Source organism: Escherichia sp. MOD1-EC6098, from assembly GCF_002965865.1.
Classification (GTDB): domain Bacteria; phylum Pseudomonadota; class Gammaproteobacteria; order Enterobacterales; family Enterobacteriaceae; genus Escherichia; species Escherichia marmotae.
In genome coordinates, this window is sequence record NZ_PTSN01000017.1 from 1 (window position 1) to 57,671 (window position 57,671).

Consider the following 57,671-nt stretch of genomic DNA (forward strand, 5'->3'; position numbering starts at 1 on the left):
TGTCTTGAAAAAGAAGGAAAAATAAGGCGTACGCCTCTTCGTCGTGGTGCCCGTACTTTATGGGAGGTAGCAAGGGAAACGGAAAAGTATTAATAAAAACATGCATTTTTTCTGCATGAACTTCACTCACTCCTCTACTGAAATATAACCATGATTTAACAATCAAGAACTTATATTGTTACTTTACGGCGTTAACTGAAATGTTGTCTAATCAAGATTTTTATACCACTCTCAGATACAGATTACTGATGCAGTATCCCATGACAACGCCGCATTTTTCTGACAGCTGACCTCTTCGGCCTCATTAGCTGTGATGTCCTGATAAACAACCACCGAAAAAAAGATAGTCAATTCGTGTAATCGTACTGAAGAGAATCCCGTATAAATATTCAGCTGACAAAACGCCATCAGTCCATAAAAATCAACAGAAGCACAGATGATTCATCCAGTCATCGACGAAAAATTGTTGCCATAACCAGTGGCTATGGTTATTCCGCGCAACTTCGTTAAATACCCAAAACATTTGTCCGCAGGTGATGAAGTTCGTCAATGTCTCTCTTGTCTGAGTGGTGCGTAAAACAGATCGCCAGCAGATGCAGCCAGTGATCCACCGTTTGCGGAACAAAACGCCGGACCGTAAGGCTCCGGCATAAGCGTTCCTGTCATGATAAAGTCATTATGTTGCGTCCTCCTCACTCCAGGTCCCGGAGCAAATCTGGCTGGTACCTGTAAACAGACTTTGTACATACCGCTCTGCAATAAATCCCCGTACCACAGGCCTCACAGAACTTCTTCCCATGAAAAAACCTCTCGCACATCACACAATGCCACTCCAGCACGGTCGGTAATGGCGATAAAAACATCGCCATATCCTCAATGTAAGGGTGGGACTTTTCCGGATTCAGCACCACACAGGCCGCCTTCTGTTGCGCAGTCAGGGCATGTAAATCGTGCTCAAACCACGCCCCCTGAGCATCTGTCTGCAAAATCAACCGGCCACGACAGGAAAGGCAGAAACAATGCCTGATATTTCTGCTGAGCGCAGAATCAGCACTGATAATGTGCTCACCCGGCGTGATCCCCAGCCCCGTTTTTAGACCGTTCATCCTGCCACTGCCTCCTCACTGAAACGCCCTGTATGACAGTGTGTGCAGTACTGCTCCCCATAATAATCGTGGCGGCATTGTCTGCAGTGCCAGCTGGCTTTACGCACCACGGGTAAGGCATCTGGTACGAATTGCTGCAGACGCTTAATCAGTTGTATCTCCCTGCGCTCCGGTCTGACATAAGGACACTGCTGACCGTGAGCCGTCAGCCCGTCGTCAGTGTGTTCAAACCAGGGACGCTCAGTGTCGTATTGCGGGTGGTATCTGAGTGCACTGCCGCAAAGGTGGCAAGTGTAGCGATCGTAAGGTGCAGTCTGTGCGGTACGGGCACCAGTCAGACGCCCGTTGCCATCAAGTGCGAGAAAGGATTTTGCGTACATAGTCATATTCCTCAGCCGCCAGACGACACGCAGGCAACAGCCGTCCCGGTACGGGCAGCGTGGTCAGGTGTGAATAGCGGTTTTCAGTTCAGTCTCAGAAGGGAAAATCAGTGTGGTCGCTGTGAACGCGTCATCACACTAAGGTCAGATAAGTCGTCTGTCGGGCTCAGCCACGACTGCAGCCAAAGTTGCGCTCACCGGTGCCGTAAGCTTTGGTACTCTCCTTCGCCAGATAGTCAGCACGTTCCAGCACCTGCTGAAAGCCGGTGTCATCATTACGCGCCAGCCACACCGCCGGCGTGTCAGGAAAATGCGCCAGCGTGGTATGATCTCCGGCATCCACCCCCAGGGCACTGCACCAGGCCTGTTTAATCATCCCGGCCAGTGATCCCGGAGCGCGGTAATCGCCGGCACGACACCAGGTATCCCGGTTGACCAGCAGCAGGAGGTGATAGTGTTTTTTGCCTTTAAGCTCCCCGAATTCCCGGGCCCAGGCGTAATGCAGGATCGTGGGATGTACGCGTTTACCTTCACGGCGCTTACGCTTCTGGTAAGCGTCGATTCGTGCTTTCAGGGCATTGATGAAGCGGGATATCACAGCTGCGTCCGTTGCTGCCGGTACATCCGGGAGACGCAGGTCAACCCGAAGTGCCGTCAGGCGGGGATGAACATCCAGTGCGCGCAGCACCGTCTCACGGATACGTTGTTGCCAGAAGGGGTTGTATTTGTAGGTCATGATTAAATCTCCGTATGGTTCATACGGAATAACCACGCTGTAAAAAATGCGAAGAGCCCCTGAAGTTATCTCCAGCAGGCAATGTCTCATGCACTCTGTGATAACCCGAACGGTAGTCTCCGGACTGACGATTGAATTACCGGCGTTGTTTTTTTAATGTAAAAAACTGGTTACGGATTGTGGAGCTGTCGATCCTTCCGGTTATTACCGGAAGACCGATCGTCTGTTCTGTCTACTGACGTTACTGCTGGTGCTGATTCTGGTTACCGTTTCAGGCGTCAGTGTATTTGTACTGTTGCAGTAGGTTACTGGGGAGGGATTATCAGGAATCGGCGGAGCAGAGCGACCCGCTGCGTTTGTTGTGCCAGACAGTAACGCACCGGCCCCCCGGTAAATACGAGAAAACCTCAGCAGATACAGGCCGGTAATGCCTGAAAATCAGCCCATTACTGCCCACGCCTCAGGCACCATTCCCTTTTGATTTCGAATTCTTTGTTGTCGCTATACCGCTTAACGTTCCCGGTATTATCCTGGTTCCCGACAACAGCTTTGCGACAAAAAGAATCGCACAGAGCAGATAACACCTGGTGCAACTCCGCTGTGATTACCAAACGTTCAGGTGACATATTTCCAGACAGAAGCCGGAACGCGATCGTAAAGTTTGTTCATGGTTAGTTCTGCCAGCCGGTGATCGACCGCAGAGTTGAAGGCTTCCAGCTCCACAGGGGTAAGTTTATAACGTGTGTGGGAAATCACTTTTTCCAGCGTCTCCCGGGATGAACAACGACGGAACTGATACAGCCAGTCTTCTTTGGTTTTAACTTCCATTAGCCTCTCATCACTTTATGCTGCAATTAACGTGATACTGTCAGCATACCGCACCAGCCTGGCATTCTGATACCCTCCCCAAACTCATTACTCCCGTGCCACCACTTAACCGGTCTCTCAGACTGTCACTCACCAGGTCGGATACGTTTACCGCTCAGAGGGATGCTTAATACACTCTGTTCACGTGCGTTGCTGGTACGTTTTATATACGCAGGTTATACGCCTGCTATCAGAGATAGCACTGTGGATACAACACAATCTGCTGCTACTGCGTTCTCATGCCCACTGATCGCACTCACAGTGTTTATTTCACATATATGATCTCATGTGTTTGATCTCTCTTATATATTTATAATACCAATCAGACAGTCTTATCCCATCGGTGATACCTGTCCCTGCCCACAAGGCACGAGCTGCCCCACCGTAACCGCCCCGTAAATAACTCTGCAATTATCAGAACGACGGTTCTTCCCCTAATCCTCCCGAAAATCATCCCTTCTCTGTCGTGCGTACGCGCGAGAAACATCGTTTCGCGGTAGCCACCGGGTATCCCAGCATCATGCTCCCTGTTTATCTCCCGGCAGGAATATTCCCCTGCTCATTTTTTACGTTTCTCCCCGGTTGTTATGCCGGTGAAGGTGGTGCGTTTTTCATCACCAACGCCGGTTGAGATTAACAACATCCGGAGGAACATTTTCATGAATACCCCAGTTTCGCTGATGGATGACCAGATGGTCGACATGGCGTTTATCACTCAACTGACCGGCTTAACCGATAAGTGGTTTTACAGGCTCATCAAGGATGGTGCCTTTCCGGCCCCCATCAAACTCGGCCGCAGCTCCCGATGGCTGAAAAGTGAAGTGGAAGCCTGGTTGCAGGCGCGTATTGCACAATCCCGTCCGTAATTCCTGACCATTACCCGTTCAACCGCAGCGAATACACTATCCGGCCTCCGGAGGCATTTTGCTGCGTGCTAAAGGAGAGAATATTATGCAAAAACTTGAAAACCGGTGTGATCTGCTGCTCACCCAGCATCAGAAATGGATGGCAAGTGTAACCCGGTTTATTGTCGCTCATGGAATGGGCTCTCCGCATCTTCATGGTTATCATCGCCTGACCCTGGCCCACTTTTTTCTGCCGGAAAAAGGCACCATCATCTCGGTGGCACCACAGGGACTCTATCAGGTAGTCAACCCGGGAACGCCACCGTTCATTCCTGCCATTCAGGAAGGGTTAATGACCAGCATTCAGACTCATGAAATCATGCTACTTACACATTTTAACCTGGGTGGTGTTTTACTCAGTGAACTACATCGTCTGGGAGAAAGCCGACTGGCAAACAGGCTGAACAGTCTGCTCCGGCGTTTTGACGATCGCGATCTCTACCACACCCTGATATGGCTGTGCTGGTATGATCTGATGTGCGCCCACTCCATGCAGCCCTGGACTGAAGAGTTAAAGCATAAATCACACGCAGAACTTGAAAGCTGGGCTGTGGCGCGCAAACGGGAAAAGCGCGAGCTTGAACTGATGATTGACGAGTACCTGTTATACGCCTGTTGATTCATAATCACTCCCGGGCGGTACGTAGTCAGTGATACCGGAATTTCCGGAGAGGGTCGCAGGTATATTGTTTCTGTGCAATTCATGGTTATTCACGTTGGATGTAGTGATTGCTGCATCCAATGCTATCGGAAAGAGATTAACCAGCAAATGGTTCCTCAAATCGTATTGATATTTACCCGGCGCATTGAGCACCACCATCTGCCCCCGTTCCCACATCAAACGGCTGGACCGGAAAACGATTTGCTTTTCATGCTACGTGGAAATTCACGAGAAAGTTATTGGGTCATTCATCGAAAACACATGTTCCGCTGACTGGAGTCATCACCCAGAAATGTACGTCAACTGGACAATAACGATTTTTTCTTTATGGGATTCCATACACTTTTCCATCCCCCTCTGAAAATTAGTCATCAACTCACCAACACATCTTCTGAAATTTGTATTAAACTTATTGCTTAAACAGATGATATAACATCTCTTCCATTGCACAGAATCAGCGAAAACTGTCGTTCTGGCAATCTTAACAAGGTCATTTACCGGTAAATTTCATCAGTAAACAATGGAATATCATACTGATAAAATGAACATTCAGGGTAAGATGATAACATTTACATAAATAACATTGCTGAAGATTATTTACTTCATGCGGATAAACGATAAAATACAAAAGAGTATATTTCTCAATGTAAGAGTCAATTGTTCATCTCCACTGGCGATCACGGTCAACATACAAACAAAGTGAGTCCTCCTGCTTAGTCATTGCGTATCAGAAACTAAAAAACAAAAGATTCTGCAAACAACGTGACATTTTTTATGACATTTCCCGAATACAAGTATATCAATAAACGGTAGTCAGCGTTGAATTAATAAGTCTTACAGAGCTATACGTAGCTTATAAAACCACTCGACGACCATCATCACCTGACTATTTAGCGGGAGTATCGTCTGTATAAATCTATAAATAATAACACCTGTTATTAAAATAAGAATGCTGTCAGCCGTAAACTATTAACACAACACCTGTCCACTCTATCTGTTCTTTTAACTCAACCGGCGTCGAAAATATTTCCTGATTAGTGCATCATAGCCTTCTTTTTTCTTTCCCGACAATCAAAACAAACACAACATTCACAACCACACAATAAAACAAAACCAAAACATAAGATTAACAACACCAATCAACAGGAAAACACTGAATATTGAGGTGCACTGACACCCGGACAGCGCATACGGCGCATGTGATCAACACAGCCCATTCTTTTCTGTCATCCCAAAAACGCAGAATAAACAATAATAACCCGATGAATATAAAAGAAAAAATGGTTTTTACCATCATAAAAACATCAATGTATCTTTATATAAAAACACTGATAACATCACATAAACATTTAAAAACACAAATAAACACTAACAAAAACATTTGATAATCACTTAGTGACTAAATACAATTGAGACGATTTTGTTATAAGAGAGGCGCCATGGAGTGAGATAATGAATAACGAACAGATGCTTATCAAATGCAAAGATCCCCGTAAATGTCGGTTTTATGCTGAATATCTGAATCACAAATACCCCAATGAATTCCCTCAGTTTGCGCCTGACAACCCACAAAACTGTATCAGAAATGTTAATTTGTTTTTAAAAGAAAAGTATTATAAAGCTTCAAACAATTCTTTTGGTGTTTTTGGTTCGACTGCAGAAGAAGCTCTCAGCAAAGAAATTAATGAACTTGAAATTATTGCAGGGCAGGCAATACTGCCTGAAGAGAGTTTTCTCTGGTTGAAAACTGACGAACTTGCGACTTTCTTTACCTGGACTACTATTTATCTGTCGAAGGAAGACCATACAAATTTCCCGGAAATAAACCATAATTCATCAGGGATAAAAAACGGAATTGAAGTCAGAAAAAGACGAACAGTTACCGATGAAACGTTAAATACTTACAAAAAAAGTAACCTTCCGGATAATCCATCATCCCATAACGAACGAATAAAAGTAATCATTTCATATTTTGATTCCTGCCATTCTTTAGTTAATAAAAATGCAAAAAGCATATACCTCGAGGAACTCAGGCAGACGTGGCTTAAAAATAAAAGCGCATGTCAAAAGTTTAAGTGGCTCCTTCCTGACGATGATGAAATGTGTCAGTGGTTCTGGACAAGACTGAAACAAAAACAGGATGAAACACATCCGGTACATAACCCAGTGACCCGGTGGTTCATACCATCTTCAACGAAAGAATATTATCTTGCCTCTCTCGTCGCCTTTGCTTTATGGAAAGAGGCACCTGATACCATTGAACTGTTCAGAACACGAATAAATCATGCCTGGCATCAGAAAAAACAAAAGGACAAATATCGGAGTGATGGTAAAAAGGCCATTAATATACATATAAGAAGCAATGCGAAAGAAATGCTTGATGAACTCAGAACTGTTTACGGTCTGAGAACAGGAGAGTTTTTTGAAATGCTGATTACAGAAAAATATATTGAACACAAGCGAAGGAAGTAATTCATTACCTGTTACATTCTAAATAATCTCAGACAGATATTATCTCCGTGAATCCCCCGCCACCTTTCCGGTGCGCGGAGTTTTGTCTTTTTTCACCGGGAATACATATATGAATCCGTCTGATGCCATTGAGGCAATTGAAAAACCGCTCTCCTCCCTGCCTTACTCGCTTTCCCGCCACATCCTGGAACATCTGCGCAAACTCACCAGTCACGAACCCGTGATTGGCATTATGGGTAAAAGCGGGGCCGGTAAATCCTCACTCTGTAATGCACTGTTTCAGGGGGAGGTCACCCCGGTCAGTGATGTTCACGCCGGCACCCGGGAAGTGCGGCGCTTCCGTCTGAGTGGTCACGGTCACAGCATGGTTATCACTGACCTGCCCGGGGTGGGCGAGAGCCGGGACAGGGATGCAGAGTATGAAGCCCTGTACCGTGACATTCTGCCTGAACTGGACCTGGTGCTGTGGCTGATTAAAGCCGATGACCGTGCCCTGTCTGTGGATGAGTATTTCTGGCGACACATCCTGCACCGGGGACATCAGCAGGTGCTGTTTGTGGTGACGCAGGCCGACAAAACGGAGCCCTGCCATGAATGGGATATGGCCGGTATTCAGCCTTCTCCCGCACAGGCACAGAATATTCGCGAAAAAAAGGAGGCGGTATTCCGGCTGTTCCGGCCCGTTCATCCGGTTGTTGCCGTATCGGCCCACACCGGCTGGGAACTGGATACGCTGGTCAGTGCGCTCATGGCAGCGCTTCCCGACCATGCCGCCAGTCCCCTGATGACCCGCCTGCAGGACGAGCTGCGCACGGAATCTGTCCGGGGGCAGGCCCGTGAACAGTTCACCGGTGCGGTGGACCGGATATTTGACACGGCGGAGAGCGTCTGTATTGCCTCTGTTGCCCGTACGGTTCTGCGCGCTGTCCGTGACACGGTGGTCTCTGTTGCCCGCGCTGTATGGAACTGGATTTTCTTCTGAACACTCTGCCAGGGGAAATGCCTGATTACATTGCGTTAACCAACTGAAAACATGACCCCCCCCCTCATACCCACCTCTTTCTCTTGCGTGACCTCCCTGCTGTTAATAGAATAAAACGATCGATAAAACAGGTATCGATCGTTACTATCGATCGTTTATAGTGGTTAATGGTCTGCGAAAAGGCAGCTGAATCTCTTCATCATGCAGAACGGAATTGCACACAACGGACTGATACTTCTCTGGCGGATGAGAGAGGGGAAGCATTTATGCCCGGGAAAAACCACTTTATCTGACCATGCTGTTTTGTACCTGCCGGTATCCACATTTGTGGGTACCGGCTTTTTTTATTCACCCTCTGTAAGGAAAAGCTGATGAAACGACATCTGAACACCAGCTACAGGCTGGTATGGAATCACATTACGGGCACCCCGGTGGTGGCTTCCGAACTGGTCCGCTCACGGGGAAAACGCGCCGGTGTGGCGGTTGCTCTGTCTCTTGCTGCTGTCACGTCAGTCCCGGCACTGGCTGCTGACACGGTTGTACAGGCGGGAGAAACCGTGAACGGCGGAGCACTGGAAAATCATGACAACCAGATTGTCTTCGGTACAGCCAACGGAATGACCATCAGTACCGGTCTGGAGTATGGGCCGGATAACGAGGCCAATACCGGCGGGCAATGGATACAAAATGGCGGTATCGCCAACAACACTACTGTCACCGGTGGTGGTCTTCAGAGAGTGAATGCCGGAGGAAGCGTTTCAGACACGGTTATCAGTGCCGGAGGCGGACAGAGCCTTCAGGGGCAGGCAATGAATACCACTCTGAACGGCGGTGAGCAGTGGGTACATGAAGGCGGGATTGCAACGGGTACCGTCATTAATGAGAAGGGCTGGCAGGCCGTCAAATCCGGCGCAGTGGCAACCGACACGGTTGTGAATACCGGCGCGGAAGGGGGACCGGATGCGGAAAATGGTGATACCGGGCAGACCGTCTACGGAGATGCCGTACGCACCACCATCAATAAAAATGGTCGTCAGATTGTGGCTGCTGAAGGAACGGCAAATACCACGGTGGTTTATGCCGGCGGCGACCAGACTGTACATGGTCACGCACTGGATACCACGCTGAATGGGGGGTACCAGTATGTGCACAACGGCGGTACGGCGTCTGGCACTGTTGTAAACAGTGACGGCTGGCAGATTATCAAGGAAGGTGGTCTGGCGGATTTCACCACCGTTAACCAGAAAGGCAAACTGCAGGTGAACGCCGGTGGTACAGCCACGAATGTCACCCTGAAGCAGGGCGGCGCACTGGTCACCAGTACTGCAGCAACGGTTCTTGGCAGCAACCGTCTGGGGAATTTCACGGTGGAAAACGGTAAGGCTGACGGCGTTGTTCTGGAGTCCGGCGGTCGCCTGGATGTACTGGAGGGCCATTCAGCGCAGAAAACATTGGTGGATGACGGCGGTATCCTGGCAGTATCTGCCGGTGGTAAGGCAACAGATGTCACCATGACATCCGGTGGTGCCCTGATTGCAGACAGTGGTGCCACTGTTGAGGGGACCAATGCCAGCGGTAAGTTCAGTATTGATGGCATATCCGGTCAGGCCAGCGGCCTGCTGCTGGAAAATGGCGGCAGCTTTACGGTTAATGCCGGGGGACAGGCTGGCAACACCACTGTCGGACATCGTGGAACACTGACGCTGGCTGCCGGGGGAAGTCTGAGTGGAAGAACACAGCTCAGTAAAGGCGCCAGTATGGTACTGAATGGTGATGTGGTCAGTACCGGCGATATTGTTAACGCAGGAGAGATTCACTTTGATAATCAGACGACACAGGATGCCGTACTGAGCCGTGCTGTTGCAAAAGGCGACTCCCCGGTAACGTTCCATAAACTGACCACCAATAACCTCACCGGTCAGGGTGGCACCATCAATATGCGTGTTCGCCTTGATGGCAGCAATGCCTCTGACCAGCTGGTGATTAATGGTGGTCAGGCAACCGGCAAAACCTGGCTGGCGTTTACAAATGTCGGAAACAGTAACCTCGGGGTGGCAACCTCCGGACAGGGTATCCGGGTTGTGGATGCACAGAATGGTGCCACCACAGAAGAAGGTGCGTTTGCCCTGAGTCGCCCGCTTCAGGCCGGCGCCTTTAACTACACCCTGAACCGTGACAGCGATGAAGACTGGTACCTGCGCAGTGAAAATGCTTATCGTGCTGAAGTCCCCCTGTATGCCTCCATGCTGACACAGGCAATGGACTATGACCGGATTCTGGCAGGCTCCCGCAGCCATCAGACCGGTGTAAGCGGTGAAAATAACAGCGTCCGTCTCAGCATTCAGGGCGGTCATCTCGGTCACGATAACAACGGCGGTATTGCCCGTGGGGCCACGCCGGAAAGCAGCGGCAGCTATGGCTTCATCCGTCTGGAGGGTGACCTGCTCAGAACAGAGGTTGCCGGTATGTCTCTGACGACAGGGGTGTATGGTGCTGCAGGCCATTCTTCCGTTGATGTTAAGGATGATGACGGTTCCCGCGCCGGCACGGTCCGGGATGATGCCGGCAGCCTGGGCGGATACCTGAATCTGACACACACGTCCTCCGGCCTGTGGGCTGACATTGTGGCACAGGGAACCCGCCACAGCATGAAAGCGTCATCGGATAATAACGACTTCCGCGCCCGGGGCTGGGGCTGGCTGGGCTCACTGGAAACCGGTCTGCCCTTCAGTATCACTGACAACCTGATGCTGGAGCCACAACTGCAGTACACCTGGCAGGGGCTCTCCCTGGATGACGGCCAGGATAACGCCGGTTATGTGAAGTTCGGGCATGGCAGTGCACAACATGTGCGTGCCGGCTTCCGTCTGGGCAGCCACAACGATATGACCTTTGGCGAAGGCACCTCATCCCGTGACACTCTGCGCGACAGTGCAAAACACCGTGTGAGTGAACTGCCGGTGAACTGGTGGGTACAGCCTTCTGTTATCCGCACTTTCAGCTCCCGGGGGGACATGAGCATGGGTACAGCCGCAGCCGGCAGTAACATGACGTTCTCACCCTCACAGAATGGCACATCACTGGACCTGCAGGCCGGACTGGAAGCCCGTGTCCGGGAAAATATCACCCTGGGCGTTCAGGCCGGTTATGCCCACAGCGTCAGCGGCAGCAGTGCTGAAGGTTATAACGGTCAGGCCACACTGAATGTGACTTTCTGATAATCAGGTCACTCCCCTTCAGGCCCCGGTCATCATGACCGGGGCCTTTTACTTACAGGGAGCAACAGATATGCCGGGTTGTACATCACGTTTATTGCCCGAAGGCCCTTTCTCACGCAACCAGGCTCTTGCCGTCACAACGGCTTACCTTAATGTGCTTATTGAAGATGACCAGGGAACGCATTTCCGGCTGGTGATCCGCAACGCTGAAGGCCAGCTACGCTGGCGCTGCTGGAATTTTGAACCTGATGCCGGAAAACAGCTAAACCCGTATCTCGCCAGTGAGGGAATTCTCAGACAATAAACGTCTTCATTTCATCCATCAGGCCGCGTCTTCTCCGGGAGACGCGGCCTTTTCATTTATACCGCTAACTCATTCATAAGGAGCAAAGTATGCAATTAGCCAGTCGTTTTGGTCATGTAAATCAGATCCGTCGGGAGCGCCCACTGACACGCGAAGAACTGATGTACCACGTCCCGAGTATTTTTGGAGAAGACCGGCACACCTCCCGCAGTGAACGGTATGCGTACATTCCCACCATCACCGTCCTGGAAAATCTGCAGCGGGAAGGCTTTCAGCCGTTCTTCGCCTGCCAGACCCGTGTGCGCGACCAGAGCCGTCGGGAATATACCAAACACATGCTGCGTCTGCGGCGGAGCGGACAGATAACCGGCCAGCATGTGCCTGAAATTATTCTGCTCAACTCCCATGACGGTTCATCCAGCTACCAGATGTTACCCGGATATTTTCGTGCCATCTGCACCAATGGCCTGGTCTGCGGTCAGTCGCTGGGAGAAGTCCGGGTGCCACACCGGGGAAACGTGGTGGACAGTGTGATTGAAGGTGCTTACGAGGTGGTGGGCGTTTTTGACCGGATTGAAGAAAAGCGTGACTCCATGCAGTCGCTGGTCCTGCCGCCACCGTCACGCCAGGCGCTGGCACAGGCGGCACTGACTTACCGTTATGGTGACGAACATCAGCCCGTCACCACTGCTGACATTCTGACACCACGACGCAGGGAGGATTACGGTAAGGACCTGTGGAGCGCATATCAGACCATCCAGGAGAATATGCTGAAAGGCGGAATTTCCGGTCGCAGTGCCAGAGGAAAACGTATCCACACCCGTGCCATTCACAGCATCGACACGGACATTAAGCTCAATCGCGCATTGTGGGTGATGGCGGAAAGGCTGCTGGAGAGCCTGCGCTGATGCCGTTTCACTGAAAGTGCAGTCCTGATTCACATCTGTTCCTGCCCCGGGGCTTCTTCATTCATTTGCTTTTTATAAGGAATAATATCATGACAACCTTTTCGCATAGCTCCACCACACCTTCTGTTTCCGTAACCACTGCATCAGGGAATAACCATCCTCAGCTGGTTGCCACTCCCGTCCCTGATGAACAGCGCATCAGCTTCTGGCCGCAGCACTTTGGCCTCATTCCACAGTGGGTAACCCTGGAGCCCCGTGTCTTCGGCTGGATGGACCGTCTGTGTGAAGACTACTGGGGTGGTATTTGGAATCTGTACACCCTGAACAACGGTGGCGCATTTATAGCACCTGAACCGGATGAAGATGATGGAGAAACCTGGATACTGTTCAATGCCATGAACGGTAACCGCGCTGAAATGAGCCCGGAGGCTGCCGGCATTGCCGCCTGTCTGATGGCGTACAGTCATCACGCCTGTCGTACAGAGAATTATGCCATGACGGTCCATTATTATCGGTTGCGGGATTACGCCCTGCAGCATCCGGAATGCAGCGCCATTATGCGCATCATTGACTGAATGGAGGCAGGGACAATGCAGCAGCTTTCCTTTCTGCCCGGAGAGATGACGCCCGGCGAGCGCAGCCTCATTCAGCGGGCCCTGAAAACCCTGGACCGCCATCTTCATGAACCCGGCGTGGCCTTCACCTCCACCCGTGCGGCACGGGAATGGCTGATTCTGAACATGGCGGGACTGGAGCGTGAAGAATTCCGGGTGCTGTATCTGAACAACCAGAATCAGCTGATTGCCGGTGAAACCCTCTTCACCGGCACCATCAACCGCACGGAAGTCCATCCCCGGGAAGTGATTAAACGCGCCCTGTATCACAATGCCGCTGCCGTGGTGCTGGCGCACAATCACCCGTCCGGTGAAGTCACACCCAGTAAGGCAGACCGCCTTATCACGGAACGTCTGGTACAGGCACTGGGCCTGGTGGATATCCGGGTGCCGGACCATCTGATAGTCGGTGGCAACCAGGTTTTCTCCTTTGCCGAACACGGTCTGCTTTAACCCGTCACCGTCACAACTACATCACACTTGTTTTCACTTTTACCTTCTGTCTTCAGAGGTATCCCATCATGAAAATTATCACCCGTGGTGAAGCCATGCGTATTCACCAACAGCATCCTGCATCCCGTCTTTTTCCGTTCTGTACCGGTAAGTACCGCTGGCACGGCAGCGCTGAAGCGCATACCGGTCGTGAAGTGCAGGATATTCCCGGCGTGCTGGCTGTGTTTGCCGAACGCCGTAAGGACAGTTTTGGCCTGTATGTCCGGCTGATGAGCGTCACTCTGAACTGAGTCAGGAGAAATGATGAGCCGAATTTTCGCTGCCACCGGACCATTCTTAACTGATTTCTGTGAGGACTTTATCGTGTCAGACACACTGCCCGGGACAACGCATCCCGACAACAACAACCGCCCCTGGTGGGGGCTACCCTGCACCGTGATGCCCTGTTTCGGGGCACGTCTGGTGCAGGAGGGTAACCGGTTGCATTACCTTGCAGACCGCGCCGGTATCAGAGGCCGGTTCAGCGACGCGGATTCGTACCACCTGGACCAGGCCTTTCCGCTGCTGATGAAACAACCGGAGCTCATGCTCACCAGTGGTGAACTCAGCCCCCGCTATCAGCATACCGTCACGCTGTATGCGAAAGGACTGACCTGCGAAGCCGACACCTTCGGCTCCTGTGGTTACGTTTATCTGGCTGTTTATCCGACGCCCGAAACGAAAACGTAAACCACCAAGATAACCCTCTGCTCCGGCCAGGTGCTTTCATCACGCCACTTTCCCATTTTTCATCTCTGCATATCAGGAAAATCTTCAGTATGAAAACATTACCCGACACACACATACGGGAGGCATCGCACTGCCCGTCTCCCGTCACCATCTGGCAGACACTGCTCACCCGACTGCTGGACCAGCACTACGGCCTCGCGCTGAATGACACACCGTTCGCAGATGAACGTGTGATTGAGCAGCATATTGAAGCGGGCATTTCACTGTGTGATGCGGTGAACTTTCTCGTTGAAAAATACGCGCTGGTACGTACCGACCAGCCGGGATTCAGCGCAGGAGCCTCGTCGCAGTTAATCAACAGCATTGATATTCTCCGGGCTCGCCGGGCAACAGGCCTGATGACCAGCCACAACTACAGAACGGTGAACAATATCACCCTGGGTAAGCATCCGGAGGCGAAACGATGAAACTGACCCTGACGCTGGAAGCCGACAGCATTAACGTGCAGGCACTGAACATGGGGCGCATTGTCGTTGACGTCGATGGTGTTAATCTCGCTGAACTGATTAACAAAGTCGCTGAAAACGGTTATTCACTCCGCGTGGTGGATGAACGTGACGCTACCGAAACACCGGCGACTTCTGCCAGCTCTCATCAGTTGCCGGAAGACAATACAGTGATACAGAGCGTGATGCCATTAACCACTGAAACAGCGCTGGATATCCTCATTGCGTGGCTGCAGGACAATATCGACTGCGGGTCCGGAATTATTTTCGACAACGACGAGAATAAAACGGATTCAGTTACACTGTTACCCTGTATTAAACAGGCGCGACAGGATGTCCGTACCCTGCGCCATATGCAACTTCTGCACCAGAACCGGTGAATCTCACTCACCGCACTTCATTCCCCTGACGCCAGCCTGAACACGGCTGGCGTTTTCGTTTATAAACAAAAAGGAAAACCATTATTCCAGATATAAATGTATCCTGCCCGAAAGTGGATTCCGGGTATATTGATGTTATTTGCTCTACCAGTATCAGACATATTGAGACCGAATAAATCCCCGTATTACAGGAAAAAACGACTGACAACTAACTAAAACCTTAGCGCTAACAAAAAATTATAAATAAAAGCACTATTAAACAGAGCATGAAACCAGGATACTGCCGCAGTTATTACCCGCCATATCATTCGGAATGACCGGTTCATCCTGATCAGGCATTTCAAAACAAACAAAAACAATTAAAATGACCACATAAAACAAACATCTCAAACCTATAAGCCCCCACAACCTTTTCACTATTTATATTAAAAGTTAAAACATTAGTATCTTTAACACCTGAATAAGAAAACATGGAGATACCGAAAGACAAAACAAGCACCAGTATGCGAAGAATGTCTTCGCGGACGCATTATTAACAAAAGCAAAACCAAGCATCAACACGAGCAACAAAAAAATAACACAGCCAGAAATAAATAGCTCGCAAACCAGTTTTGCGCAGCGAATAACTATTCACAACACATGACGCATACTGAATATCAATACGCCATTTCTAAAAATACTCACCCAAACATTATTACATTTACTGAAATTTGTATTTTTTAACAAAACACTGTATTATCCCAGCGTTTAATACTGTCCAGTATATAACAACGCTTATAAACATCTACTAACGTAGTAAACTATTTTTATACTTACACATCCAGCCAGTTATAATTACTGAGGTTATCTATGTTGCCTTCTGTTTACAAAAAGAAAAACAAGAAACACTTCGGAAGTTCCCCCTCCCGTTTAACGCTTTTATCAACCATAATTGGCGCTTTATTATCAAATGCTTATGCCTCGACCTCTTCTGAGAAAATCGACCTTAATGGAAAAGAACAAATCGAGACATCTGATATAGATATTGATACAGGTGTAAAAATTGGCAAAAATGGATATGCCGTATCCGTTCAAAACTCAGGAAAATTAACTACTGAAGGGAATGTTAAACTATCTACAGCTGGAAAAAATGCGTTTGCCATCTCCGTTTCAAATAACTCATCCCTGACCATTACTAATGGTGCATCTATTGCAACAAGCGGTAAAAATGCTACTGGTATCAATATTGAAAACTCAAACGGCTTAATCGAAGGGGGCAATATTATAACCTCTGGTGATAATGCCAGAGGCGTTGTGATTTCTGGTGAAAACAGTCAGTTCTCAATTAATAATTCAATCATTACAACTCAAGGAGAGAACAGCAATGCGTTTCTGTGGGGAGCTCGCGGTATCTCAGCCGAAAACAAAGGCTCTGTTTCTGTAAATAACACCCAAATTAAAACTGAAGGTTCAGGGGCTTTTGGCGTATTTACATCATCTGGTGCTTCAGTTGAGCTAATGGATACAAAAATCACTACATCTGGTAAAAATGCCTATGGATTACGTTCAGATGGAGTGAATTCTACAATCACTGCCTCAAAAGGGCTTCAGATTGTTACTTCCGGCAACCTGGCCCATGCAGTATCTTCTTTGAATAATGGACATATAAATCTTGGAACAGGCGCTTCCATTGAAACTAAGGGAGAGCAAGCTGACGCAATCCAAATCACCGGAAATAACGGTGGAACATTAACTGGTGATAATGTTTCAATCCAAACCACTGGCTATGCTGCGAAAGGGATATACGTTGCAGCCATCTCTCCTTCTGATTCATCCCCTGAATCACATGCAGTTCTAACAGGATCATCAACGATCTATACATCGGGTGACGATTCAATTGCCATATGGGGGCATGGAAAAACCGCCCATATTGACGTTGAAAAGGTTGCCATTAACACCATTGGTAATTATGCATACGGTATAAATGCACAAAATAATGCTACTGTAAATGCCAGTACAGCTCAGATTACCACTGGTGGAAGCAGGTCATATGGTGTGGTAGCAAATGATGGTGGAAAAATCACGCTTGGTACCGGAAGCTCGATTACAACAAGTGGTGATTACTCTCATGGGTTGTGGGCAAGTGATAGTAATACAGTTATTCAGGGTGAAAACATATCTGTACACACATCGGGCAACGGTGCAGATTCAGTAGTTGCGACCGACAATGGTAAAGCTGAATTCAGCCAGAAAGATGGGGTAATAATTAGTGAAAAAGGAGCCAACTTTAGTGCATCCGGGGGTACTATTGTTGCCACATTAGACGGCAGTCAAATCATCAACAGCGGTACTTTCATTTTGTCAGCCAGTAATAATACTGGCTCCGGTGGAAATATTTCCGTTACAACCAAGAATGTTTCATTTAATGGCGATATCAGAGCAGATGAAAAGAGCTCTGCCAACCTTTCTTTAGAGAATTCACGCTGGACGGGAAGCGCATCAAATGGTGGTACTGTTAATTTAGACGAGAACAGTATCTGGAAGATGGCAGGTAACTCAGATATTGCTCAACTTAGCAACAATGGTTCTGTATATCTGGGGCAAAACGCCCAAAACACGCTAACAATAAATGGTGATTATACCAGTAAGAATGGTCACATCTATTTTTCAGGCATTCTCGGCGATGATGACTCATCAGTAGATAAATTAATTGTTAAAGGGAATACAGATGGTAAAACCTTTGTCACTGTAAAAGATATCGGAGGCGTTGGTGCACAGACACTTAATGGTATTGAGATTATCCATGTTGATGGTCAATCAAACGGAGAGTTTATCCAGAGCAACCGTATAGCTGCCGGTGCTTATGACTACACGCTGGGGCGTGGTCAGGGAAGCAACAGTGGTAACTGGTATCTGACCAGCGGTAAAAATACGCCGGAACCAACACCGACGCCTGACCCGGACTCTAAACCTGAACCTGCACCGGGTGGTTATGATAATGATCTTCGTCCGGAAGCCGGTTCCTATACGGCCAATATGGCTGCAGTAAACACCATGTTCGTGACCCGTCTTCATGAACGTCTAGGGCCGATGCAGTACACCGATATCATGACCGGTGAGACGAAAAATACCAGCATGTGGATGCGCCACGAAGGGGGGCATAACCGCTGGCGTGATGGTACAGGCCAGCTGAAAACACAGGGTAACCGTTATGTTGTTCAACTGGGGGGAGACATTGCACAGTGGGGCTGGGGAGAAACTGACCGCTGGCACCTTGGTGTTATGGCCGGTTACGGTAACGAGCATAACAACACGGACTCTGTGCGCACCGGATACCGCTCAAAAGGCAGTGTGAACGGATACAGCACAGGTCTGTATGCCACCTGGTTTGCCAACGATGAAACACATAACGGGGCTTATCTTGATACGTGGGCACAGTACGGCTGGTTTGACAACCATGTGAAAGGTGATGGACTGCCGGGCGAGTCCTGGAAATCAAAAGGCCTGACTGCTTCGCTGGAAACTGGTTATACCTGGAAAGCAGGTGAGTTCAGCGGCAGCCATGGCAGCCTGAATGAATGGTATGTTCAGCCTCAGGCACAGGTTGTCTGGATGGGTGTAAAAGCGGATGAACACCGTGAAAGCAACGGTACCCGTGTTGAGAACACCGGTGACGGTAACGTCCGTACCCGTCTGGGTGTAAAAACCTGGATTAAGGGACACAACAGAATGGACGACGGTAAATCCCGTGAGTTCCGTCCGTTCGTGGAGGTGAACTGGCTGCACAACACCCGTGAATTTGGTACCCGCATGAACGGCGTGACGGTACATCAGGACGGTGCCCGCAATATCGGGGAAGTGAAAGCCGGTGTTGAAGGGCAGATAAATGACCGTCTGAATCTGTGGGGTAATGTGGGTGTTCAGGCTGGTGACAAGGGGTACAGCGACACCTCAGCCATGCTGGGTGTGAAGTACACTTTCTGAGTACGGTGAATATCTGACAGACAGGAGCAGGCCACGGATGGCTGCACCTTATCTGAGACATAACCTGTTATGTATGCTTTTAACATACCTACTACATTTATCAGCATTACGACAGATGAAATCATTCCTGAGCTGAAACCGCAATAATGACGTCCACGGAAAAAACGTTATTCGTTTGGCTGAATGCTTCCCACTGCAACATATGGAAAGATATACGTCCCCTTCACCATCCAGTGGTGTTAACCTAGCATGCAGAAATCATCGGTTCTATCTGTATCAGCAACGTTCTGGTTATACGTAATAGCATAAGAAAGGTCGTGCGCACATCACGCTCAGGAAACCAAAGCTGGTTGACGGACTGAATGATATTATTGCAAAACACTATCCAGAAATGCTGCCTACAAGATAGCTTAATTTCTGACATAATCATTGCAGCAGGCCCCTCACAACCTGTAAGGCTAACTTACAAGTTCAGTAGACGGAATATTGCTGCTTTACTATAGTGACAGGAATCTCAAAGTGGCACAGAATCCCTCCTGCTCCACAAGCAAAATCATTTGGGGGCATAACAGGGGGCATCTAGAAAAATCAGTAAGATAAAATCCATTTATAACAATACAGTTAACCATCAAATACGACTCCTGTGATCTTCCGCCAATTTGCCTCTTCTGAACTCTCCCGACATTCACAAAACCTCTTCTATTTCCTTATATACCTGGCTTTATTTGTATCCTGAGGTCAACCGACTTCAACCTGCGGCACGTTATTTTTGGGGGGTCATTGGGGGTATCTTACCTGACTGATCTGGCCGCAATCACCGGGAAATCCTGTTCCCCGATGCTGCTTCATATCGACCTGGCTTTACCTGCGCTAATGAAACAACGGGAGCTGAAGCTGGCATTCCCTGGGATTTCTGGCTTACTACTGCGCCTGTTTTTCAACAAATCAACAGCAAGCAGGAGAGATCGTCCCCGGTATTGATCATGTCGATCGCTTTATCCATCCGCTGATTGATAATTGGCGAATGCAAGGTTTTCTCAGCAAGGCTCGCCACAATCTTCAGCACCGTTGCCTCATCTGGAGTGACTTCCAGCGATATCACACTCAGCAAATGCTTTGTGTAGAAATAGTCGAGGATCAAACGGTAAACCTGGCGCATAACCGTTGAGAAATCAGCCTCAGGAAAATGGCTGTGGTAAATTTTGTAGGTCAGTAAATTGCGCAATACATGCGGAGCGCTGAGGATAGATTCCTGGCAAAGCTGCTGCCACTGCTTGTCCAGAACTGCAAACTTGTCAGCCAGAACCTGCTTATCCGGGCTGTTTGCTACGTCTAAATACACTGCCATCTTTCGATGCGCATCAGCAATAATACGATCCCTGCTGCTCTTATTCGCGACAAGCGAACCCAATACCGTCAGCGCACGCACCTTCAATCCCACCGACTCCGTAGGCGTTGATTGACTCATCAGGCTAATACCTGCCGCCAGCTCGCTTAATAACTCCTGATGGTACTGTTCAGCCTGCACAAAATAGCGGTGCAGATCGAACTCAATACGCTGTAGGTAAACCATAAACTGTGCCAGCGCCATCAGATTCTCTTCAACGTTCAACGATGGCGACTGCAGGAGGTGCCAGGCAAAGAGATGCACAATCTGGTGGATCTGATTAACCGGCTGCCTGGCAGTGAAGGGGGTTTTCGCCTTCGCCAACAGCTCATCCTGTTCGTGCACTAACATGCTGTCGGCATCAAACAATACCAGTCGGGCTACTTCTGGACATGAGAGCACCATCGAATGGCGAGTTGTATCCGCGTAGTGCCTTTTGTTACGTGGATAAGTAGAACAGGTTTCTGAAAGCGCGTCTTCTCCCAGATCGCGATGAACCAGGCAGAGTTTATTTTCATCGAGAAACGGACACTGCCCCTGCGCGTCCAGTTTGATTATCGAATAGCGGCTTTTACCATTTCGCACCCGTAATAGATTCTCTTTCGCCAACTGGGCAATTTTCGGGTGTTGTTCGTTGAGGTAAGTATGATGGGTTTTCTTGTCGATGTGTATATTCCATCCCTGACAGCAGGAAATCAGGCAGTTGGGACCGACGCAGGAAAACTTCTTCACAAACTCGGGGGTTATTACTTTATGGATTTGCATAACATTCTTCGCGTTTAAAAAGCGAACAATAGCACGCTGTCAGAACAAAATGATAACGTCATAATCTGACGGTTTAACAAGTATTTCACCCGTTTCATAAATGTCGCCCCATCAAATGACTGGTTTACCTGAAGAACCATCCTCGCCATTTTTGCTATCATGCCTGCAACATAAACGACAAAACAGTATGCAGAGGAAAATATGAGTTCCACCAGAAAGGGAATGCTGAACGTTCTAATTGCCGCCGTTTTGTGGGGGAGTTCAGGGGTCTGCGCACAATACATCATGGAGCAAAGCCAGATGTCATCGCAGTTTCTTACCATGACGCGACTGATATTTGCCGGGTTTATTCTGCTGACACTCTCATTTGTCCACGGCGATAAAGTCTTCTCAATCATTAGAAATCATAAAGATGCCATCAGCCTGCTGATTTTTTCCATCGTTGGCGCGCTGACCGTCCAGCTTACTTTCTTACTGACCATCGAAAAATCCAATGCCGCTACAGCAACGGTGCTGCAATTTTTATCACCAACGATTATCGTGGCCTGGTTCTCACTAGTACGTAAATCACGCCCCGGCATTCTGGTATTTACCGCGATTTTGACCTCTCTCGTGGGCACCTTTTTGTTGGTCACCCACGGTAATCCGACATCGTTATCGATCTCTCCCGCCGCGCTGTTCTGGGGGATAGCTTCAGCCTTCGCTGCCGCATTCTATACAACATACCCCTCAACGCTCATTGCCCGTTACGGCACGCTGCCCGTCGTTGGCTGGAGTATGCTCATTGGTGGTCTGATCCTGCTACCTTTTTATGCCGGGCAAGGAACAAATTTCGTGGTTAATGGCAGCCTGATCCTGGCGTTTTTCTATCTGGTGGTAATTGGAACTTCACTGACCTTTAGTCTGTATTTGAAGGGCGCACAGTTAATTGGCGGGCCGAAAGCCAGCATTTTGAGTTGCGCAGAACCGTTAAGTAGCGCGCTGCTTTCTTTGCTGTTACTGGGGATCACCTTCACATTACCAGACTGGTTAGGGACACTATTGATTCTTTCATCAGTAATATTAATTTCTGTAGATTCCCGCCGCCGCGCCAGAAAAATTTAACTATCCAGCGCGGTACGGTTGATGATTACCAGCCCGGCACCGCGCCACCGTTAAAGATAGTTTCTGCCGCTTTAGCCACTTCCGGTGATTGATAAGATTGCAAAAATTCCTTCACATTTTCTGCATCCTTATTATCTGCCCGCGCCACCAGAATATTCACATACGGCGAATTTTTATCTTCAATAAAAACGCTGTCATGCACCGGGGAAAGCCCGGTTTGCTGAATATAAGTCGTGCTGATAATTGCCACATCCACTTTCGGATCATCCAGCACTCGCGGTAATTGTGCCCCTTCCAGCTCCATTATCTGCAAATGGCGCGGGTTCCCGGTAATATCCAGCGCCGTTGGCAGTAAACCTTTTCCCTCTTGCAGGGTGATCAGTTTCTCTTTTTGCAGCAGTAACAGCGCACGCCCCAGATTGGTCGGATCATTCGGAATTGCTACTGTCGCCCCATCTTCTAGCTGATCGACCGTTTTGATTTTTTTCGAATAACCAGCCATCGGGAAGACAAAGGTATTTCCCACCGCCACCAGCTTGTAACCATGAGCCTGATTATCCTGTTCAAGGAAAGGGCGATGCTGGAAAACGTTGGCATCCAGTTCACCATGATTTGTTGCATCATTAGGCAGCAATGAGCCACTAAATCCTACCAGTTCAACCTCAAGGCCATACTTCTCTTTGGCCACTTTTTTAGCGACTTCCGCCACATCCTGTTCAGCACCGTTAATTACGCCAACTTTAATGTGTTTTGTATCGCTGCTTTGCTGGTCGCAGCCTGCCAGCAAGATCCCCGCCAGTAATAATGCAGCCCCTGTCCGTAGATGATGTGTTGTCAGTTTCATTTTTTATCCTTTTATTAATGATTACCTGACTATAGCGGTAAGGTCGCTGCGGTTTAAAAAACGAAACGCTATCGATAAGAATAAAAAGGAATAAAAGAGGCATATAAGGTCTGGCACTTCTTACTGACTACACAAGCGCGTTTCGTACAGCATGATGAGAGCGAATAAAGCAAACTACACTTATGCTTTATTCGATGCGCATTTGTAAGAGGTTGAATCCATGAAATCAACGACACTACTGCTTATTTTCACCGTTTTTACTGTGCCAGATATCGTATACGCCGAGTCACCTTTTAGCTCATTACAATCCGCAAAAGAGAAAAATACGGTATTGCAGGATTTGCGGAAAATTTGCACCCCACAGGCTTCATTGTCAGATGAAGCATGGGAAAAGTTAATGTTGTCAGATGAAGGCAATAAACAACACATACGCGAAGCCATCGTGGCGATGGAGCGTAATAATCAGAATAACTACTGGGAAGCGTTGGGTCGGGTAGAATGCCCGGATATGTAAGAGTGGCAATGACCTCTGACTAACGCCTCTTTAACCTGACATCAGGATTTCTTCATTTTCACCTTTGCGGTAACCAACAGTGCGGTAAGCAACATCAACGTACCGGACAATATTAACGGCGAAGTCAGGCCAATGTTATCCAACGCATAACCGCCGATTGCCGCGCCACAGGTATTGGCAAGCTGAATAACGGCCACCTGAATAGACCCGGCTTTTTCTGCTTGATCAGCCAGTGAGCGGGTGATCCACGTTGACCAGCCAACGGGAATTAAAGCAAAGGTCAGCCCCCAGATAATCGCCACGCCGGTAGCAACAATTTTATCGCTTCCCCACAACACCAGTATCAGCGCGCTAAAGGCGAGCACTAACGGTGCGCCCGCTAAGGCCAGTTTTACCGAACATTTAAGAATGATCGACGAAAGCGATGTACCGACAAAGCTGGCGAGACCAAAACTCAGCAGTACCAGCGTTAAGCCATCTACGCCGAATCCCGCCAGATTCATATACACAGGGCGAATATAAGTGAAGAAAGCGAATTGCCCCGCAAAGGACATAAAGATAGCGATCATCCCGGCCATCACCCCCGGACGCTGCAACAGGCGGAAGGTATTTTGCTTCTGATGTGACGGTTCGCCAGGCAGTGAGGGCAATGATTTAATAATCCAGAAAATACACAGAACGCCCATCACTGCCGCCGCGTTAAAGACATTGCGCCAGCCGATAAGCTCGCCTAAAAAGCTGCCTAACGGCGCGGCAATCACCAGCGCGATAGAAACGGCACCGAAGATCACCGACAGAGCCTTCGGCACCATTCGAGGCGGCACCAGCCGCATGGTCAGCGACGCTGACATTGCCCAGAACCCACCCAGCGCCAGTCCCAGACAAGCGCGGCCGATTAACAACATCCTGAAGGAACTGGCAAAGGAAACCAGCAAGCAAGAGAGCGTCAGCAAAACGGCAAATAAAATAACAACGTAGCGACGGTCAGTGGCCTGAATTGTCTGGGTAATAAACAAACTGGCAAACATCGCTACAAAGGCGGTAACAGTCACCGATTGTCCGGCAACCCCTTCCGAAATACCTAAATCCTGAGCCATTGGCGTCAATAAACTGACAGGCAAAAACTCAACGATAATCAGGCAGGCGACGCAAAACGCCACCGAGAAAACGGCTGACCAGTTCGGTCGGCTGATGGCACCCGCGCCGCGGTTTTCTGTAATAAATTCATTCATGGTGTTACTCGAGGCATGTTTCAGGGGAAAAGCCGACCACTTTAACATTGAAATGTGTGATGCATTTAACGTTTTTGCAACTTTTACGGTGTCGCATGAGGTAGGGGTAAGATTGAAACGGAACAAGACAAAGATTGCCGGATGCGGCGTGAACGCCTTATCCGTACTCGGTCTGTAGGCCTGATAAGACGCGCCAGCGTCGCATCAGGCAAAGCGGTTTTAATGCAGCCAGTGAACGCCCTCAGTAGGCTGAAAAAACGCGTTATAGCGCATCTGGAAAGCGGTAATTTCCTGCATTTCAGGCTCTGTCTCTCGTAGAAAACCCAGCGCCAGCCTCACCTGTGCATCGGTAATGGGTGCGGCGAGACGGGCTTTTTGCAAAATTCGATGCCACTGATGCAGGTTCTGTTCACTGCCATCGACAATGACAATTTGCCAGATGAGCAACACCTGCGCGGCGTTTTGCAAGTGCGACTCATCCGGGCGATGCAGATAACGTAAAAATTCGTCACCGGCTAATTTTCCCATCTGATCGACCATCGATTCGACAGGCACCACACCAATATTCAGCCGATCGCTCAGGCGGCGAATCGCTTTTCTGGCCCCGGATGTCAGCACCCGAAAACCAACCACAAACACCACCGCCAACGTGGCAAGCATTATCCAGATCATGAGTTCTCCTGCGTAAACGGCACTCATGATATCTGGAAACACTTATCAGATACTAATCCACCAGGATGATTTTCAACGCAAATAGCGCCGCTACCACCACCACACACAGGTTCAGATCGCGCCAGCGCCCGGTGCACACTTTCATGATGCAGTACGACATAAAGCCCAGCGCGATACCTTCAGTAATTGAAAAGGTAAAAGGCATCATTACCGTGGTAATAAATGCGGGCACCGATTCGGTAAAATCATCCCAGTTAACGCGCGCCAGACTTGAAGTCATCAACACACCAACAAAGATTAACGCCCCGGCGGTTGCGTAAGGAGGAACCATCGCCACCAGCGGCGAGAAAAACATAACCAGCAGGAACATAACGCCGACCACTACCGCAGTCAGCCCCGTGCGACCACCGACCGCCACACCAGAAGTACTTTCAATATAGGCGGTAACAGAAGAGGTGCCGATAAACGCGCCAGCCACCGAACTGACGCTATCGACATACAGCGCCTTATTCATATTCGGGAATTTACCGTGACTATCTATTAAGCCAGCTTTATCAGTTACGCCAATTAATGTTCCTGATGAATCAAATAGGTTGATCAACATAAAGGAGAAAATGATACCGGCCAGTTCAAGCGACAATGCTCCGCTCAAATCAACTTCACCAATAACACCGCTAATATCAGGTGGAATGGAATAGATGCCGCTAAAATGAACATCACCAAAAAATAATCCACAGCAGGAAGTAACAACAATAGAAACCAACACCGCGGCGTGAAAATTACGTGATGACAACACGGTTATAATAAAAAAACCTAAAATACCCAACAACACACCATGAGAACTTAAATCACCAATCATCACCAGCGTATCTTTATTGGCGACAATAACACCGGTGTTTTTTAATCCCATTAAGGCAATAAATAACCCGATGCCACTGGTGATACCAATACGTAAACTTAACGGAATGTTAGATATCATCCAGTAACGTATACGAAAAAGCGTGAGCAAAAATAGCCCTATTGCGCCCCAGAATATAGCGCCCATACCGGTCTGCCAGGAGATGCCCATTGCCCCCACCACCACAAACGCAAAGAAGGCATTCAGCCCCATTGCTGGAGCCAGCGCTACGGGTAAGTTAGCAAATATCCCCATCGCAATGCTGCCGATACCGGCAATCAGACAGGTGGTGACAAACACCACTTTCGGATCCATTTGCGCCGCACCGAGAATTTGCGGGTTAACGAAAACGATGTACACCATGGTTAAAAAAGTGGTCATCCCTGCAATCAATTCTGTGCGGACGGTGGTCCCATGTTGCGGCAGTTTAAATAATCGCGAAAGCGTCCCTGATTCATTACTCACGTAATCGATATTGTCATTATTCATTTTTTTGTCCATTGAAGGAGATTTAATTCCTTGCTTTTGTAAAACAAATGACAACAACGGTTCAGTGATAATTATCACATTTCAATTGCACATTAATGGATATTCTTTAATAATCTCGCGACGTTTCTTTATGATAAATAATAATCAAACTGATAAAATCAAAATGAGAAAAACATGAATAATTCTATTAGCCATAAATTTCATCACATTAGTCGGGGCGAATACCAGGAATTGTTAGCCGTATCCCGTGGAGAAGCCGTTGCCGATTATATTATTGATAATGTCTCTATTCTGGATCTGATCAATGGCGGAGAAATTTCCGGCCCGATTGTGATTAAAGGGCGTTACATTGCCGGTGTTGGCGCAGAATACGCCGACGCTCCGGCTTTGCATCGAATTGATGCTAACGGCGCAACGGCAGTGCCGGGGTTTATTGATGCTCACCTGCATATTGAATCCAGCATGATGACACCAGTCACCTTTGAAACCGCCACCCTGCCGCGTGGCCTGACAACCGTCATTTGCGACCCTCATGAAATCGTCAACGTCATGGGTGAAGCCGGATTCGCCTGGTTTGCCCGCTGCGCTGAACAGGCAAGGCAGAATCAGTATTTGCAGGTCAGTTCTTGCGTTCCCGCCCTGGAAGGCTGCGATGTAAACGGTGCCAGTTTTACCCTCGAACAGATGCTCACCTGGCGGGATCATCCGCAGGTTACCGGTCTGGCCGAGATGATGGACTATCCAGGCGTGATTAGCGGCCAAAATGCGCTACTCGATAAACTGGACGCGTTTCGCCATCTGACGCTGGACGGTCACTGTCCCGGTTTGGGTGGTAAAGAACTTAACGCTTATATTGCTGCGGGTATTGAAAACTGCCACGAAAGTTATCTGCTGGAAGAAGGTCGCCGGAAATTACAACTCGGTATGTCGTTGATGATCCGCGAAGGGTCCGCCGCCCGCAATCTCAATGCACTGGCACCGTTGATCAACGAATTTAACAGCCCGCAATGCATGCTCTGTACCGATGACCGTAACCCGTGGGAAATTGCCCATGAAGGGCATATCGACGCCTTAATCCGCCGCCTGATCGAACAACACAATGTGCCGCTGCATGTGGCATATCGTGTAGCCAGTTGGTCGACGGCGCGTCATTTTGGTCTTAATCATCTCGGTTTACTGGCACCAGGCAAACAGGCCGATATCGTTCTGCTAAGTGACGCGCGTAAGGTCACAGTACAACAGGTACTGGTGAAAGGCGAACCGATTGACGCACAAACCTTACAGGCACAAGAGTCGGTAAGACTGGCGCAATCTGCCCCGCCGTATGGCAATACCATTGCCCGCCAGCCAGTTTCCGCCAGCGACTTTGCGCTGCAATTTACTCCCGGAAAACGCTATCGTGTCATTGACGTTATTCATAACGAACTGATTACGCACTCCCGCTCCTGCGTTTACAGCGAAAACGGTTTTGATCGCGATGATGTGTGCTTTATTGCCGTGCTTGAGCGCTACGGACAACGACTGGCTCCGGCCTGTGGTTTGCTCGGCGGCTTTGGCCTGAACGAAGGCGCGATGGCGGCGACGGTCAGCCATGACAGCCATAATATTGTGGTGATCGGTCGTAGCACCGAAGAAATGGCGCTGGCAGTGAATCAGGTTATTCAGGACGGCGGTGGGCTTTGCGTAGTACGTAACGGTCAGGTACAGAGCCACCTGCCGTTGCCCATTGCCGGGCTGATGAGCACCGACACAGCGCAGTCACTGGCGGAACAAATTGACGCATTGAAAGTCGCCGCCCGTGAATGTGGTCCACTACCGGATGAACCGTTTATTCAGATGGCATTTCTTTCCCTGCCAGTGATCCCCGCGCTGAAACTGACCAGCCAGGGTTTGTTTGATGGCGAGACGTTTTCCTTCACTACGCTTGAGATCGCGGAATAAAAAAAGCCCGGCATCATGCCGGGCAAAAGTCACCAGTTACGTTTATGCCACTGTCAACTGCTGAATTTTTTTCTCGCGGCGGATTTTGCGTTCTTCCATCACCGCGACTATCGCCATCAGGCAGATACAGCCAATTGCGGCGATATCCAGCGCGGCGAAGGTTCCAGCCCAGCCGGTAAGGCCGAATACCGGAGTACCATCGGCAATCATCCCCAGACCTAACTTGGCAAAGCTGTCACCAATCAGGTAGGCGAAGGTGCCTTTAATCCCGTCGGCAGCGCCGATCGCTTTTTTCGGTACAAAGCCAACAGCCGCCACGCCAATCAACAGTTGCGGACCAAATACCAAGAAACCTAATGCAAAGAGAGAAGCCAGGTAGATGTATTGATTGCTGGCGTGCTGATACACACCGAGTGTCGCGATAATCAGTGCCAGCGCGATGCAGGCCACCAGGCCACGGCGACCATTCGCCAGGTCGGAGAGCCAGCCCCACAGCAGCGTACCGACCAGTGCGCCTGCTTCAAACAGCGTAAAGCCCTGAATCGCTACCGCTTTAGAGAGTTTGAGTTCCTGGAAAGCGTAGACGGTTGACCACTGGTCGATACCAATACGCACCACGTACAGGAAGATGTTGGCGAAGCACAGCAGCCAGATCACTTTGTTTTTCAAAACATATTCGACAAAGATCTGCCACTTGGTCATATCCGTGGATTCCGTCTCTTTGTCCTCTTCGCTGATCTCTTCACCGAACAGTTCTTCGGCTTTGCCAAGACCATAAGCTTCAGGGGAGTCACTTCCGTAACGCAGACCGATAAAACCGACAATCAGTGCAATAATCGACGGGAAAATAAACATGCCAATCACGTGGCCATCGAACAGGTAATTTGCGCCGAACAGCGCCACACCCGCCGCACCCGCGCCGCCGAGGTTGTGGGAAATGTTCCAGAAACCGAGGAACGTCCCGCGCTTACGACGCGGCGTCCATTTGGTGATGGTGGAGTAACTGCACGAACCGCCGGTGCTCTGGAAAAAGCCGCTTAAGGCGTAGAAAGCAATCATCAGGAACAGGCTAACCGAGCCGCTGCCCATACTGGCGCTGAACCCCAGCATACAAATAGCTGAAAGGATCAGCATGAATGGCAGGAACTGCTTAGTATTTTTGCCGTCAGCGTAATAGGAAACCAGCGTTTTACCCACGCCATAGGTGATGGAGAAGCCCAGTCCTATCATCCCCAACTGCGTCATGCTCAGCCCGTAGGTGGAGATCATGTCGTTCTGCGCAATGTTAAAGTTCTTACGAATCAGGTACATCGTCAGGTAGCCAATAAAGACCACCAGGTAGGATTGCATGAACGGTTTGAACCACATTTTGCGCCGCACTTCGAGCGGAAGATCCAGAGTCGGCTTGCGAACCTGGTTGAGGAAAGCCAGCATGGGTTACTCCTGAAATGAATACCTGCGTGAGGTATTCATTGTAAAAATCAGCAGCAAATCAGGCCTGGGATAGCGTCCAGGCAAAACCAGGAAAATTTCTTAGTTTTGCCGGATATGAAGTAAAAAGGTGAGATGCATCACGCTTCGCGTGGTGCCTGAGCATTCAAAAAGGGCAGTAACAGCAGCGCCGAAATCCCGGCGGCGATAGCGATAACCACAAAAAAACCGCTCCAGTGCCAGGTATCGAGCACTTTCGCCAGCGGCCAACCGGCGAGCGATGCCCCAAGATAAGCAAACAAGCCGACAAACCCCGTCGCTGCCCCTGCCGCCTCTTTGTGAGAACACTCTGCCGCTGCCATGCCGATTAACATCTGCGGGCCAAAAACAAAAAAGCCAATGGTGAAAAAGCAGGTCGCCTGCATCACGTAACTGGCAAACGGCATCAGCCACAGCGAGCCGACAGAAAGCAAAATCCCCGCGGCGAATATCAAATTCATCGGCCCACGGTTACCGTTAAACAGTTTGTCCGATCCCCAGCCTGCAACCAGCGCACCGATAAATCCGCCCAGTTCAAACATGGTTACCGCGGTATTCGCCGTCACCAAATCGACGCCCAGCGTCTCGGACATGTACAAGTTGCCCCAGTCGTTAATCGCTGCACGAACCACGTAAACCAGCACGTAGCAGAACGAAAGCAGCCAGATGTATGGATTCAGCAACACATATTTGGTGAGGATCTCTTTACGTGTCAACCCCGCCCCTTCCTGTTGCTGGGCTACCTCCAGTGCGTCATGCCTCCATTCTCCGACCGCCGGTAAACCTAACGCCTGCGGGCGGTCGCGTAGCCGCCAGCAGAGAAAAACCCCCACTATAATGGCTAAACTTCCGGCAATCATCATCCCGATACGCCAGCTATAATGCAGCGCAACTGCCGCCATCACGATGGGGATCAACGCACCGCCAACGTTATGTGCCGTATTCCACAGCGCCCACCAACCGCCACGCTCGGTACGTGAATACCAGGCAGTTAACAGACGCGCACAAACCGGCGACCCCCAGCCCTGGAAAAAGGCGTTCAACACCCAGAGCACGGCAAACGCCCATAGCGAAGTGGAAAATCCAAACAGAATGTTGATGATGCCAGTCGCGATAAGCCCAATCCCCATAAAATAACGCGCATTTGAGCGGTCGCTGACAATGCCGGAGACAAACTTCGACAAACCGTAGGTGATATAAAACAGGGTTGCTAACAGGCCAATATCGCTACGACTTAGCACGCCGGTAGCAAGGATTTCCGGCATAGCGGCGTTAAAACTTTTACGCGTGAAATAAAACAGCGCATAACCTAACCAGATGGTCAACAAAATATGCCGACGCCAGTAGCGGTAGCAGGCATCAATTTCACGTTTATCACTCATCAGCGGCGCGTCGGCAGGCGCTTTCAGAAACTGCAACATCATCAAGCCTTAGACATAACGTTGGGGGAGAGAGACACTGACGCGTGTGCCGTGCAGACAGGAGATAGTTAAGGTGCCGCCCAGCGCCGTCACGCGCTCACGCATTCCGGTGAGGCCAAAACCGTGTTGCCCTGAGTCTGGCGGCAAACCGCTACCATCGTCTTCAATCACCAGCATTAACCGCTCATCCTGCTGCCAGCCTTGCAGCGTGACCGCACTGGCATCGGCATGTTTCACAATGTTGTTCAGCCCTTCCTGGCAGACACGAAACAGCGTTACTCGCTGGTTTTCACTTAACGCCGATTCATCTATCCGCCATTCGAGATGACTGATAATACCGCGCCCCTCCAGTTCCATTTCTCGCATCAGTGAACGGATGGCCTGCTCAAGAGTGAGGTCATCCAACTGACGTGGGCGTAACCGCCCTAACAAGCGGCGCACCGCGTCGTAAACGCCCAGCGACAGTTGTTCGATTAGCTGCCCACTCTGCTTCACACTGGCGTTATCCGCTGCCAATCGCTGAACAATGCCCGCCTGGGTGCGAATAGCGGTGATGGTCTGGCCGATATCATCGTGCAGTTCACGCGCTACGTCGCGGCGCACGCTCTCTTCGGTTTCCAGCAAACGTTCGGCAAGATGCTGATTGCGCGCCAGTTCCTTTTGCAGCGACTGGTTAAGCTCGCGCAGTCGCTGAATACCTGCACCAAGCAACAAGCCTGTAAGGCTTTGCACCAGCAGCGAGAGCAATAAATCCACCGGATGATCATGCCATGTCTGGCTGGCAATCAACGCAATGGCGTTCATCAGCGTCGCAATCAGCGCTCCTTGCCAGCCATAGTGCCAGGCCAGGGCAATAATCGGCAGCGCCAGGCAGAATGGCGTAAAGCGCGACAGTTCGTTCGGCAGCCCCAGTTGCAGCCAGAGACTGATAACAAACAGCAGCAAGTACCAGACCAGATGGCGTCCACGCCAGTTTATCGGCTGAGAAACCAGCGACGGCCCCAGCGGTAGCCAGGTGTTATTCGCCAGGTAATGCCAGAACACGAGACAAACAGGAGCCAGCGTCAGACCGCCAGTTAAGGTCAATAACAGCGCGTTCCACGACTCGTTTCCATACCTGTGCCAAAGCCAGGGCAGTGACTGTAACAACGCTGCCGCCGTCAACGCTGCTCCTTGTAACAGCAACGTGCGCCAGTCACGCTGATGGCGATAGCGAGAAATCAACGCCACGGGCAGTAACGTCAGTAAACTACCGATCATCAATAACGGAAAATGCGTTAACCCAACCGCCTGCATCAACCAGTAAATCAGCAACCATTCCGCGCCCAGCAATACGGGCCAGTATCCGCGCGGGCATTGCAACATCAGTCCCAGCCGCAAGCCAAACGGGAACAGCAGCACAGCCAGCTCCGGGCGTTCAACCAAATGCAGGCTGATACTCCACAGGCAAAACCACGCGGCAGAGAAAATAAAAAAGCAGGCAATAACGGTAATTAAGCGGGAAAAAAACGTCTTCATCACCAGCCATCAAACATACGGCGAGCCAGTTCAACGTCGTTACTGACGCCCAGTTTTTCCATCAGATTAGCGCGATGTACGTGCACTGTTTTAGGTGACAACCCCAGTTCAGCGGCGATCTCTTTTACTGCCATCCCTTGCGCCAGCTTTTCCGCCACCTGACGTTCGCGTTTGGTCAGTGGGTCCTGGCGGCCGGATGCCAGCTTAATGGCGATGTCCGGCGTCAGATAACAGCCGCCCGTGGCAACTGTATGCACGGCGGCGATCAGTTCGTCCGGGCTACAACGTTTGGAGAGAAAACCGCGCGCGCCCGCATTAAGCGCCTGTTCAACCAGCGCCGGACTGTCATGAACGGAGAGCATAATTGTCGCCATCCCTTTTGGTAGCAGACTTAGCAACTCCAGCCCCGAAATATCCGGCATTGAGATGTCGCAAATACACACCTGCACACCGCGCCCAGGCAATCCGGCCAGCGCCTCGCGCCCCGAGCCAAACTCAGCAACTACCTGCAAATCAGGTTCCAGCCCCAGCAACTGCGCAAAGCCGGAGCGGACGATAAGGTGATCGTCTATAAGGGCAACGGTGATCATGGTCTTGTCCTGGCGGGTAAAAAAACGCGCTTACCTTAACGATAAGCGCGCCGCTGTTCAAGCCTTGAGCGGTTACTGAAAGAACACTGCAATCTTGTTAAACATGGTCGGGTCAGACTGATTACGCTGCACTTTGACCACATCTTCCAGTTTGTCGATTTGGCTTATCATCTGCTCCAGCCGCTGGTCATCATTAACCAGTAGCCAAATATGGCTTTTGTCGCTGTCCTGAATCGGCAGGCAGAGAATACCCTCGACGTTAAAGGCGCGGCGGGCAAAAAGCCCACAAACGTGGGTCATTACGCCCGGATGGTTGCGAACGGTGAGTTCCAGAATCACGTTGTCATGAGTTGTGTTTTGCATGGTTTATTCCCCCACCATTTCAGTATTCGCCGCACCTAGCGGCACCATCGGGTAAACTTTTTCTTCGGCATCAATGCGCACGTGGATCAGCGCCGGGCCAGGGCGATTAATAATTTCCTGCAACGCAGCCTGCGGATCGGCTTCGTTATTCAAATCACAGGTTTCGAGACCGAATCCGGTGGCTATTTGCATAAAGTTGATTTTGCCCGGATAGGTGGCGGCAAAAACGCCCTGCTTGTAGAACAGGCTTTGCTGCTGATGCACCAACCCTAACGCTTCGTTGTTCATCAGAATGATTTTGACATCCAGTTGGTTTTCGCTGGCAGTGGCCATCTCCTGAATATTCATCATCAGACTGCCGTCACCGGAGAAACATAAAACTTTGCGATCCGGGTTTGCCAGCGCCGCGCCAATCGCCGCTGGCAGGCCAAAGCCCATGGTTCCCAGCCCACCGGAGGTCAGCCACTGACGAGGACGATTGAGCGGATACGCTTGTGCGGTCCACATCTGGTGCTGACCAACATCGGTCGTGATAATCGCGTTGTCATCCACACAGGCGGCAACGGCGTTGATCAGGCCGTAATGCGTTAACGGATCGCATGCTTTCGGGATAGGGCACGGGAATTCGCGTTGTAAATCAGCCACCTGTTGGTGCCACTCTGTACGCGGTTGGACTTCCACCTGTGGGATTAATTGCGACAACACATCATCAACATCCGCCTGAATCGCCACGTGCGCTTGCTTAACTTTGCCCAGCTCTGCGCGGTCGATATCAACATGAATGATTTTCGCGTTCGGGCAGAACTCCTCGGTTTTGCCTATCGCCCGATCATCAAAACGTGCACCGAGAACAATCAGCAGATCCGCCTCCTGCAAGATAAAGTTGGTGCTGCGTACACCGTGCATTCCCAGCATACCCAGCGACAGCGGATGCGCTTTTGGCAACATGCCCAGCGCCATTAAGGTCATGGTGGTGGGCAGTTGCGCTTTCTCTGCCAGTTCACGCACCCGCGCAGGCGCGTTGATCACACCGCCTCCCAGATAAAGCACCGGGCGTTTGGCTGCGTTAATCATCGCTGCCGCGTCACGAATGCTCTCTTCACTAAAGGCAGGCGCGGCGGCTTTTTCTACCGGAGCAGGTTGTTCTTCAATCTCAAAAACCGCTGTTTGCACATCCTTAGGAATGTCTATCCACACCGGGCCAGGGCGGCCTGATTGCGCAATGCGAAAGGCATCACTCATGACCTGCGGAAGTTCTTCGATATGTCTGACCAGATAGTTATGTTTGGTGATGGGGATAGAGATGCCGTAGGTATCGACTTCCTGGAAGGCGTCGGTGCCAATCATTGAGGCCGGAACCTGACCGGTGATGCAAATCAGCGGAATGGAGTCCAGCCTCGCATCGGCAATGGCAGTCACCAGATTAGTCGCTCCCGGCCCACTGCAGGCCATGCAAACCGCTGGTTTTCCGTCGGTGCGCGCCATCCCCTGGGCGATAAATCCCGCTCCTTGTTCGTGACGGGCCAGAATATGGCGGATTTGTGTACTTTGGCTTAAGGCGTCATAGACAGGGAGAATTGAGCCACCAGGGATCCCCGTCACAACCTTAATGCCCTGTTGTTCCAGGAAATAAACGATAAATTCTGCGCCAGTAAAGCGCTTACGTGTCGATGTTGTGCCCGAACTTGCCATGCTCCAGTCCTTTTCTTCTGGGCCGACTTTCCGGGGGTGCTTAAACGAAAAACCCCGCCCGGTTTGCGCCGGCGGGGTTTTGGAATCGTGTGTTGTTCCAGTCCCTACGGCGCATTGCCGACGACCACCACCACACGCACGACGACCACTGCGGCGGATGGCGCAGTTGGTAGTAGTTTTGCGTTGAGCATGGAAGTAGTCATTGGGGACCTTGTTTGTTTTGTGTTTAACAATATTTATACAAGCACAGGTTTACAGGAGAGACAATGGAAAATTTTTCATCAGGGAAAAAATGAGGGACTGATCACGTTTTGTACTGAAGCGTAAGAAGTAAAAGACTACCTCCTGAGGAGGTGATCTTTTACATTCTGCTGGCAGATTCGTGTCGATGCGATGCTGACGCATCGTATCTACAGAATTTATTTAAACTACAATCCATTCCGGAAACATTTATTGCCGCTGTTGTTTATATATTCTGCCGCTTCGTTATTCATCATTCCATATATATATCTGGCTAACATTTATCAATGTGATAGATTCCTCTCCCGCATTTATTGGAATGCGTAGCAACTTATTCTAAATATTCTTATATAAGCATCTGTGATAATGAAAACGCATAGAAACATCAATTTATTATTGATGTTGGTATTACTCGTGGCTGTCGGTCAGATGGCACAAACTATTTATATTCCAGCTATTGCCGATATGGCGCGCGATCTCAACGTCCGTGAAGGGGCGGTGCAGAGCGTAATGGGCGCGTATCTGCTGACCTACGGTGTCTCACAACTGTTTTATGGCCCAATTTCCGACCGTGTGGGTCGCCGCCCGGTGATCCTCGTCGGAATGTCCATTTTTATGTTAGCAACGCTGGTGGCGGTCACCACCTCCAGCCTGACGGTATTAATTACTGCCAGCGCAATGCAGGGAATGGGAACCGGTGTCGGTGGTGTGATGGCGCGTACATTACCGCGTGATCTGTATGAACGGACACAGCTACGTCACGCTAATAGCATGTTAAATATGGGTATTCTCGTCAGCCCTTTGCTTGCGCCATTAATTGGCGGTCTGCTGAATACCATGTGGAACTGGCGGACCTGTTACCTGTTTTTGCTGGTGCTCTGTGCCGGTGTGACGTTCAGTATGGCGCGCTGGATGCCGGAAACGCGCCCTGTCGATGCGCCACGCACGCGCCTACTGACCAGTTATAAAACTCTTTTCGGTAACGGCGGTTTTAACTGCTATTTACTGATGCTTATTGGCGGTCTGGCAGGAATTGCCGCTTTCGAAGCCTGTTCTGGTGTGTTGATGGGCGCAGTATTAGGGCTGAGCAGTATGACGGTCAGTATTTTATTTATTCTGCCAATCCCGGCGGCATTTTTCGGCGCATGGTTTGCCGGACGCCCGAATAAACGGTTCTCTTCGTTAATGTGGCAGTCAGTTATCTGTTGCCTGCTGGCAGGACTGATGATGTGGATCCCTGGCTGGTTTGGCGTGATGAATGTCTGGACACTACTCGTTCCCGCCGCGCTGTTCTTTTTTGGTGCCGGAATGCTATTTCCGCTGGCCACCAGCGGCGCGATGGAGCCGTTTCCATTCCTGGCAGGTACTGCTGGCGCACTGGTTGGCGGCCTGCAAAACATTGGTTCCGGCGTACTGGCGTCGCTCTCTGCGATGCTGCCGCAAACCGGCCAGGGAAGTCTGGGGCTGTTGATGACCTTAATGGGGTTATTGATTGTGCTTTGCTGGCTGCCGCTGGCAACGCGGATATCACACCAGGGGCAGGCCGTTTAAGCTCGCATCACCGCAGCATCGTCATCAACTCCATGGGAGAACGATGCTGCTTTATCAAGTCGCGCATCACCCGCATGTACGGTGCCGAGTGGGAATAAAAAGCTTGATAGCCAGCACAAAGCACGTCGTCCGGCTGATCATCCCATGCTTGTGGGCAAAGACGATGCCAGTCACATCCCTGACAGCCTCGCCGGGGTTGCAGTTTTTCGCTCCTGCACCATTTTTGCAGGGTGGCGTCGAAAAGCTCAATTGATATACGACTGATATCTGCCCGCACCCAACACTCGAACAGGGCAATTAAAAATTGCCCCCACAGCTCCTCTGTCATCGAAGCTGCCGTCAGCTCGCCCCGGTCATCAAATTCAATGTGGGGAATAAGTTGCACGGAGCGGATGCCTCGCTGTTTGAAATTTTGATAAAAATCGGCAGGTTGCAGAGCGTCTTTATACTCTATAACCAATTTGTGCCTGTCCTCTTCAGCATTTCTAACCTGACTTCCTGTCATGTGATTCTCTCAATTAATACGATAATTTGATGTATATGCGTTACAGCAAACAGTATTGCAAGAGATAACACCGCGAGGGAGATCATAAATTTGTCACGGATTACGTAAAATTGGGAAAAATCGCTATTAGTGACATCCATTAAATTGCGATTGCGGGTATAGCGCCAGAGGATCAATGCCACAAAGGAAAGGATGCCAATAGAAATCCAGAACAATGTGCCTGACTGATGCCAGTTGTGTTTGATTGCCAACGCCATCAACGCACCGTAACCCAGCATGGTGCGAAACCATGCCAGCGATGTGCGTTCCGGCTGAAGACCCGGGTCGGCAATCCGTCTGGCTTTGCGGCTATCCGGCATACAGTACCAGTCCCATAACGATCACCGCCACAATCATCAATATTAAGCTAATGATTAATAAGCTGTTGGTGTAGGGTAAATCTTCTTTCAGACGCATCGCCTTTTCGTTACGTAGCCAGCGCAGGTAACCATACATCGCTAACCCGCCGGAAAACAGACACAACAACAATGCCAGCAGTTCGCGAATGACCGGCGTGGCGAAATCCGGTGCAAGCTGATCCAGTCCAACACCTGCCGCCAGAAAACCCAGCGCAGTTCGGATCCACGCCAGAAAGGTACGCTCATTAGCCAGAGAAAAACGGTAATCGGGCGCTTCTCCGAGTCGGGAAATTTTCACTGTGGCTCCTTAGTCGTTTCGCAATAGCGATGTCTTATTCGTCTATTTTTAGGAATGTCGTCCGGCGCTTTCCTGATATGCTTGCCATCCGCTACAAGGAGGTCAGATGGGTATCATAGCGCAAAATAAAATCAGTTCACTGGGTATGCTGTTCGGTGCTATCGCTTTAATAATGGGCATTATCCACTTTTCATTCGGCCCTTTTTCCACGCCGCCGCCAACGCTGGAAAGCGTTATTGCAGAAAAAACGGCGGAAATTAAAAGAGGTCTTCTCGCCGGAATAAAAGGCGAAAAAATCACCACAACGCAGAAAAAAGAGGACGTTGATGTCGATAAAATCCTCGATCACGGCGGTATCGCCCTGGCCATTGCCGCGCTACTCTGCGCGTTTGTTGCTGGTATGCGTAAAGAAAATCGCTGGAGCATTCGCGGTGCACTGTTTTTTGGTAGCGGGACGCTGGCTTTCCATACCTTGCTTTTTGGTATCGGCATCATCTGTGGAATTGTGCTGATATTCCTGATCTTTTCTTTCCTGACCGGTGGTTCACTGGTTTAAGTAACTCAGTAATGTTCAGAAACTCCTGTGAATACCGGGTGGAGTACCATTTATGGCGACTCCACCCGGAAAAGGGTTAACCGATGCCCCAGAAAAGCACCGCAAGTAACTGTGGTGTGATGATGCGCAAAAACATGACTAATGGATACACCGTGGCGTAAGAGAGAGCCGCTGCACCACTGGTTGGATGAAGATTATTGGCAAACGCCAGCGCCGGTGGATCGGTCATTGAACCCGCCAACATCCCACACATAGTGAGATAATTCATTTTGGCTAACATCCGCGCCAGAATGCCGGCTGTGATCAGCGGAATCGCGGTAATCAATGCACCATAGCCTATCCAACTTAGCCCTTCGCCATTAACCAATGTATGGATAAAATCGCCGCCGGATTTCAGACCAACAACTGAAAGGAACAGTACGATACCCAGTTCGCGCAGTGCCAGGTTGGCACTTGGCGGCATAAACCAGTACAGCTTACCGATACTGCCGATACGTCCAAGGATCAGCGCCATAATCAGCGGACCACCCGCCAGCCCCAGCTTCAACGCCGCCGGGAATCCTGGCACGAACACCGGAATGGAGCCTAACAACACGCCAAGACCGATACCAATAAACACGGGTAACATCTGAACCTGTTGCAGTTTTTGCTGCGCATTACCTAATACATTGGCAACGGCATCAATAGCCGACGGGCGTCCAACCAGGTTGAGGATATCGCCAAATTGCAGGCTAATATCGCCACTGGCGACCAGTTCAACCCCGGCACGATTCAGTCGCGAAATGACGACATCATAGCGCTCCTTAAAATGCAGGTCGCGAATACGCTTGCCGAGCACATTTTCATTGGTGACCACCACGCGTTCGACACGCAAATCGGTGCCTTTCGTCGACAGCGAAGTATCCACTTCCTGACCAATCACCAGTTGTGCATTATGTAAATCCGCAGGCTGCCCCACCAGATGCAGTAAATCTCCCAACTGAATAATGGTCTCTGGCGAAGGTACTTTTAGGGTTTCTTCTCGTTTCAATCGCGAGCAGATAACTTTATCGCCATTGAGAATCGGCACATCTTTAATGGCTAAATTATGCAAATTAGGATTCTCAACACGGATATTAATCGTCCTGATTAGCGCACCGCCGTTGGTTCGTGTCGACTCGTGCTGCAGGGCTTCCGCCTCAACATTGACGCGAAAAATAACCCGCAGTATCCACATGGTGAACAAAATCCCGCAAATGCCGAATGGATACGCCATCGCATAGCTCATCCCCATCTGATCAACCATCTCCATCGGTGTGCCGAGGTCGCGTAAGATCTGCTGACCTGCGCCCAGCGCTGGCGTATTGGTGACCGCGCCGGAGAAAATCCCCAGCACCACGGGAAGTGGGATATCGAACAATTTATGCAGGATGGCGGTGACCAGGCCACCGATGATGACAACCAAAACGGCAAACAAATTAAGGCGTAATCCGGAGACACGCAACGAGGCAAAGAATCCCGGCCCCACTTGAATGCCGATAGTGTAAACGAACAGGATCAGACCAAATTCCTGGATAACATGCAGCATGTCGCTACTTAATGTCATCCCAGCCTGTGAAACAAAATGGCCGACGATGATCCCACCGAACAGTACGCCGCCAATGCCCAATCCAACGCCGCGAAACTTGACGTTGCCGATAAACAAACCGACGACCGCCACCAAAGCCAGAATACTGACTGTTAATGCTATATCACTCATCGTCCATTTCTCTTGAGATAACATTTTAATTGCTATGGATTATGGCTGAATCGGTGAAGCAGATTTGCCTTATGGCGCACATTATCACGGGAAAGAGAGTGCAGGAACATCTTAAATTGGCGAAAATTAACACATTGTTGAAGATGGTAAATAAAAAAAGCCCCACCAGGCTGGCGGGGCAAAAAGAATAGCTAATTAGCTATTTAACGCGGGACGTTCGCTGATAGCGATACGCTGCGCTGCGATGGGTTCAGGCTCATTACGAATTAAATCAATATGCAGCAAACCATTTACGAAGGTTGCACCAGAGACTTCCATATTTTCTGCCAGCGTAAAACTTAGGCTAAAAGGCTGATTCATAAGACCTTGATGCAGCCATTTTTTCTCTTCTTTGGGCTGCTCCGGCGTGCCTTTTACGCTCAGGCGAGTACCTTCCAGTTGAATATCTAAATCTTCCTGACGGAAGCCCGCCAGCGCAAGAGTAATGCGGTAGTGGTTATCGTCGCTTTTCTCAATGTTGTACGGCGGGAAGCTCTGGCTTTCACCGGCGTTTTGCAGTGCGTTGGCCAGTTTGTCAAAACCGATCCATTGACGCATCAGTGGGGATAAATCGAAGTTACGCATAGTCATTTCTCCTTCTAAGAAGCGAGTAAGTACCTGCAAATCCGAGGATTCGCATATGCTCCCTGACGGCGAGCATGAAGTTGCCAGGCCGCGCCAGGCGGCCTTAGAGAATTAGTTGATTTCGATACGGCGCGGTTTTTTCGCTTCCGGAATCACGCGTTCGAGATCGATATACAGCAGACCGTTCACCAGGTTAGCGCCACGAACATGAATGTTTTCTGCTAACTGGAATTTGCGTTCGAAGTTGCGTTCAGCGATGCCCTGGTACAGATAGGTGCGCTCTTTTTGTTCGTCGGCGTGAGCACCTTTCACCACCAGCAGATTGTCCTGGGCGGTAATTTCCAGTTCACTCTCAGCAAAACCAGCTACAGCGATAGCAATGCGATAATGGTTTTCGTCTACCAGTTCAACGTTATACGGAGGGTAGCCACCATTACTCTGGCTCTGGTTGTTTTCTAAGTGGTTAAACAAACGGTCAAATCCAATTGCAGAACGATAAAGCGGGGATAAATCAAAGTTACGCATAATCAATAGCTCCTGAAATCAGCGAGAATGTAAGACCTTCCACAATGGACAGGTCGGATAGCCAGAACACCCATCAGGCGCGTTCTCATCGGCTACGGTATAAAAATGGGTCTGGATATGCACTTTTCAAGTCTTTCCAACGGACTTTTTTTTGCAGTTTATGGTCTATTGCATAGACTGAGGGGCAGCACGAAACGTTAAAGTGCGATAGCCGCCACAGTGCGACATGATGATGATGTTATTTTCAGCAAGGGATCGCTATAACACATCATGCCAACACCAACGATCAACTGATGAATTTATTATGATAAGAAATGTGTTGTTAGCACTCTTAATGTGCAGCGGGATGGCGTTAATGACAGGATGTTCCAGCGTGATGTCCCATACAGGGGGCAAAGAGGGAACATACCCTGGCACCCGTGCCAGCGCCACCATGATTGGTGACAATGAAACCAACTGGGGCACTAAGTCACTGGTGATTCTTGATATGCCGTTTACCGCTGTTATGGACACGCTTTTACTGCCGTGGGATGCATTCCGCAAAGACAGTTCAGTGCGCTCACGCGTGGAAAAAAGTGAAGCCGACGCGCAGGCCATCAATGCCGTCATTCCACCAGCCCGAATGCCAACGAACTGAATTAGTGGCCAGTTTCGGTGACCCACAACTGGCCAGCTTCCATCCACGCCAGCCATTGACCATCTGGCGAGAAGACCACGGCGTCTGCCGAAGGTTGGTTGGCGTGATTTTCGGTTAAATACTCAACTTCACCGCTTTGCGCATGTGCACAGGCAATACGATTATCCAGCACAAAACCCAGCCATTCTCCTGACGGATGCCAGTTAAACGCTGACTGAATATCCGTTTTGTTATCGGTTAACTGGCGCGGTTCGCCGCCCTGTGGGGAGATAAGCCACAATTGCACAATACCGTTATCGTCACGCATTAAAAACGCGATTTGCGTCCCCTGTGGGTTACAACGCACCCAATGGCGTGGAACGTTGACTAACCCTGGGTAAGTACGATGGTGAGTAAAGGTTAAACGTCGCTGCACGACACCACGCGGCGGCGCTGGCAGGGTTGATTCCGTGCCGCTTAACGGCTCCTCACCAGCCGCTTTCCAGCCGTTTTCATTTTGTGGCAGCTCTACAATAAACAGCTCCGGTACTTTCTCGCCGTTCAGCGAAAGTGTGTCGCCAATAAACGCCAGCGCGTGGTTTCCGACCCATCCCTCTTCATAAGCGCGATTGATTTCATCACTGCCCGGCTGCGGCGTGGGCGTGGTTTTACTTACCAGCACGCACCAGTGGCTGCCGCTGTATTCGCGCGGATGCTGTTTGTGTACGTTAACCGGGCCAAACGGTGCCGCAACCCCGACGTTTCGCAAATCCAGCGCCGGGCAGCATTCATGTAGTACATGGTCGTTATAGGTAAAACTCACCATTTCACCGTTCGGGCTAAAGACATGTACATGACTGCCGCCACGTAGCGCCCCAGGAGTGTACGGAACGGTAATATCCATGGCATCGAGATTGCTCATCTTTCCGCCTTCAACAATCACGCCGCGGCGGTGATGGAAATCGTAATGCCATGTTTCATCAGGATTTTCTGGGCCGTGGATGAAGACATATTTCTCCAGCTTCGGATGAACGGTCACCACGCCAACGTGTGCACCCTGTGACGCCCGGTAAATAACTTCAACCTCGCCGGTATGAATATTCACACGCTCAATTGTCTCACCGGTAAACGACGCGCCAGAAGGCCGCACGTCAAATACCAGCCACTGGCTATCGGGTGTCCAGGTGTTGGTATTGGTGAGCAGGTGGTTTCGTGAAGCGTTGGTGAGTTGTTTCATGGCGTGATCCTGATACAAAACGGTTTCCGTCATCATACTTCACAAGGACTTCACTTTCAGACAATAGTCTTTTGCCATCGTGATGAATGTGAGTAAAAAGATGGAACATTTTGACGTAGCGATTATCGGCCTCGGCCCGGCGGGTTCCGCACTGGCGCGGCAGTTAGCAGGAAAAATGCAGGTGATTGCACTGGATAAAAAGCACCAGTGCGGTACAGAAGGTTTCAGCAAACCTTGCGGTGGTCTGCTGGCACCGGACGCGCAGCGTTCTTTTATTCGCGACGGGCTAACGCTCCCTGTCGATGTGATCGCCAACCCACAGATTTTCAGCGTCAAAACCGTCGACGTCACAGCATCGCTCACGCGTAACTACCAGCGAAGCTATATCAATATTAATCGTCATGCCTTCGACTTGTGGATGAAATCGCTGATCCCTACCAGCGTTGAGGTTTACCACGACAGCCTGTGCCGGAAAATCTGGCGTGAGGATGATAAATGGCATGTTATTTTTCGCGCCGATGGCTGGGAGCAACACATTACTGCCCGCTATCTGGTCGGTGCTGATGGTGCAAACTCGATGGTGCGGCGACATCTCTACCCGGATCATCAGATTCGTAAATATGTCGCTATCCAGCAGTGGTTCACAGAGAAACATCCGACGCCGTTCTACTCCTGTATCTTTGATAATGCGATAACTGACTGTTACTCATGGAGTATCAGCAAAGACGGTTATTTTATTTTTGGCGGTGCCTATCCGATGAAAGACGGCCAGGCGCGTTTTGCGGCGCTGAAAGAGAAAATGAACGCCTTTCAGTTCCAGTTTGGCAAAGCGGTGAAAAGTGAAAAATGCACCGTGTTGTTTCCCTCACGCTGGCAGGATTTTGTCTGCGGTAAGGACAATGCTTTTCTTATTGGCGAAGCAGCGGGATTTATCAGTGCCAGCTCGCTGGAGGGGATTAGCTATGCGCTGGATAGCGCGGAAATACTGCGTTCGGTGCTACTGAAGCAGCCGGAGAAAATCAATGCCGCTTACTGGCACGCCACCCGCAAACTGCGTTTAAAACTCTACGGCAAGATCCTGAAAAGCCGATGCCTGACCGCACCGGCCTTAAGAAAGTGGATTATGCGCAGTGGCATTGCACATATTCCACAGTTGAGAGATTAACATCGCCTACCAGCAGGATGTAAGAGAGCGCGCCAATCAACGCGACGGCGGAGATATAAACCAGTGCAGGTGCAAAACCGTAACCCTGCGCCAGGTAACCCACCACCAGCGGAACGGTGATACCCCCCAAACCACCGGCGAAGTTAAACACCCCGCCGGTTAAACCAATCAGGCGCATCGGTGCCAAAGAAGAGACCAGCGACCAGGTAATCGAAGCAAAACCGTTACCGAAGAATGCCAGCGCCATCAGACACATAATCATCATCGGGTCATTTGTAACTTCGCGTTTTTTTCTGGACTGATTGACGCGCAATTCTGGATGGTTCAGGTGCGCCCAAAAAGTCCAGAATTGACCGCTAATTACTACTGGTCGCCATCGCTCGGATTGAGCGTAAATCATCCAGGTTGCTCAACCTCTCTTTCATCTCCCGCTGACGTTGATAAATCTCGTCGTTGCGATCGACCTGCGCCTGCGCCATTGCTGCTGCCAGTTCTTCCAGTTCCGGCATCGACAGTTTCACCTGTTGATTATCGGCGTCACCCCACGCCATAACGTCCCGCGCCGTGTCAGATTTCGCAGCCATTACCACAGGATAAAGACGGGCCATTGAGTCGGGGCCAGCATTCCAGGTACGACCGTTCCATTCGAACGTGAACGGCAGTGCTTCCTGTTTTGTTCGCCACGCCTCGATTTCCCGCTTTTTGGCATCTTTTGCCGCTGCGATAAGTTCAGGTGTGACTGTAAACGGGGCGATTTCACCCCATTTGCCGCTCTGTAACTCTTCCCAGATGCGCTGGCCTGTCGGCGCAGTATCATCCTGCATGGCGGTATACGGGACGAATTCCGTTTCACCTTCAAATAACACCTCGCAGTCAACCGCGCCATTTTCAAGATAATGCGCGTTTCTGATGCCTTTTACTGCTCTGATTTTCATGTTTTATTTCCTCGTTACTCGATGCGCACAAACAGGCAAATACGGGCTTCATTACCGTAAGAATCTCTTGCACCGGATAACGCCATATAACGCCCAGGAAATGTGTACCCGGTAGCCCCAACCTGTGGCGTTGAGCCGTACGACCCTATCCCCGTAGGTGCTGCGCACTTAATATTTACGGCCCCCAGACGCGAACCCGTCACCACATCACCAAGACCAATTTTGATTTCTTTATCCCCGGAAGTTGTTCCGCGATAAACGGCAAGCACCGGAACGCCAATACCCGGGTACTGAAAATAAGTTCCCGCCCCTGCCGTGGACGACAGATACTCGCTTAACATCTTTGGCGTCAGAGACAGATTTCTGACTGATGTCAGCCCCCATGTCACCACCCCGTCAACATATGCAGAGCTGTACTGTGCGTAAAAAACAGCCTGTTCAGAATTTGATTGATATCTGCTGTAAAAAAACAATCCCTTGTTGGTTTCTGCCGGATTACTGCTACTGCCCCCGGTCGGAAAAAGCACCACGTCAACAATCCCCATAAAAGAATCGCTGTCCGGAAATAAATTTGAATTGTACGAATAAACCAAATAACGCCCGTCAGTGGCGCTCGTTACCCACTCCAGGAATTTTTCATCGGAATTAAAATCAAGACGTTCGGACTGGCTGAACGCATAACCAAAACCAAAGGCACCAGGCAGTGCCAGCCTGCCCGGCGTGCGGTCGCGGATATCGCTCTGGGGTTCCATTGTCGCAGCCGCTTTCAGCTCAAGCTCCGTGCGCATGGCTTCTGTTGTGTCCAGTGCCAGTAATGCGCGGGCTTTTTCTGACAACTCTGCCAGTAAAATCCGGCCCCCTGCACTGAAATAAGGCAGCGTGTTTTCTTCCGGTGTTATCTGGCTGACAGCCGTTAACACGTCATTAAGCGGCTGTTTACCTGCCAGTGCATTAGTGACCGTTGTCGCAAAGTTCGGGTCATTACCCAGCGCCGCTGCCAGCTCGTTCAGCGTGTCGAGGGCTTCCGGTGACGAGCCAACCAGCGCAGCGAGCAGTTTGCGGACAAAAGCAGCATTCGCTGTTTCCAGACCGGCAGCATCATCCGGTGGTGTTGGTGTGGTTGGCGTACCTGTGAACGCCGGGCTGTCCAGTGGCGCTTTTGTTTTCGTCTCGTCCATGACGGTTTTGACGGCTTTTGCCGTGGCTGCCAGCTCTTCGCTGGCGTTGTCAGTGTCACTACAGAGCTGTACCAGGCCTTTTTCTGTCGTGGTGGCATTGGTTCCCTTCAGGTCATCAACTATCCGTTGCGCCTCGTCCCTGTGCTGTTTCGCTTCCTGCGCATTGCCTGCGCTCGCATCCTGGCTGACCTTCGCCTGCCGGGCATATTCGGCAGCGTTATTTTCATGGCCCAGCGCAACATTTGCCGCATTTTCTGCACTGGTCGCAGCCGAAGACGCAGCTTCCTTATACTGGCTGGCGCGTTCGGCTGCATCAACCGATTCATCCCGCGCCACCCCTGATGTCTGTGCACTGTTTTCTGCCTCATTCGCAAAACGTTCCGCATCATCACGGGCTGTTGTGGTGGCTTCTGCGTCCTGTGCGGTTTGCTGTGCGATTTCTGCTGCACTATCCGCGTGGCTTTTTGCATCCTGCTCGCTCAGGGCGGCGTTATCTGCATTGTTTTTTGATTCCTCTGCGCTGGATGCAGAATCATCTGCTGCCTGTTTAGCCTGCTTTACTGCATCTGTAACACTCTGCACCCCCTCCTGTACCTGCCCGGCGTTCAGCTCAACTTCTGAGGCCAGCTGTTCAACGCGCTGTTTGCTGGCTGCTACAGTTTCTGCATTCTGCTGAACATTATCTGCCAGCGTCTGGCAGTCGCTCTTAATTTGTTGCACATCAGCGACATGTTGCCCGGCCTGTCGTTCGCTTTCCGCTGCCGCTTCCGCGCTCTGCTGCGCCTGCGCCACCATTTCCTCGAAGCGTTTCACCACGTCGGGTTTGAGGTCGCCTTCATCGGGGGCGGTCAGAAAATCATTCAGTGTGCCGGGCTTTGAGTCATCGTATACAGCGATATCACCCACGCAGCACTTGGGGCCGTTCTTTTGCTTGATGTGTACGGTGTATTTGCCTTTTTGCGCTTCAAATGCATACTGTCCCGCCGCATCGGTTTCAATAATCGCGAATGATTCAGTGACCACCTCACTGGTATTAACCAGTGCATCTAAATAAATTTTGCATTCCGCCATCGGAACGCCAGCGCCATTAATAAGCGCGCCTGAGATTAATACAGACATAAAACCTCTGAATGATAAAAAGCCGCCTGCGGGCGGCTGTCTGATTTATTCAAAGTCTGACCAGTCAATATCTGGCGCGTTTTCCGGTTGAATGCGATTTAACTTTATTCGTAATTTCCTGAGGGCTGTCAGCTGTTCCTGTTCTTCTGGCGTCGCTTCACCAAAATCAACGGCATCCTGTAAAACGGCGATTTGCTCTCCCATCTGTTTAAGCAGACCCGCTTTCTTCTCTGCCGCCTGATTTATCAGCGCATTACGCCTGGCTTCTTCATCTGTCACCCACTGACTGCCATTCCAGCGTTGGTATTCGCCATCAGGAGAAACAGAAGTCACATTTTCAGGAAGGCTTCCCAGTTCAGACACTGTTACAGCTACTCCGGTTTCTGTTGAATAAACCGTTTTCCCTCGGTGGTCTTCCATCAGATGCCATTTCATTTCATCAGCATTAAACACGGCAGCAAAACCCGCCGGAATATCAGGAGGCGCAATATCTGTTGAATTAGCTGGCAGACCTGTATGAGGTGGAATATATGCGTCGCTTTCGCCAATAAATTCATTTGTGCCATCGAGATAATTAAATACACGAATGGTTTGTGCTTCTGCACTCATTTTGAAAGTCATTATGCCAGCCTCACAATATAGTTATATGCAATGTTTTTTACGGTGTTTTCCGCATTACCAGTAGCGTTAACCGTGATGGTATGTCCGTGCGCACCCAATGCCACAGTGTGTGCATGGGCACCAATACCTACGGTGTGGTTATGTGCCCCAATGTCGACTGTATGTGCATGATTGCCTGATGCACTTGTAGTCGTAGCACCTTTATCACTTCGGGGAACACCATAATCTGCACCGCCTGATTGCACGCTCACAGCAAAGCCAACGGTATGTGTATGATTTCCCGTATTGTTCGTTGATTTTGTGCCGTGGTTAAACGTGCTGACTGTCTTCGTGCCGTAATCAAATGAGCTGGTCGTTTTAGTACCGAGGTCAGTATTTGATGCGCTGGCACTGTGGGTGTGCGACTTGATGCCATCCTGTTCCTGAGACAATACGGCACGCCCACTGGCAGGCTTACCCTTAATTGTCCAGCCGCGCATATCAGGAATAACCCCGGACGGATAGGCAGCCGCAAGTTTAGGGTAAGAGCCTTTATCAAAACTTTGCCCCTGCATTAAGGCATAACCGGATGGCACAGAATCAGATGGCCACGGGATTGGTGTCCCGACCGGTAAAGCAGTGCTCTGTAACTCTGTAATTTTTTCTGCTAACGCCTTTATTGCCTTTGGCGTGGCTGCCAGCTCTTCTGAGTCACTGTCTGTTGCGCTACTGAGCTGAACGATGCCTTTCTTCGTTAATGATGCGTCAGGAACTTTTTTCCCGACATATAAAGCCAGCGCCTCAACCAGTTGATTCTGTTTTTTCGGGTCCGGGTTTACACCGGCCTCTTTAAGGACGTTAATCACCTCCTGCTGCAAATCGCGCGTTGCTGCCTGATGATTATTCATATATTCAGCGTAAACGATGGTTCCCTCAATTCCCTGAGTCGGGTCACCATCATGAAACAATTGATCCGGCGTATTCACCGGAGGCATTAAATTCTGCATTACTGCTTATCCTCATACGTGAAATAACAGTCTGTAAAAGCCGGTTTAAGGTCTTTAAATGTGTTTTCTAAAATGGATTCACCAAAGGCCGTCAGCGGCTCGCCGGTTGCCGATGCCCCCGTTCTGAAACGGTAGACCGGCGTTTTTGTTCCGATAACATTGACCTGCCATGCCCAGCGGATTTCCGGTATCAGCAGACGGTCGCCGCAGCGGTTTATCCCCACCCGGAATGGTCGCGGCTCCGTAATGGTGATGGTATAGCCCAGGCTGGCGGCAAGGCTCTTAAAGTAAGGGATTGACAGCCCGCCTGTGGCTGCCATTTTTACCAGGATATTCTGCCGCCGCTCCTGTTGTGTGGCACCTTCACGGGGGACAACACCGTACACGCGCTCCCAGTCGGACAGCGTCATCGATGCCTGCAACGGGGTGATTTGTGCCAGAACGCTCGCCGCTGATGCCTTCACGGCCTCCATGACGTCAGCCTCGGCTGCCAGCTCTGCAGAAATATAATTCCCGTTCGGGTCATAACTGACAGGCGGCAGCATGGCGCGAAATAAATCGACCATATTCATGAATCACCCCTCACGCGGAAAAGACTGAATATCAATATTTCCCGGGCGCAGCCATTCCCACGTTGACGCGTTAATAATGGCTTTTACGTTGTCTGCAGGCGTAACGATTCGCCGGTCACTCACGCCGGAAATGAGTGAAATCTGGGTTTCCAGTTGTGAAATAATTAATTCTTGCCCCGGCTCCAGTCGGTTCATAAAATCCGTGATAACGTCAGTTATCTGCGGTTTTATCTGCTCAACGGTCAGGCCGCTGGTTTTTACCCGGACAACGAAATCAACGGCTTTTTTCGTCGGGGCCAGTACCATCGTGTCCTTCGCTGTAACCGGGCGGACTTCCTCAATATGTGCCAGCACGGCATTAATCAGTTCCTGAGAGGGAAGATCATTAGCTGACGTAATGGCCACATCAACCGTCCCCAGTCCACGACGCAACGGCTCCACATACGCAGACGTAACGCCATCCACTTCCAGCGCCCAGCGTTTGTAATCATATTTGTTACCGCCAGCGGGCGGCCTGCGCAGAATATCCAGATAACGCGCCAGCAGGTCGGCGTCGCTTTCCCTGTCCGTTCCGCCGGTCAGGGATTTAATCGTCACCGTGCTGTTGATGCCTTCCGGCGGGCTGACCAGCGTTGCCGTCTGCGTCGTGGATGCATTCGTCTGTGCCCCCGTGGCGGTGCTTTTTACCGTCACCTCCGCGCTGCCTTCATCACCGATGGTGCAGTCTGCTGTGGTGGCCACGCTGACACCTTCACCACGAATTTCCGCACCGGCTGGCAGCGTCTTACCGGGTGTGCCGGTAATCACTACCGGACCGGATGAGGCTGTTGCTTTTTTACGAAAAACATTGCGCGTGCGACAGTGCAGCTCCAGATATTCAGGGTCTGCCGTGTCAGGAAACACCTGACGGAGTATCCACCCCTGATGCATATAAAGCCCGTCAGCCACGCCGGATACGGCATTTGCACGAATGCGGTAATCGCTGTCAGCGCCGGTGTCTATGGTTTCTCCCGGCAGGGCGTTAGCGATATCACGTAGCTGGCGTTCTGTGTTTTCAGCAACGCCCGGAACAGGAAACGGCATTACATAATCCTCACAGGGTGTTCAAACGTCTGCGGTGTGCCCGCGTTATCCGTGACGGTGATTAACAGCAACAGCCAGCCGCGCTGGCCCGCTTTCGTGTCAACGGTAATGGATTTTGCCCGCCCGTCATTGAGCAGTGGCTGAAGTGCCTGGCTGGCATACTGCGCCGCCAGTCTGTGAACACGGGGAACGTCTTTTTCCCGCTTCAGCTCGTGCAGGCGTGACCCCAGCGACGCATCCGCCCAGTAACTGCCAAGCGGTGTCGCCAGTCGCAGATAAACCGCGTTATGGAGTGTGTAAATCCGGCGGCGTTCGTAGTCGCCGGTTGCAGGTGAAATCGTCTGGTCCATGCCGCCAGTCTGGCAGCATGGACAGGTCAGAATCAGGTGAGGGTGTTCAGCACTTAATTAACCGGCGTGTCAGACATGCCGTGTGGGGTTGGGTGTTTGTGTGTTCCGATTTTAACGCCATTAATGGTGACGTCAACGGAGGTAAGCACACCACCTACATGGTTGATGTTGCCTTCAAAAGTGGCGGCGTATTCCTTGCCCCCACTGATGGCCATGCCACCGTTGCCGGTGATTTTACCTTCCACCGTCAGCTTATCGCTGGCCGTCAGTAACGGTGTCGTGAATGCGGCGTTCTCCTCTGCCTCAACCTCATAGCGTTTGCATTTCACCCGGTAAACGTCACATTCTGTTTCAATAATCCGCCCGCGCTTCAGTACGATTTTTGCGCCTTCGTCGGTATACAGGGCCACCTCGCCGGGTTTCAGTTCCGTCAGGCGATATGCGCCGTGCTCTGTGGCCACGACGACGGTATGGGAGGTATTGCCGTTCAGCGGAACGGCAATACCCATTGAGCCGGGCGGCGGGGATGTGGTGAGGCCGTAATGCTGAAAATACTCCGCACCGTCCAGCTGTTCGCCTGCCAGCCCGTTCAACTGAAGCAACTGTACTTTGGTCGAACTGTCCACCGTACCGGTCACCACCCTGAATGCCTGGCGAACGGCGGACAGCGCCTGCTGTATGCGCTGATTAATCTTGTCCCACATCATTTCTCCCAGACCTTAACAATGGCGACCTCTTTTTTCTTTTTGCCCCTGCGGTGATGGCGTTTCTTCTCGCGCGGGAAGGCGTCAGGTATCCACACGCCGTCCTCCTTAAAGCGGAGCCGGGTTGTCTTCCCGTTACGGCCTCCGCTGAACTCACGCCCCATCAGGAAAAAGATGGCGTCGATGCCGTGGGGTTCGCTGACAATCCGCACACGCTGGCCGGGCTGCCACAGGACACCGTCCGCCGTGCGATGACCTGCAACCAGTGCGACGATATCCAGCCCCGACAGACGGGCATCACTCATCATTTTTTTGGCGCGCCAGTTCACCTGCTCCAGGTTGCTGGTGTCACCCTGAGTGATAATCTGCGGGCGGTAATAATCCACGGTGGGGTCGGTGGCCACAGCTTTCATGTTATGAATGCCTGTCTGGCCATTGTCCGTATTACCGCCGTCCCGCCCGGATAATGTGCGCACGCTGCCGTCCTCGTTCCAGATATCCAGTGGCACTGTGGCCAGCTGCTTTTTGCTGTCTGCGCGGCGGGCGTGGCTCTGTGCCAGCACTGTAAGTTCGGAGAAGCAGCCGTTAATGGACCGGGTATCATCCAGCTCCATCACGTTGTTCCCGGTGCCGTCCAGCTTCAGAATCAGCGTATCCACCGGCGTGGTGGTGTAGTCAGGGCCACCCACAACCAGCGTCCCGTCAGGCTCAAACCACGGCCATAAGCCGCGACCGGCGGCAGCTTTAGCCAGTGCATCCCACGCACGCATCCCCGGCTCTATAACGACCTTGTCATTACGTGACACACCGGACGCCTGAATACGAATGCGCTGTATCCCCAGCGGTCTGACTATCCTGTCGATGACCTCGTCCAGTGTCAGCTGGTTGGCGCTGAACACCGGCGCGGCACAGTCCACCAGAATGGCGGCATCATCACGCCCGGACAGCGTCAGCGTGCAGCTCTGACGGGATACACTGCGGCGCACGCTGTCCACGCGACCACTGAGCACCGTTTCGTCTCCCACCTGCAACCGGACTGGCGCACCCCGGACGATATCCGCCGGGAACACCTTTTCAGGCAGTCCCAACTGAAGCTGCCAGCCGTCGGCAGCTTTCAGGAAATCACTGTCAATACGGTAACTGCTCCAGTCAGAATGCGACCTTCCGGCAATGACCAGACTGATTTTGTCGTCGTTATTTTGCGTAGGCATTAATCATCATCCCGGCGGTTATGTTGTTCGGGTCGCGCAGCTGCGGGTTCAGACGTTGCAGCTCTGCCGCACGGCTGTAATCGCCGTACCACTGCCACGCCAGCAACAGCAGACAGCTGTCCGCCTGTACCTGTTTCTGCGTCAGCGGTGGGCGGCGTGAAAGCACCAGCAGGCCGACATCCTGCACGGATGCCGCCACGTTCTTCATGCTCTGAATGATTTCCGGGTACATCAGCCCCAGCGGTGATGCGGTTTCGGTTATCCGTTCGCGTTCGCCTTCATAGCGTTCACGGAACAGCGTGATGGCGGCCTGTAAGCGGGTGCGCACATCCCCGACCAGTCGCCCGATATCCGCCGGTATAAGCTGTTCTGACTGGGCTTCATCGGACAGTATCGCCGTCGCCACGCTGGCCAGCTCTGAGGCCGCCAGAACCGCATAAGCCGCTTTCACGTCCTGTACGTCTTCCACGGACGCATCCGGCGGAAGTGCCACAGACGGCGTTTTATCACCGCTGACCAGTGCGACCGGCAGCGCGACCAGCTCATCCATATCTGCCATCACCTCATTCCAGCAGGTCATCACTGTCGCAGAACTGGCGACGCTGTCTTCTCCGGTCAGTCCGGTCGTGGTGGCGGAATCAGTACGTTCCAGCACCGGCACCGCGTGCCCGACATCTGACGTGTGGATTTCCAGCACCTCTGCCAGCCCGCCAATAAATTTCCCGGGTTCGCTGGCCAGCGACATCATATTGTCGATGGATGAGAGAAAATCGCTTTTGAACGTCAGCAGGGTATTTACCAGTGTGGCGCGCACTGTCTGGATTTTTTTAATCACGCTGTTAATGGTCTTTAAAGGGGCTGTAACAGCGTCAAATAATTCGCTTAACTGTGCCAGTAACTTATCCAGTTCTTCAAATAACTGCTGTGCAAACAACTCCGGTAACGGGGTGCTGAACAACGCGCTGCCGGTGCGGTTCTCCAGAAAACTCATGTCGATGGTGCAGCTGTCCGGGCTTTCTGCGTCATGGCGGATGCTGTAGCCGGTCACAATCACCGACGGTACGGAGCCGTAAACCGGGTGAATCAGCTCACCATCGCCGCCTTCGTCCAGGGCGGCGATCAGCTTTTCAAGTTTATATTCGTAATACTCCCCCCACAGGAACGCCGTCATGCGGAACGGTCGCGCCTTGCGTCCGAGGTCGTGCAAATCCGCCCCGTCAACAAACGGGTATTCATAGACCGCATGGTCGCGGCTGATTTGTTCGTCCGTGTTCAGTACATCAAACTGCACGCCACGAAAGGAGGCGTTTTGCAGGTTTTCAGCCCAGCCCATCAGTAAGTTCCTCCCGTGCCTCTGTTGCCGTCCTGAAGGTTGTATTTGTTCACTGCCTCCGCCACGACCTGACCATCGAGCACCAGTTGTGTGGTGAAATTAATGGGGCTGGCAGGTGGTCCCCAGTGCGTGAGGTATTCCGGCTGGGTGATGCGTCCGGGTTGCTTTGATGCTGTTTCAGACGCTGCCATTCCGGCTTGCTGTCGGACTTGTTCTGGTGTTGGCAGAGAATCACCGGCGATAACCCCGGTTTTTTTCAGTTCGTCAAGATACTGCTGGATCCATTTCTCGTTTTCTGTTGAGTAACCTTCGCCAAACTGCCACCACGGCTGATATTTTTCACGGGCAGCATCAATCAGCCACTGAGGATATTTAGTCCGTATATTTTTCCAGCGCTCCTCGCTTCCTTCGACGGCGGCGTCTTCTTCCGGGCTGGTTGCAGTGGCCAGTGCCGTAACGGTGCCACCGAAAGAAAGCAGGCTACCGGCAATGCCGGGGAATTTAAATCCTTTGCCTTTTTTGACCGTGTTTTCAATTACATCACCGACAACCTCGCCAGCCTTGCCACCGGGTTTACCCCCGGTCAGGATTTTGATCCCGGCCCATGTCAGAGCCGCTGCGGTCATCGCTTCAATGGCTGTCGTGGCACCCACCACTGCTGTGGTCAGCCCCGGAAATTTTTCACCCGCCCAGCTTATGGCATCGGCCACAGTACCGGACGCATCAGCCAGCTTTTTCATGCTGTCCATTTGTGAAAATTCAAGCGTGTTTTTAGCCTGTTCGGTTTTAAAATCATTCGTGCCTGACATGAATTTAAAATCCAGATCTCCGGCGCGCTGACCTTCTGGCAGGGTGCGTTGCTGACTGATTTCAGCTTCGACCTGCTTTCGGTATTCCGGGTTATTCCTGTAAGCCAGGATTGCCTTCAGTGCCTGCATATCACCGACAAGCTCACCAACACCGAACCCCTCAAGAATTTTCGCCATAGACTCCAGAATTTTGTCCTGCTGGCCTTTGTCTTTTGTTGCTGCCAGGCGCTTCTGAAGCTCCTGATATTGTTTGTTGTTCGCGGCGACTTTATCAGCAAGGCGTGAAAATGCCTCTATCGGATCAATGCCGTTTTCCATAGCTCGGGTCAATGTACCGGGTAAATCAATACCCTTGCCATCAATCGTGATGCTTTTCGCCCTTGTTGCTGATTCACTACTGAAAAGTTTGGCCAACAGGTTTACAACGTTATTACCTGCCTCACTGCTGCTGCCTGCGGCAATACCTGCGACCTCATTAAATGCCAGTAATTTCTGGAATCCATCCAGTCCTTTCATTCCGGCGTTACCAGCTAACGCCATCTGAGGTCCAAGATGCTCCGCCATATCCCGTAGCTCAAAATTACCGGCTTTACCGGCTGCAATAGCCATATTAAACATGGCCGGAAGATCGTTGTCTGTCAGTCCAAATGTTTGCTTAGCTTTGGCCGCCATAGTGACCAGATCGCGTGGGGATGCACCGGATGCAGTAGCAAATTTCATAATCTGCGGTAAGAGATTATTCGCGGTATCCCAGGAAAAAGCGCCGCTGGCCAACATCTCATTCATTGCTTCAGCTGCATCCTCTTTCGTTCCGCCACCATACGTTACCGCCGCGCGGATACTGTTTTTCAGCTTTTCACGCCCAAACTGCCTGCCTTCCAGACCACCATCACTGAACGCCGTGTTCGCCATCATGCTGAGCTGACGTTCATAACTCATTTGATTTCTGACTGGTTGCGTCATAATGGCGGCCCCTGCCATAATTCCGCCGCCTATTGTCACGGCATTCCCGCCAAATGCAGCCGCACGGGCAAAACGCCCCCGTTCAGGGATAACAGGCGTTTTCGCCATCTTCATCTGAGCCTGAGTGACGCCATCCAGTTCACGCTTGAGTGCCCGGGCTTTTTCCCGGGTGGCCTGCATGGCGCGCTCCTGCTCCTGCGCAGATTCAAAACCGGCGCGGGCCAGACGGTTATAGCTGGCAACCGTCTGATAAATTTCACGCCGGATTTC

General features: G+C 50.8%; 55 protein-coding genes, 6 pseudogenes and 1 other annotated feature (1 of these 62 running past the window's edge). Of the genes and pseudogenes, 26 read left to right on the forward strand and 35 right to left on the reverse strand.

Going from position 1 to position 57,671, the window contains the following annotated elements; all coding sequences use genetic code 11:
- Positions 1-93: FaeA/PapI family transcriptional regulator (locus C0K55_RS17285; RefSeq protein WP_236942607.1), on the forward strand; the 93-nt coding region annotated here is incomplete at its 5' end.
- Positions 94-692: 599 nt separating this feature from the next.
- On the opposite strand, the gene C0K55_RS17290 is transcribed toward C0K55_RS17285, so the two are convergent.
- The 4 genes from C0K55_RS17290 to hha all read right to left on the reverse strand — a co-directional run bounded on the left by C0K55_RS17290 (position 693) and on the right by hha (position 3,050).
- Positions 693-1,106 (reverse strand): putative zinc ribbon protein, encoded by a 414-nt coding sequence (locus tag C0K55_RS17290; protein WP_097411230.1) that lies wholly within the window; start codon positions 1,104-1,106, stop codon positions 693-695.
- Positions 1,103-1,486, reverse strand: coding sequence for a putative zinc ribbon protein (locus C0K55_RS17295; protein WP_042093266.1), 384 nt, complete (start codon positions 1,484-1,486; stop codon positions 1,103-1,105). Before C0K55_RS17295 ends, C0K55_RS17290 begins: the two co-directional genes overlap by 4 nt.
- Before the next feature lie 166 nt (positions 1,487-1,652).
- A complete protein-coding gene (locus C0K55_RS17300) occupies positions 1,653-2,222 on the reverse strand; it encodes an inovirus Gp2 family protein (protein ID WP_123058168.1) in 570 nt (189 codons plus the stop codon).
- Positions 2,223-2,837: 615 nt separating this feature from the next.
- Positions 2,838-3,050, reverse strand: coding sequence for a hemolysin expression modulator Hha (gene hha, locus C0K55_RS17305; protein ID WP_032176813.1), 213 nt, complete (start codon positions 3,048-3,050; stop codon positions 2,838-2,840).
- A gap of 698 nt (positions 3,051-3,748) precedes the next feature.
- On the opposite strand from hha, the gene C0K55_RS17310 reads away from it, so the two are divergent.
- The 17 genes and pseudogenes from C0K55_RS17310 to C0K55_RS17400 all read left to right on the forward strand — a co-directional run.
- On the forward strand, positions 3,749-3,955 hold the full coding sequence (locus C0K55_RS17310) for a helix-turn-helix transcriptional regulator (RefSeq protein WP_183084060.1): 207 nt from the start codon (positions 3,749-3,751) through the stop codon (positions 3,953-3,955).
- A gap of 85 nt (positions 3,956-4,040) precedes the next feature.
- Positions 4,041-4,613, forward strand: a complete 573-nt coding sequence (locus C0K55_RS17315) for a hypothetical protein (RefSeq protein ID WP_021564615.1) — start codon at positions 4,041-4,043, stop codon at positions 4,611-4,613.
- A gap of 171 nt (positions 4,614-4,784) precedes the next feature.
- A pseudogene (locus tag C0K55_RS17325) lies at positions 4,785-4,911 on the forward strand (IS1 family transposase); the annotation flags it as partial.
- Between the two features lie 1,196 nt (positions 4,912-6,107).
- Complete coding sequence (locus C0K55_RS17335) at positions 6,108-7,127, forward strand: transcriptional regulator (protein WP_105267082.1); 1,020 nt, start codon at positions 6,108-6,110, stop codon at positions 7,125-7,127.
- A 109-nt stretch (positions 7,128-7,236) separates the two neighbouring features.
- Positions 7,237-8,109, forward strand: a complete 873-nt coding sequence (locus C0K55_RS17340; RefSeq protein WP_105283205.1) for a GTPase family protein — start codon at positions 7,237-7,239, stop codon at positions 8,107-8,109.
- A gap of 371 nt (positions 8,110-8,480) precedes the next feature.
- Positions 8,481-11,327, forward strand: a complete 2,847-nt coding sequence (locus C0K55_RS17345) for an Ag43/Cah family autotransporter adhesin (protein WP_105283206.1) — start codon at positions 8,481-8,483, stop codon at positions 11,325-11,327.
- Positions 11,328-11,397: 70 nt separating this feature from the next.
- Entirely contained in the window at positions 11,398-11,631 is a 234-nt protein-coding gene (locus C0K55_RS17350; protein WP_001117568.1) for a DUF905 family protein, read from the forward strand.
- 89 nt (positions 11,632-11,720) lie between these two features.
- A complete protein-coding gene (locus C0K55_RS17355) occupies positions 11,721-12,539 on the forward strand; it encodes a DUF932 domain-containing protein (RefSeq protein WP_105266303.1) in 819 nt (272 codons plus the stop codon).
- Between the two features lie 89 nt (positions 12,540-12,628).
- Entirely contained in the window at positions 12,629-13,114 is a 486-nt protein-coding gene (locus C0K55_RS17360) for an antirestriction protein (protein WP_105266302.1), read from the forward strand.
- 15 nt (positions 13,115-13,129) lie between these two features.
- Entirely contained in the window at positions 13,130-13,606 is a 477-nt protein-coding gene (locus C0K55_RS17365; RefSeq protein ID WP_001186773.1) for a JAB domain-containing protein, read from the forward strand.
- Positions 13,607-13,674: 68 nt separating this feature from the next.
- Complete coding sequence (locus C0K55_RS17370) at positions 13,675-13,896, forward strand: DUF987 domain-containing protein (RefSeq protein WP_105266301.1); 222 nt, start codon at positions 13,675-13,677, stop codon at positions 13,894-13,896.
- A gap of 73 nt (positions 13,897-13,969) precedes the next feature.
- Entirely contained in the window at positions 13,970-14,335 is a 366-nt protein-coding gene (locus C0K55_RS17375) for a type IV toxin-antitoxin system YeeU family antitoxin (RefSeq protein WP_105266310.1), read from the forward strand.
- Positions 14,336-14,424: 89 nt separating this feature from the next.
- Positions 14,425-14,802, forward strand: coding sequence for a TA system toxin CbtA family protein (locus C0K55_RS17380; protein ID WP_000854681.1), 378 nt, complete (start codon positions 14,425-14,427; stop codon positions 14,800-14,802).
- Positions 14,799-14,961, forward strand: a pseudogene (locus C0K55_RS17385) (DUF5983 family protein); the annotation flags it as partial. The gene C0K55_RS17380 and the pseudogene C0K55_RS17385, both read left to right, overlap by 4 nt.
- 62 nt (positions 14,962-15,023) lie before the next feature.
- Positions 15,024-15,221 carry a DUF957 domain-containing protein gene (locus C0K55_RS17390; protein WP_105266309.1) on the forward strand — a complete coding sequence of 66 codons (198 nt, stop codon included), beginning with the start codon at positions 15,024-15,026 and terminating at the stop codon, positions 15,219-15,221.
- An 849-nt stretch (positions 15,222-16,070) separates the two neighbouring features.
- Positions 16,071-19,184 carry an autotransporter outer membrane beta-barrel domain-containing protein gene (locus C0K55_RS26660; RefSeq protein ID WP_236942247.1) on the forward strand — a complete coding sequence of 1,038 codons (3,114 nt, stop codon included), beginning with the start codon at positions 16,071-16,073 and terminating at the stop codon, positions 19,182-19,184.
- Positions 19,185-19,491: 307 nt separating this feature from the next.
- Positions 19,492-19,593, forward strand: a pseudogene (locus C0K55_RS17400) (DUF4942 domain-containing protein); the annotation flags it as partial.
- Positions 19,594-20,121: 528 nt separating this feature from the next.
- Here C0K55_RS17400 and fliB read toward each other — a convergent pair.
- Entirely contained in the window at positions 20,122-21,336 is a 1,215-nt protein-coding gene (gene fliB, locus C0K55_RS17410; RefSeq protein ID WP_105266300.1) for a flagellin lysine-N-methylase, read from the reverse strand.
- A 201-nt stretch (positions 21,337-21,537) separates the two neighbouring features.
- Here fliB and C0K55_RS17420 point away from each other — a divergent pair.
- Positions 21,538-22,462: pseudogene (locus C0K55_RS17420) on the forward strand (carboxylate/amino acid/amine transporter).
- Positions 22,463-22,465: 3 nt separating this feature from the next.
- On the opposite strand, the gene nlpA reads toward C0K55_RS17420, so the two are convergent.
- Complete coding sequence (gene nlpA / locus C0K55_RS17425; protein ID WP_000779416.1) at positions 22,466-23,284, reverse strand: lipoprotein NlpA; 819 nt, start codon at positions 23,282-23,284, stop codon at positions 22,466-22,468.
- Between the two features lie 220 nt (positions 23,285-23,504).
- Here nlpA and yicS point away from each other — a divergent pair, with 220 nt between their 5' ends.
- On the forward strand, positions 23,505-23,798 hold the full coding sequence (gene yicS / locus C0K55_RS17430; RefSeq protein WP_000843473.1) for a protein YicS: 294 nt from the start codon (positions 23,505-23,507) through the stop codon (positions 23,796-23,798).
- A 41-nt stretch (positions 23,799-23,839) separates the two neighbouring features.
- On the opposite strand, the gene nepI is transcribed toward yicS, so the two are convergent.
- The 3 genes from nepI to adeQ all read right to left on the reverse strand — a co-directional run bounded on the left by nepI (position 23,840) and on the right by adeQ (position 27,089).
- Positions 23,840-25,030, reverse strand: coding sequence for a purine ribonucleoside efflux pump NepI (gene nepI / locus C0K55_RS17435; protein ID WP_105266299.1), 1,191 nt, complete (start codon positions 25,028-25,030; stop codon positions 23,840-23,842).
- Between the two features lie 219 nt (positions 25,031-25,249).
- Positions 25,250-25,702: a DUF1198 domain-containing protein gene (locus tag C0K55_RS17445; protein WP_105266298.1), complete on the reverse strand. Its 453-nt coding sequence runs from the start codon at positions 25,700-25,702 to the stop codon at positions 25,250-25,252.
- A gap of 52 nt (positions 25,703-25,754) precedes the next feature.
- Positions 25,755-27,089: an adenine permease AdeQ gene (gene adeQ, locus C0K55_RS17450; RefSeq protein ID WP_105266307.1), complete on the reverse strand. Its 1,335-nt coding sequence runs from the start codon at positions 27,087-27,089 to the stop codon at positions 25,755-25,757.
- A gap of 174 nt (positions 27,090-27,263) precedes the next feature.
- Here adeQ and adeD point away from each other — a divergent pair, with 174 nt between their 5' ends.
- Positions 27,264-29,030: an adenine deaminase gene (gene adeD / locus C0K55_RS17455; protein WP_061090988.1), complete on the forward strand. Its 1,767-nt coding sequence runs from the start codon at positions 27,264-27,266 to the stop codon at positions 29,028-29,030.
- 42 nt (positions 29,031-29,072) lie between these two features.
- Here the strand turns inward: adeD and uhpT are convergent, their stop codons facing one another.
- The 7 genes from uhpT to ivbL form a co-directional block, all read right to left on the reverse strand.
- On the reverse strand, positions 29,073-30,464 hold the full coding sequence (gene uhpT / locus C0K55_RS17460; protein ID WP_000879190.1) for a hexose-6-phosphate:phosphate antiporter: 1,392 nt from the start codon (positions 30,462-30,464) through the stop codon (positions 29,073-29,075).
- A gap of 137 nt (positions 30,465-30,601) precedes the next feature.
- Entirely contained in the window at positions 30,602-31,921 is a 1,320-nt protein-coding gene (uhpC, locus tag C0K55_RS17465) for an MFS transporter family glucose-6-phosphate receptor UhpC (RefSeq protein WP_001517439.1), read from the reverse strand.
- A gap of 9 nt (positions 31,922-31,930) precedes the next feature.
- A complete protein-coding gene (gene uhpB, locus C0K55_RS17470) occupies positions 31,931-33,439 on the reverse strand; it encodes a signal transduction histidine-protein kinase/phosphatase UhpB (RefSeq protein ID WP_001517438.1) in 1,509 nt (502 codons plus the stop codon).
- Positions 33,439-34,029, reverse strand: coding sequence for a transcriptional regulator UhpA (gene uhpA, locus C0K55_RS17475; protein ID WP_000633662.1), 591 nt, complete (start codon positions 34,027-34,029; stop codon positions 33,439-33,441). Before uhpA ends, uhpB begins: the two co-directional genes overlap by 1 nt.
- Before the next feature lie 72 nt (positions 34,030-34,101).
- Entirely contained in the window at positions 34,102-34,392 is a 291-nt protein-coding gene (gene ilvN / locus C0K55_RS17480; RefSeq protein ID WP_001181706.1) for an acetolactate synthase small subunit, read from the reverse strand.
- Between the two features lie 3 nt (positions 34,393-34,395).
- Complete coding sequence (gene ilvB, locus C0K55_RS17485) at positions 34,396-36,084, reverse strand: acetolactate synthase large subunit (RefSeq protein WP_105266297.1); 1,689 nt, start codon at positions 36,082-36,084, stop codon at positions 34,396-34,398.
- Between the two features lie 104 nt (positions 36,085-36,188).
- Entirely contained in the window at positions 36,189-36,287 is a 99-nt protein-coding gene (gene ivbL / locus C0K55_RS17490; RefSeq protein ID WP_001300753.1) for an ilvB operon leader peptide IvbL, read from the reverse strand.
- A 403-nt stretch (positions 36,288-36,690) separates the two neighbouring features.
- Between ivbL and emrD the strand changes: the two genes are divergently transcribed.
- Positions 36,691-37,875, forward strand: a complete 1,185-nt coding sequence (gene emrD, locus C0K55_RS17495; RefSeq protein WP_105266296.1) for a multidrug efflux MFS transporter EmrD — start codon at positions 36,691-36,693, stop codon at positions 37,873-37,875.
- A 7-nt stretch (positions 37,876-37,882) separates the two neighbouring features.
- Here emrD and C0K55_RS17500 read toward each other — a convergent pair whose 3' ends face one another.
- From C0K55_RS17500 to C0K55_RS17510, 3 genes are read right to left on the reverse strand one after another with little or no spacing between them, the layout of a single operon-like run.
- A complete protein-coding gene (locus C0K55_RS17500) occupies positions 37,883-38,380 on the reverse strand; it encodes a radical SAM protein (RefSeq protein ID WP_000148082.1) in 498 nt (165 codons plus the stop codon).
- Positions 38,377-38,739 carry a DUF202 domain-containing protein gene (locus C0K55_RS17505; RefSeq protein WP_001113441.1) on the reverse strand — a complete coding sequence of 121 codons (363 nt, stop codon included), beginning with the start codon at positions 38,737-38,739 and terminating at the stop codon, positions 38,377-38,379. The genes C0K55_RS17500 and C0K55_RS17505 overlap by 4 nt, the downstream gene beginning before the upstream one ends.
- Positions 38,729-39,076, reverse strand: coding sequence for a YidH family protein (locus C0K55_RS17510; protein ID WP_000703955.1), 348 nt, complete (start codon positions 39,074-39,076; stop codon positions 38,729-38,731). The genes C0K55_RS17505 and C0K55_RS17510 overlap by 11 nt, the downstream gene beginning before the upstream one ends.
- 106 nt (positions 39,077-39,182) lie before the next feature.
- Between C0K55_RS17510 and yidI the strand changes: the two genes are divergently transcribed.
- Positions 39,183-39,632 (forward strand): protein YidI, encoded by a 450-nt coding sequence (gene yidI / locus C0K55_RS17515; protein WP_000511286.1) that lies wholly within the window; start codon positions 39,183-39,185, stop codon positions 39,630-39,632.
- Positions 39,629-39,712 (forward strand): annotated as a pseudogene (locus C0K55_RS26225) (GntR family transcriptional regulator); the annotation flags it as partial. The gene yidI and the pseudogene C0K55_RS26225, both read left to right, overlap by 4 nt.
- Here the strand turns inward: C0K55_RS26225 and C0K55_RS17520 are convergent.
- From C0K55_RS17520 to ibpA, 3 genes are all read right to left on the reverse strand, one after another.
- Entirely contained in the window at positions 39,709-41,370 is a 1,662-nt protein-coding gene (locus C0K55_RS17520; protein WP_038355402.1) for a putative transporter, read from the reverse strand. The pseudogene C0K55_RS26225 and the gene C0K55_RS17520 sit on opposite strands and share 4 nt — an antisense overlap.
- A gap of 195 nt (positions 41,371-41,565) precedes the next feature.
- A complete protein-coding gene (gene ibpB, locus C0K55_RS17525; protein ID WP_001243426.1) occupies positions 41,566-41,994 on the reverse strand; it encodes a small heat shock chaperone IbpB in 429 nt (142 codons plus the stop codon).
- A gap of 111 nt (positions 41,995-42,105) precedes the next feature.
- Positions 42,106-42,519 carry a small heat shock chaperone IbpA gene (gene ibpA / locus C0K55_RS17530; RefSeq protein ID WP_001243437.1) on the reverse strand — a complete coding sequence of 138 codons (414 nt, stop codon included), beginning with the start codon at positions 42,517-42,519 and terminating at the stop codon, positions 42,106-42,108.
- Positions 42,513-42,585 (reverse strand) — a sequence feature (ROSE (Repression Of Heat Shock gene Expression) occurs in the 5'-region of heat shock genes and acts as an RNA thermometer to modulate expression.). Its footprint overlaps the gene before it by 7 nt.
- A gap of 238 nt (positions 42,586-42,823) precedes the next feature.
- On the opposite strand from ibpA, the gene C0K55_RS17535 reads away from it, so the two are divergent.
- Positions 42,824-43,156, forward strand: a complete 333-nt coding sequence (locus tag C0K55_RS17535; protein WP_010377863.1) for a YceK/YidQ family lipoprotein — start codon at positions 42,824-42,826, stop codon at positions 43,154-43,156.
- 1 nt (position 43,157) lies between these two features.
- On the opposite strand, the gene C0K55_RS17540 is transcribed toward C0K55_RS17535, so the two are convergent.
- On the reverse strand, positions 43,158-44,372 hold the full coding sequence (locus C0K55_RS17540; protein WP_061090990.1) for a DUF3748 domain-containing protein: 1,215 nt from the start codon (positions 44,370-44,372) through the stop codon (positions 43,158-43,160).
- Between the two features lie 100 nt (positions 44,373-44,472).
- Here C0K55_RS17540 and cbrA point away from each other — a divergent pair, with 100 nt between their 5' ends.
- Positions 44,473-45,537, forward strand: coding sequence for a colicin M resistance lipid reductase CbrA (cbrA, locus tag C0K55_RS17545; RefSeq protein ID WP_105266306.1), 1,065 nt, complete (start codon positions 44,473-44,475; stop codon positions 45,535-45,537).
- On the opposite strand, the pseudogene C0K55_RS17550 reads toward cbrA, so the two are convergent.
- The 12 genes and pseudogenes from C0K55_RS17550 to C0K55_RS17605 form a co-directional block, all read right to left on the reverse strand.
- Positions 45,494-45,814: pseudogene (locus tag C0K55_RS17550) on the reverse strand (hypothetical protein); the annotation flags it as partial. The gene cbrA and the pseudogene C0K55_RS17550 sit on opposite strands and share 44 nt — an antisense overlap.
- A 79-nt stretch (positions 45,815-45,893) precedes the next feature.
- Positions 45,894-46,472, reverse strand: coding sequence for a DUF4376 domain-containing protein (locus C0K55_RS17555; protein ID WP_105266295.1), 579 nt, complete (start codon positions 46,470-46,472; stop codon positions 45,894-45,896).
- A 14-nt stretch (positions 46,473-46,486) separates the two neighbouring features.
- Positions 46,487-48,769, reverse strand: coding sequence for a prophage tail fiber N-terminal domain-containing protein (locus tag C0K55_RS17560; protein ID WP_105266294.1), 2,283 nt, complete (start codon positions 48,767-48,769; stop codon positions 46,487-46,489).
- 45 nt (positions 48,770-48,814) lie between these two features.
- The gene (locus C0K55_RS17565) at positions 48,815-49,390 is read right to left on the reverse strand and encodes a tail fiber assembly protein (protein ID WP_000143149.1); all 576 of its coding nucleotides are present in this window, start codon (positions 49,388-49,390) and stop codon (positions 48,815-48,817) included.
- Positions 49,390-50,376, reverse strand: a complete 987-nt coding sequence (locus C0K55_RS17570; protein ID WP_105266293.1) for a phage tail protein — start codon at positions 50,374-50,376, stop codon at positions 49,390-49,392. Before C0K55_RS17570 ends, C0K55_RS17565 begins: the two co-directional genes overlap by 1 nt.
- The gene (locus C0K55_RS17575; RefSeq protein ID WP_105266292.1) at positions 50,376-50,948 is read right to left on the reverse strand and encodes a YmfQ family protein; all 573 of its coding nucleotides are present in this window, start codon (positions 50,946-50,948) and stop codon (positions 50,376-50,378) included. The genes C0K55_RS17570 and C0K55_RS17575 overlap by 1 nt, the downstream gene beginning before the upstream one ends.
- A 3-nt stretch (positions 50,949-50,951) precedes the next feature.
- Positions 50,952-52,031 carry a baseplate J/gp47 family protein gene (locus C0K55_RS17580; protein ID WP_105266291.1) on the reverse strand — a complete coding sequence of 360 codons (1,080 nt, stop codon included), beginning with the start codon at positions 52,029-52,031 and terminating at the stop codon, positions 50,952-50,954.
- Positions 52,031-52,381 (reverse strand): phage GP46 family protein, encoded by a 351-nt coding sequence (locus C0K55_RS17585; protein WP_105266290.1) that lies wholly within the window; start codon positions 52,379-52,381, stop codon positions 52,031-52,033. The genes C0K55_RS17580 and C0K55_RS17585 overlap by 1 nt, the downstream gene beginning before the upstream one ends.
- A gap of 53 nt (positions 52,382-52,434) precedes the next feature.
- On the reverse strand, positions 52,435-53,085 hold the full coding sequence (locus C0K55_RS17590; protein WP_172955479.1) for a phage baseplate assembly protein V: 651 nt from the start codon (positions 53,083-53,085) through the stop codon (positions 52,435-52,437).
- The gene (locus C0K55_RS17595; RefSeq protein WP_001143148.1) at positions 53,085-54,296 is read right to left on the reverse strand and encodes a phage baseplate assembly protein; all 1,212 of its coding nucleotides are present in this window, start codon (positions 54,294-54,296) and stop codon (positions 53,085-53,087) included. The genes C0K55_RS17590 and C0K55_RS17595 overlap by 1 nt, the downstream gene beginning before the upstream one ends.
- Positions 54,280-55,629, reverse strand: a complete 1,350-nt coding sequence (locus C0K55_RS17600; protein WP_105266288.1) for a DNA circularization protein — start codon at positions 55,627-55,629, stop codon at positions 54,280-54,282. The genes C0K55_RS17595 and C0K55_RS17600 overlap by 17 nt, the downstream gene beginning before the upstream one ends.
- Positions 55,629-57,671: the 3' portion of a phage tail tape measure protein gene (locus C0K55_RS17605; RefSeq protein ID WP_105266287.1), read on the reverse strand. The gene runs 240 nt beyond the window's last position; only the last 2,043 of its 2,283 coding nucleotides appear in the window; its start codon lies off the right edge, out of view; it ends in the stop codon at positions 55,629-55,631. Before C0K55_RS17605 ends, C0K55_RS17600 begins: the two co-directional genes overlap by 1 nt.

Excerpts from the sequence above, each read along its gene's own strand:
- yicS (WP_000843473.1), top strand. The coding sequence starts at position 23,505 with ATGAAATCAACGACACTACTGCTTATTTTCACCGTTTTTACTGTGCCA.
- C0K55_RS17445 (WP_105266298.1), bottom strand. The coding sequence starts at position 25,702 with ATGATCTGGATAATGCTTGCCACGTTGGCGGTGGTGTTTGTGGTTGGT.
- fliB (WP_105266300.1), bottom strand. The coding sequence starts at position 21,336 with ATGCAAATCCATAAAGTAATAACCCCCGAGTTTGTGAAGAAGTTTTCC.
- C0K55_RS17365 (WP_001186773.1), top strand. The coding sequence starts at position 13,130 with ATGCAGCAGCTTTCCTTTCTGCCCGGAGAGATGACGCCCGGCGAGCGC.
- C0K55_RS17315 (WP_021564615.1), top strand. The coding sequence starts at position 4,041 with ATGCAAAAACTTGAAAACCGGTGTGATCTGCTGCTCACCCAGCATCAG.
- C0K55_RS17540 (WP_061090990.1), bottom strand. The coding sequence starts at position 44,372 with ATGAAACAACTCACCAACGCTTCACGAAACCACCTGCTCACCAATACC.
- C0K55_RS17575 (WP_105266292.1), bottom strand. The coding sequence starts at position 50,948 with ATGAATATGGTCGATTTATTTCGCGCCATGCTGCCGCCTGTCAGTTAT.
- C0K55_RS17370 (WP_105266301.1), top strand. The coding sequence starts at position 13,675 with ATGAAAATTATCACCCGTGGTGAAGCCATGCGTATTCACCAACAGCAT.
- C0K55_RS17570 (WP_105266293.1), bottom strand. The coding sequence starts at position 50,376 with ATGCAGAATTTAATGCCTCCGGTGAATACGCCGGATCAATTGTTTCAT.
- C0K55_RS17600 (WP_105266288.1), bottom strand. The coding sequence starts at position 55,629 with ATGGGCTGGGCTGAAAACCTGCAAAACGCCTCCTTTCGTGGCGTGCAG.
- uhpB (WP_001517438.1), bottom strand. The coding sequence starts at position 33,439 with ATGAAGACGTTTTTTTCCCGCTTAATTACCGTTATTGCCTGCTTTTTT.
- uhpC (WP_001517439.1), bottom strand. The coding sequence starts at position 31,921 with ATGTTGCAGTTTCTGAAAGCGCCTGCCGACGCGCCGCTGATGAGTGAT.
- C0K55_RS17520 (WP_038355402.1), bottom strand. The coding sequence starts at position 41,370 with ATGAGTGATATAGCATTAACAGTCAGTATTCTGGCTTTGGTGGCGGTC.
- C0K55_RS17595 (WP_001143148.1), bottom strand. The coding sequence starts at position 54,296 with ATGCCTACGCAAAATAACGACGACAAAATCAGTCTGGTCATTGCCGGA.
- C0K55_RS17335 (WP_105267082.1), top strand. The coding sequence starts at position 6,108 with ATGAATAACGAACAGATGCTTATCAAATGCAAAGATCCCCGTAAATGT.
- C0K55_RS17500 (WP_000148082.1), bottom strand. The coding sequence starts at position 38,380 with ATGACAGGAAGTCAGGTTAGAAATGCTGAAGAGGACAGGCACAAATTG.
- C0K55_RS17505 (WP_001113441.1), bottom strand. The coding sequence starts at position 38,739 with ATGCCGGATAGCCGCAAAGCCAGACGGATTGCCGACCCGGGTCTTCAG.
- C0K55_RS17340 (WP_105283205.1), top strand. The coding sequence starts at position 7,237 with ATGAATCCGTCTGATGCCATTGAGGCAATTGAAAAACCGCTCTCCTCC.
- emrD (WP_105266296.1), top strand. The coding sequence starts at position 36,691 with ATGAAAACGCATAGAAACATCAATTTATTATTGATGTTGGTATTACTC.
- hha (WP_032176813.1), bottom strand. The coding sequence starts at position 3,050 with ATGGAAGTTAAAACCAAAGAAGACTGGCTGTATCAGTTCCGTCGTTGT.
- ilvN (WP_001181706.1), bottom strand. The coding sequence starts at position 34,392 with ATGCAAAACACAACTCATGACAACGTGATTCTGGAACTCACCGTTCGC.
- adeQ (WP_105266307.1), bottom strand. The coding sequence starts at position 27,089 with ATGAATAATGACAATATCGATTACGTGAGTAATGAATCAGGGACGCTT.
- cbrA (WP_105266306.1), top strand. The coding sequence starts at position 44,473 with ATGGAACATTTTGACGTAGCGATTATCGGCCTCGGCCCGGCGGGTTCC.
- C0K55_RS17360 (WP_105266302.1), top strand. The coding sequence starts at position 12,629 with ATGACAACCTTTTCGCATAGCTCCACCACACCTTCTGTTTCCGTAACC.
- uhpA (WP_000633662.1), bottom strand. The coding sequence starts at position 34,029 with ATGATCACCGTTGCCCTTATAGACGATCACCTTATCGTCCGCTCCGGC.
- C0K55_RS17535 (WP_010377863.1), top strand. The coding sequence starts at position 42,824 with ATGATAAGAAATGTGTTGTTAGCACTCTTAATGTGCAGCGGGATGGCG.
- adeD (WP_061090988.1), top strand. The coding sequence starts at position 27,264 with ATGAATAATTCTATTAGCCATAAATTTCATCACATTAGTCGGGGCGAA.
- ibpB (WP_001243426.1), bottom strand. The coding sequence starts at position 41,994 with ATGCGTAACTTCGATTTATCCCCACTGATGCGTCAATGGATCGGTTTT.
- C0K55_RS17380 (WP_000854681.1), top strand. The coding sequence starts at position 14,425 with ATGAAAACATTACCCGACACACACATACGGGAGGCATCGCACTGCCCG.
- C0K55_RS17310 (WP_183084060.1), top strand. The coding sequence starts at position 3,749 with ATGAATACCCCAGTTTCGCTGATGGATGACCAGATGGTCGACATGGCG.
- nepI (WP_105266299.1), bottom strand. The coding sequence starts at position 25,030 with ATGAATGAATTTATTACAGAAAACCGCGGCGCGGGTGCCATCAGCCGA.
- C0K55_RS17555 (WP_105266295.1), bottom strand. The coding sequence starts at position 46,472 with ATGAAAATCAGAGCAGTAAAAGGCATCAGAAACGCGCATTATCTTGAA.
- yidI (WP_000511286.1), top strand. The coding sequence starts at position 39,183 with ATGGGTATCATAGCGCAAAATAAAATCAGTTCACTGGGTATGCTGTTC.
- uhpT (WP_000879190.1), bottom strand. The coding sequence starts at position 30,464 with ATGCTGGCTTTCCTCAACCAGGTTCGCAAGCCGACTCTGGATCTTCCG.
- C0K55_RS17565 (WP_000143149.1), bottom strand. The coding sequence starts at position 49,390 with ATGACTTTCAAAATGAGTGCAGAAGCACAAACCATTCGTGTATTTAAT.
- ilvB (WP_105266297.1), bottom strand. The coding sequence starts at position 36,084 with ATGGCAAGTTCGGGCACAACATCGACACGTAAGCGCTTTACTGGCGCA.
- C0K55_RS17345 (WP_105283206.1), top strand. The coding sequence starts at position 8,481 with ATGAAACGACATCTGAACACCAGCTACAGGCTGGTATGGAATCACATT.
- C0K55_RS17580 (WP_105266291.1), bottom strand. The coding sequence starts at position 52,031 with ATGCCGTTTCCTGTTCCGGGCGTTGCTGAAAACACAGAACGCCAGCTA.
- C0K55_RS17585 (WP_105266290.1), bottom strand. The coding sequence starts at position 52,381 with ATGGACCAGACGATTTCACCTGCAACCGGCGACTACGAACGCCGCCGG.
- C0K55_RS17560 (WP_105266294.1), bottom strand. The coding sequence starts at position 48,769 with ATGTCTGTATTAATCTCAGGCGCGCTTATTAATGGCGCTGGCGTTCCG.
- C0K55_RS17300 (WP_123058168.1), bottom strand. The coding sequence starts at position 2,222 with ATGACCTACAAATACAACCCCTTCTGGCAACAACGTATCCGTGAGACG.
- ivbL (WP_001300753.1), bottom strand. The coding sequence starts at position 36,287 with ATGACTACTTCCATGCTCAACGCAAAACTACTACCAACTGCGCCATCC.
- ibpA (WP_001243437.1), bottom strand. The coding sequence starts at position 42,519 with ATGCGTAACTTTGATTTATCCCCGCTTTATCGTTCTGCAATTGGATTT.
- C0K55_RS17590 (WP_172955479.1), bottom strand. The coding sequence starts at position 53,085 with ATGTGGGACAAGATTAATCAGCGCATACAGCAGGCGCTGTCCGCCGTT.
- C0K55_RS17350 (WP_001117568.1), top strand. The coding sequence starts at position 11,398 with ATGCCGGGTTGTACATCACGTTTATTGCCCGAAGGCCCTTTCTCACGC.
- nlpA (WP_000779416.1), bottom strand. The coding sequence starts at position 23,284 with ATGAAACTGACAACACATCATCTACGGACAGGGGCTGCATTATTACTG.
- C0K55_RS26660 (WP_236942247.1), top strand. The coding sequence starts at position 16,071 with ATGTTGCCTTCTGTTTACAAAAAGAAAAACAAGAAACACTTCGGAAGT.
- C0K55_RS17355 (WP_105266303.1), top strand. The coding sequence starts at position 11,721 with ATGCAATTAGCCAGTCGTTTTGGTCATGTAAATCAGATCCGTCGGGAG.
- C0K55_RS17295 (WP_042093266.1), bottom strand. The coding sequence starts at position 1,486 with ATGTACGCAAAATCCTTTCTCGCACTTGATGGCAACGGGCGTCTGACT.
- C0K55_RS17290 (WP_097411230.1), bottom strand. The coding sequence starts at position 1,106 with ATGAACGGTCTAAAAACGGGGCTGGGGATCACGCCGGGTGAGCACATT.